Raw genomic sequence first — 55,614 nt, forward strand, 5'->3', positions numbered from 1 at the left:
AACAGGCGCCCGCCGGCGAGGCCGCGCCCGCAACCGACGAGCAGCAGCCGCGCAGGAAGAAGCGCGACCAGCAGCAGACCGAGCAGGCGCCCGCCGGCGAGGCCGCGCCTGCCAACGACAACCAGCCGACCAAGCCTGGCAGGAAACACAAGCTGGACCAGCAGAAAGAGGCGCCGTCCGCCGTGCCGGAGACCGCTCCGACACCGAAGCAGGCTCCTGCCGGCGAAGCGACGCCGAAGGTTGAATCCCCTCCCGCCGGCGAGCAGGTTCCCGCCCAGGGCGAGCAATCCCAGGATAAGACGAAGAAGCACGGCAGGAAACCGGCTGGCGAACAGCCGGCGAATGGCGAGCAGCCCGCGACCGGCGAACAGCCGCCGACCGGTAGGCAGCCCACCACCGGCGAACAGCCGGCGACGGGAGAGCAGCCCGCCACCGGTGGGGCCGCTACCAATGGGAAGGCCGCGCCTGTCCAGGGCGAAAACCCGGTTCAGGGCGAAGCCCCCGCCGACAAGAATGCCGCCCCCATCCTCGACAGCCAGAAGGATGCCAGGCGCAAGGGTCGCGGCGAGAACGGCCAGGACGGCGGGAACCCAGCCACCCAGCCCGCCAACCAGAATGGCGAACAGCAGAACGGCGGGCAGCAGAATGGTGGGCAGAACGCCCAGCAGGGCGGTGACCAGGGCCGGAAGCCGGTAGTGGCGCCGGTGGATCAGGGTCCGCCTCCAACCGACGACAGGGCCGCCCAGGAGGCGATCAAGACGGAAAAAATCGTCCCGGTGACGCAGGAGAAGGGCAAGCGGCTCGAGCGCGCGCCTGACGAGGACATCCGTGACCGCCGCCGGCCCAAGGGCGTCGACGTGCTCAAGGAAATCGGCGACCGGGTGATCGTCCAGTTCAACGACCAGACGTTCGTCCAAAGCAACGATCGCCCGCGCCTGACCCGCGGCGCCAAGGATGTCTACTACGAGGACCTGCCGCAAGGCCGCACGCGCGAGACGGTCGAGCGCGACAATGGCTTCCGGATCGTCACCATACGCAACCGCTACGGCGACATCCTGCAGCGGTCGCGCATCGCGCCCGACGGTCGCGAATATGTGCTGAGCTATGTCGACGAGCGCAGCTACCAGGACGAAGATGACTGGCGCGATCCCGGCGATGACCTGCCGCCGATGCGGCTGACCATCCCGCGCCGGGACTACATCCTCGATTCCGAGGATGTCGAAAGTCCCGACGACTACTACACCTTCCTCGAACAGCCGCCGGTGGAGAAAGTGCAGCGTCTGTATTCGATCAACGAGGTCAAGCGTTCGGCCCGCGTGCGTGACATTGCACGGCGGATCGACCTCGACACCCTGAATTTCGAATTCGGCTCGTCCTCGATCTCCGACACCGAGGTGCAGAAGCTCCAGGGTGTCGCCGACGCCATGGAGAAGCTGTTGAAAAAGAACCCGGCCGAGACCTTCCTGATCGAGGGCCATACCGACGCCGTCGGCACGCCCGAGGCAAACCTTGCTCTGTCGGACCGTCGCGCCGAAGCGGTCGCCGAAGCGCTGACCAACGCCTTCGGCATCCCGCCCGAGAACCTGACGACACAGGGCTATGGCGAGGAGTATCTGAAGGTCGACACCTCGGCGCCCAACCGCGAGAACCGGCGCGTCGCCATCCGCCGCATCACCTCGCTCGTGGCGCCGGTGGCGAGCAACAACTGACCTGCTTTTCCAGCGACTTGCAGTGGTTTCTGGAACGAGGTCGGCAACAAGGTCCCATCCCGATCAACCGGGATGGGACGAACTGCCGACGGCACGGCCCGGGTCAACAAGAATTGTACAGGCCTTGGAGCCGGCTCATTGAATCACCGGGCTTCGCACCCCAGATTCCTGACTGGGCGTTCCCTGCCCCGTCCCGACTCCAGCGGGACGCATTGAGCCCCGCCGGCCCTCTCCGGCGGGGTTTTTTGCTTTCAGATCCACTTGATGCCTACAGAAGAAAACGGCGATCAGAGGCTTGAGCAGCTTCGTCGGGAATCGATGAGGGCACCAGCCACATGAACCGGAGCCGTTCGATGTCGAGTCCTTTTTTGAAAGCAAGCGGCGGCGGCAGGACCCCTTCAGTAGATGTTCCTGATCTTGCTGTCCGTCCTGGCAAACACCTCATCCGGCACAAAAAAATCTCCGGCCAGCGGTCCGGTTGCGTTAGGCGCATAGACCGAGAAATCGCTGACGCCCTCGGCGCGCAGCACCTCTTCGTCGATATAGAAATTGCCTGATGCCTCGCGCGACGGCCGCATGAAGATCGCGTGCGCGGCATCGGCCATGATGTCGGGCGACCGGCTCATCGCCGCGACCGTCGCTCCGCCCAGAAGGTTGCGCACCGCGGCCGTGTCGATGGTCGAGATCGGCCACAGCGAATTGACCGCGATGCCATCCCTGGCGAATTCCGCGCTCATGCCCAGCGTGCACATCGACATGCCGAACTTGGCCATGGTGTAGGCGACATGGTTCTTGAACCATTTGGCCTCCATGTCGAGCGGCGGCGCCAGATTCAGGATGTGAGGGTTCTTCGCCAACTTCAGGTGTGGAATGCACATTTTGGACACGAGGAAGGTGCCGCGCGTGTTGATCTGATGCATCAGATCGTAGCGCTTCATGTCGGTTTCCAGCGTGCCGGTAAGCTGGATGGCGCTGGCATTGTTGACGCAGATATCGATGCCGCCGAATTTCTCGACGGTTCTGCCGACCGCCTCGGCCACCTGCGCTTCCTCGCGGATGTCGCATAGCACCGGCAGTGCCTTGCCGCCGGCCTGCTCGATCTCTTCAGCGGCGCTGTAGATCGTTCCCGGCAGCTTCGGATGCGGCTCCGCCGTCTTGGCGGCGATCGTCACATTGGCGCCGTCGCGCGCGGCGCGCAGCGCGATCGCCAGCCCGATGCCACGTGACCCGCCGGAGATGAACAGCGTCTTTCCCTTGAGCGACATTTTTCCTCCGCCTAGATTGTCTTGTGTCGCGATCCTTGCGCGCGCCAGAGCCGGATACAAGAGCTTGTGGTGCGACGCGATGGTGACGTAGCGGAGGGTACCGTGCCTTGTCGGCTGCAAACGACGTGGCGCCGAAACCGATTTGGCGTATGATTCCATACCGGATGGCAGATCACCAAATGGCTTTGTTCATCAAGAATGTCGAAGTGGAGCGGTTGGCCCGAGAACTTGCCAAGAGCCGTGGTGTGCCGGTGACCGAAGCGATCCGGCAGAGCCTCGAAAACGAAACTGCTCGCGAAAACCTGACTTCTCAGCAAAACGAGTCTGACCTGATCGCGAGGCTGATGGAAATTTCAGAGCAAGCAGGCCGGATACCTCATCGGGACCACCCAATGACCGAAGACGAAGTACTCGGTTACGATGAACTCGAAATACCGAGCAGATGATGGATACTTCGTCCGCACCGTCGCGCCGCCCCTCATTGCCCTGCCGGGCATTTCTCCCCGTATAGTGACGGGGAGAAAGACGCTCTCATCGCGGCCTTCGCCAATCATCACCTTTGCAAGGGGAGCGCCGAGGTCGCGGCAACTCCCTTCTACCCGTCACTATACGGGGAGAAGGTGCCGGTAGGCGGATGAGGGGCAGCGCCGACCTCTGAAGGATAATCGTCAGACTTGCCCGACATCCACTCCTAAACCAGAACCAGCCCCTGCCGCATCGCGATCGCGATGGCGTCCGTACGATTGGCGGCACCGAGCTTGATCAGGATCGCGGCGACATGGAACTTCGCTGTGTGGACGGAGATGTTGAGCCGCCGCGCGATCACCTTGTTGGGCGCCCCTTCGGCCAGCAGCGCCAGCACTTCCGCCTCGCGCGGCGACAGCGCTGGCCGGGCGGCGGCGCCATCGTCGACGGTTTCCTCGCCGAACAACCCGCTATGGCTTCCATCCCCATCGGCCGCATCACCGCGGTCGAAATCCTCATGCCTATCGGGCATCGAACGCCCTTCGCCGGACACCCGGTAGCCGGCGGCGGCCAGCCTGACGGCAGCGGCGATCAAAGCTGCGTCCGCGGCCAACGGCAGCACCGCAAACACCTGGCCTTGCGGCCGGCCCGCGCGGTCCGAAAGCAGTACCTTTGGCGTCGTGATGCTGCCGACGCCGGCTCGATCGACCGAGGCCGTGCTGTTGGCGACAGCGTCATCGACGATGGCGACATCGGCGACCCCGCCACCGGCCACGACCGGCAGCAGATCGTCGGCCATGGCAAGCGAAGCCGACAAGCGCTCGGCGCGCACGGCATCGCGCAGTGCGATCAGCACCACGAGCTGGCGTTCGCCGCGCGCCACGTCAGGCCTTGTCAGCGTGTCGCTTTCCATCCGTCCTCTCAGCTCAGCGGCTTTTCGCCGATCGTCAGCACGACGTCGCGCTGTTCGCCGCCGCGCACGACACCCAGCTTCACCGAAGCACCGGCGCTGTCGGGCCCGAGCCGGCGGATCAGATCTCGCGGACCATGCACGGCTTCGCTGTTCCACGCCACGATGATGTCGCCGAGCGAGAGGCCAGCGGCCTTGGCCGGGCCATTGTCGTCGAGGCTCATCACCATTGCGCCACGCGCGTCGCGGTCGCGCACCGGATGCAGGCCGGCGCCGAGGTAACCACGTGCGACATGCCCCTTTTCGCGCAGCGTCGCCACCGCGCGTTCGATCGTCTCATAGGGCATGACCAGCGCGCGGCCACGCGGGCCGAACAGAAGCATGCCGATCAGCGCGCCCTTGGCGTCCAGCACCGGGCCACCCTCGAAGCGGCCGCCGGCACCGACAGCCAGGTTGATGCGCCGGTCGATGGTGCCGCCGCGCATCGAGCGCCAGGCCGGGCCGACTTCGCCGACCGAGCCCGATACGGCCAGCACCGCGCCCTGGCTGCTGCCGATGACTATGGCGATATTGCCTGGCCGAACGGGGCTGGCTCTATCGAGGACAGGCGCGCTGGCCGCATCCGCGGGCTTCAGCAGGGCGACGCCCGTCGAAGGATCGCGGCCGACCAGTTCGGCCTTCGCCGTCTCGCCGGAGGCCAGCGTCAGTTCGATCTCCTCGCCGGCCTCGACGGCTTCCTCGGCGGTGACGAAATAGCCGTCGCCCCAGTGGAAGGCGCTCGCCGTGCGGTGATGATGCGTGGCGAAGCTTGCCGTTGCCGGCGTCGCCTTGGCGGCGATATCGGCGATGGCATCGGAAAATGCATTCAGATTGAAGTCGCTCATGATGATCTCCTGGGTTTTCTCATGCCCCAGATATCGCTCGGCAGTACGCCAGGAGGTACTCGCCTGACGGCTAGTTGCAGGTTCGACTGGCCATCTGGTCAGGTCGCGGCGGTTCCGGCCGCTCCGCACATATAGTCACGATCAAGCCTGAAAACACGGAGCCTCCCATGGCCCTCGCCGCGCCAAAATTCCAACCGGACGAGACATTGCTCGACGCCTATTCGACGACGGTTGCCGAAGCGGTCGACCGCATCGGCCCGGCTGTCTGCCGCATCGAGCGCATCGGGGGGCCGGGCGGCCATGGCTCGGGCTTCGTCATCGCGCCCGACGGGCTGGTCGTCACCAATTTCCATGTCGTGGGTGACGCCAGGACGGTACGCGTCTCAATGCCGGACGGCGCCTCCAGCGAAGGCCGCGTGCTCGGCCGCGACCCCGACACCGACATCGCCCTCGTGCGCGCTGACGGCAGCTTCGCCGACGTGGCGCCGCTGGGCGATTCCAAGCGGCTGCGGCGCGGCCAGATCGCGATTGCCATCGGCAATCCGCTGGGCTTCGAATGGACCGTCACCTCCGGCGTCGTCTCGGCGCTCGGCCGCTCGATGCGAGCTTCGACCGGCAGGCTGATCGACGACGTCATCCAGACCGACGCCGCGCTCAACCCCGGCAATTCAGGTGGTCCGCTGGTCTCGTCGGCCGGCGAGGTGATCGGCGTCAACACCGCCATGATCCATGGCGCGCAAGGCATCGCCTTCGCCGTCGCCTCCAACACCGCGAACTTTGTCATTTCGGAGATCATCCGCTTCGGCCGCGTGCGCCGCGCCTTCATTGGCGTCTCCGCCGACACGGTAAACCTGCCCCGGCGCGCGGCACTCTTGTCGCAGGTCTCGACCAGCACGGCGGTACGGCTGCGCAGCGTCGAGAAGGACGGCCCGGCGGCCAGGGCGGGTCTCAGGGAAGGCGACATCATCGCCGCCATCGACGCCCGCCCGGTGACCGGCGTCGACGACCTCGTGCGCATGCTCGACGCCGAGCGCATCGGCCGCGAGACGCTGTGCACCGTGGTGCGCCGCACCGGCGTCAGCCAGGTGACGGTGACGCCGGTGGCACGGGCGAGCTGAGGCTGCCGTTCAAGCCCCCGCGGCGCCTTCCGCATACTGCGCCAGGAATTCCTCGCTGGGCGGGATCGGCTTGATGATGTCGATCAGCACGCCGTTGGGATCCTTGGTGATGAAATGGCGCTGGCCGAAAGGCTCGTCACGCAGCGTTCGCAGGATAGGCAGGCCGGCAGCAAGGATCCGGTCATGGATCGCATCGGGATCGCGGACCTCGAAATTGATCAGCAGCCCGGAAGTCCGCCCCCGCCCCTCCTCGGGGATCGTCTCGTGGTCGCCCTGGACGATGCCGAGATTGACGCGCTTGTTGTCCACCGATTGCAGATGCACGTACCAGTCGCTCTCAAACAGCGGCTGGAAACCGAAATGCCTGACATAGAAGGCCGCCGTGCCGGCGACATCGCCGGTCATCAGCACCGGATAGTAGCTCGTCGTCTTCATCTTTCCTTCTCCCGTCAACTGACATACAGTCTGCATGTAAATTGAATTAACATACAGGCTGCATGTATGCAACAGAAATCCGCGCGTCGTTCGAACCGCGATCGCACCGAGACGACGCGCGCCGACCTGATCGCGGCGGCGCGCAAACTGTTCACCGAAAAATCCTATGCCGAGACCGGCACGCCGGAGATCGTTGCCGCCGCTGGCGTGACGCGCGGCGCGCTCTACCACCATTTCGCCGACAAGCAGGCGCTTTTCGCCGCCGTGGTCGAACAGGAAGCCGCGGCGGTGGCGCGGGAGATTGACCGCGCCTCCCCGCCTGCGCTCGGCGCCCGCGATGCGCTGACTGCCGGTTCCGATGCCTATCTCACGGCCATGCGCGCGCCCGGCCGCACGCGGCTCTTGCTGCTCGACGGCCCCGCTGTGCTCGGCCGCGCCGAGATGGACGCCATCGACAACCGCCACGGCAACCGCTCGCTGCGCGAGGGCCTTGTCGCGGCGATGCGAACGCAGTCGATGAAAAGATTGCCGCCCGAAGCGCTGACCGCCCTGCTTGCCGCCGCCTTCGACCGCGCGGCGCTCGCCATCGAGGCCGGTGCGTCGGGCGAGGATTACCGCGCCGTGCTGACGGCGCTGATAGACGGACTGTCCCCTACATAGTTGGCGAGCCAGGCCCTGTCGCATCCGCGAGCGGTGACCATAAAAACCGCCGCAGGACGCAACCCGAACCCGTGCGATGTCGTTATGGCTGGCTCACCCACCTTGCGGGCTCACATTTGGGATGGACACATGAAAAGGACCTATGAAAAACCGACACTGCGCAAATGCGGAAAATTGACCGCCCATACGGCGCAGCTCGTGGTTTCCGGGGTGACGCAGATCGAATGATTTTCGGCTGAGTTCCAGGATTCAGCCGCCGGCGTTCGCATCACCGTCGGTGTCCGGCTCCTCTTCGGGCACTTCGCCCGGCTCGAACTCGTTGAAGCAGCCGAGCCCGCGCTTGAACCGGTCGATCAACCAGGCCGCCGCCGGCTTTGGACTGCGATCGTTGCGGTGCATGGCAAACAGGGGCGAACTCACTTCCTTGTAGGGTTCGAGGTCGAGTTCCACCAGGCGGCCGCTGGCCAGGTCGTCGGCGATCAGCCAGCGCGGCAGCCCGCCCCAGCCGAGCCCCTCGCGCATCAGTATGTGCTTGGTGCGCATGTCGGTCAGTCGCCACGTGCGGTAGGCGAAGACGCCGTAATCGCGTCCCTTGGTGCGCTCGGACTGGTCGATCACGACAAGCTGCGTATGCTCGCGCACATCCTCGAGCGCCACCGGCTTCGGCAGCAGGGCCAGCGGATGATTGGGCGCTGCCGCCGGCACCAGCGACATGAAGCCGATGCGCACGAGATGCACGTCGACATCGCCTAGCAGGCCGCCAATGCCGAGATCGGCCTGTCCGCTGACGACAAGATCGGGGATGAGACCGAGCGTGCCGATATACAGGCGCAGCATCACGGTCGGAAACCGCGCCTCGAATGCCTTGAGCACCCGCACCAGCACGGGGGAAGGCAATGATACGTCCACCGCCAGCGCCACCTCGGCCTCCAGCCCGTGATGGTGCCCGTCGACGCGCGAGCGCATGCGCTGCAGCACGCCAATCATGCGCCGCGCGTCTTCCAGCATCGCCCGGCCGATCTCGGTCAGTTGCGGCTCGCGCGTGCCCTCGCGCTCGAAAAGCTTCAGCCCGAGCTGCGCCTCGAGATTGGCGATACCGTAGCTGATGACGGATTGCGCGCGGTTGAGCTTGCGGCCGGCTGCCGAGAAACTGCCGGTATCGGCAACGGCGACAAGGATTTGGAGCTGGTCGAGGGTCGGGTTGGGCTGCATCGTTGTATCTACTTTATGGATGGATCGTATCGAAAATATACCAGTTTATCTGATTGGTCGATGCCCCATATATGGCGGGACAATTCATTCCACTGGAGAGACCCGCTATGTCCATTCTTCTCGTCACCTCGAGCCCGCGCGGCGCTGCCTCGCACTCGACCCGCATCGCCACCGAGTTCGCCCAGAAGCTTCTCGCCGCTGACCCGTCGAACACGCTGGTCGTGCGCGACCTCGTCGCCAACCCGCTGCCGCATATCGATGCCGACTATGCGACAGGCATCTACACGCCGGCCGATGCCCGCACCTCGCGGCAGGCCGAAGTGGTCGGCGTTTCCGATGTCGTGCTTGACGAGCTGTTCGCCGCCGACACGGTGATCCTGGCCACCGGCTTCATCAACTTCAACATCTCCTCGACGTTGAAGTCCTGGGTCGATCACGTCGCCCGCTCCGGCAAGAGCTTTGCCTATGGCGAGAACGGCCCCAAGGGTCTCGTCACCGGCAAGAAGGTCTACATCGTGCTGGCCTCCGGCGGCATCTATTCCGAAGGTGCGGCCGTGCAGTTCGATCACGCCGTCCCCTACCTGCGCAGCGTGCTCGGTTTTATCGGCATGACCGATGTCGACGTCATCCGCATCGAGGGCGTCTCCAAGGGACCTGACGCGGTGGATGCCGCGCTCGCCAAGGCTACGGCCACGGTCGATGCATTGGTTGCCGCCAGCCGTGATGTCGCGGCTGCAGCGTAAGACTCTCGGTCCATGGTTTGTCAAAGGCAGGCGTTCGCGCCTGCTTTTTTCGTTCTAGCCGATCAGATGCCTCAACAGGCTGGCCGAAGCGACCCCGATCAGCACGGTTGGCAGCATGGAAAGCCGTGTCGCGGCGAGCAAGGTGATGGCCAATGCCGCGAGATCGGCGGGATTGCGCGACACGAAGGCCGGCGCGATGACAGAGATCAGCACGCAGCCGGGTGCTGCCTCCATCACCGCCGTGGCGCGGGGACTGAGCACGCGGTTGCGCAGCACGACATAGCCGCCGATCCGCGTCAGATAGGTGACGCCGGCCATCAGCACGATGGTGAGAAGGGTCGCTGCGTCGATCATGCATCACCCGCCATCAGCCAGGCCGCGGCCAGCCCCGACACCGCGCCCGCCGCGACATACCAGGCGCCGGGAACGAAGAGATAGACCAGCGCCGCGACGGCCAGGCTGACAAGCCAGGGCCGCGCCGCCGCGACGCTCTTCCACATGCCGCGCATCAGCACCAGGAAGACGGCCGGAAACGCCATGTCGAAACCGTAGGTCTCGACATGGCCCAGCATCGGGCCGAGCAAGGCGCCCAGCGTGGTGAAGGCTACCCAGGTCAGATACATCGCCAGCGCGGCACCCATGTAATAGCGCGGGCTGAAGGCCGGTGCGACACCGGCGGCGGCGCGCTGTTTGGCGTCGGCCAGGCCCAGCGCCCAGCTTTCGTCGCATAGGAAGAACAGCGCCGGAAACACCTTGCGCCGCGGCAGGTCGCGCAGGAACGGCGCGAGCGCCGCTCCCATCAACAGATGGCGGCTGTTGACCAGGAAGGTGATGGCGACGATGAGCAGGATGTGCGGCGGCGACGTCCACAGCTGGACCGCCGCGAATTCCGAGCCGCCGGCGAAGTTCAGCCCCGTCATCATGGACAACTCGACCGTGCTCAGCCCTTTCTGCACGGCCTGGGCGCCAAGCACCAGCGCATAGGGGATGGTGCCGAGCAGCACCGGCGCGCAGGATGCCACGCCACGGCGAAACTCCGATCCCGAACCATTGCCGACCGTCTCGACTGCCTGTGAAATGCTCATACCCTGCCATTGGGCGGCCCCACAGCCGCCCTGCCCTGCGTTTGAAAATCCCGTGATGTCAGGGGCAAAACATACCTACAGCTCTCCGCAATTTGGTTGCGAAGATTGTTGTCTTTCGTCAGATTTTGGCATTCACTGTTACGAAGCCGCAGGAAAATGGAATTCAACGCCATGAAGCTCGACGACATCGACAAACGCATCCTTCGGGCGTTGCAGCGAGACGGCCGCATGGCCAACAATGATCTGGCCAATGAGGTCGGCCTGTCGCCCTCGCCTTGCCTGCGGCGCGTCAAGCTCCTGGAGGAAGCCGGTATTATCGACCGCTATGTCGCCGTGATCAATCCGGCCAGCATCGGCAAGGGCCTCACCTTCTTCACCCGCATCTGGCTGAAGGCACAGGACGAGGACACGATCGAACATTTCGCCACCGAGGTCGCCAAGCTGCCGCAAGTGATGGAGTGCTATCTCATGCTCGGCGACTGCGACGCCATGGTGCGTGTCGTGGCCACCGGCATCGATGACTACCGGCGCTTCCAGTCGGAGCATCTCAGCCGCATCAAGGGCGTGCAGAACGTCAAGACCGACGTGCCGAGCCAGACGATCAAATACACATCGGAACTGCCGATCTAGGACAAGCCAGCGCAAATCCAAGGGTCTGTATCCGTCAAAGCCCTACGTCCAGACTGGATAAAAAATGCAACCGGATTGTAGGATGGGCGCTGGTGCCGGCGTCCTTCGGACGCAAGGGCACGGCGAAGCTGGACCGTGCCACCACAAGACCGCGTTCCGGCATGGGAGAAAACCATGAACCATTCCTACCGTTGGGTCATCGTCGCGGCTGGCGCGCTGATGTCCTGTGTCGCCATCGGCACGATGTTTTCGCTGGCGATCTTTCTCGAACCCATGGCGCTCGATACCAACTGGTCGCGCGCGGGCATTTCGAGCGCCATGACACTCAATTTCCTGGTGATGGGCCTTGGCGGTTTCGCCTGGGGTGCCCTGTCCGACCGGTTCGGCGCCCGTATCGTCGTCACGATCGGCGCCGTGCTGCTCGGGCTGGCGTTGGTGCTGGCAAGCCGCGCCGGTTCGCTTCTCACCTTCCAGATCACCTATGGCGTGCTCGTCGGGCTCGCGGCCAGCGCCTTCTTCGCGCCGATGATCGCGCTGACGTCAGGCTGGTTCGACACCAATCGCGGACTGGCCGTATCGCTGGTCTCGGCCGGCATGGGCGTGGCGCCGATGACGATCTCGCCGCTCGCCCGCTGGCTGATCTCCGCCTACGAATGGCGTAGCGCCATGTTCGACATCGGCATCCTGGCCTGGGTGCTTCTGCTGCCCGCCGTGCTTCTGGTGCGCCAGCCGCCGAAGCCTGTCGCCTCGGGTGCCGCCGCATCACAAGCCGCCGAAGGCGCCGGCCTCACCGTCGGCCAGGCGCTGCGCTCGCCGCAATTCATCGTGCTGGGGCTGACCTTCTTCGCCTGCTGCGCGGCTCATTCCGGCCCGATCTTCCACATGGTCAGCTACGCCATGCTGTGCGGCGTCGCCCCGATGGCCGCTGTCTCGATCTACAGTGTCGAGGGTCTGGCAGGCCTCGGCGGCAGGCTGCTCTACGGCGTGCTGGCCGACCGGCTCGGGGTGAAGCCGGTGCTGATCGCCGGGCTGGCGATCCAGGCGATCGTCATTGCCGCCTATCTCTCGATCAGCCAGCTCGACCAGTTCTATATGCTGGCCGTCGTCTTTGGCGCCACCTATGGCGGCGTCATGCCGCTCTACGCGGTGCTGGCGCGCGAATATTTCGGCCAGCGCATCCTCGGCACCGTATTCGGCGCTGCCACCATGCTCTCCAGCCTCGGCATGGCGCTGGGGCCGCTTGCCGGCGGCATGATCTTCGACGCCTATGCCAGCTACCATTGGCTGTTCATCGGCTCGGCGCTTATCGGCCTGGGTGCCGCGGGCATAGCGATCGCCTTCCCGCCGCTGCCACGCAGGGCGTTGCAGACGGCATAGGCTTCTCCGCGCTGCAATCGTCGCCAGAGGGCAGACGGGCTTGACGGGCGATGGCCGGTCAAGCCACGCCTATCTCGCGGTCACGCCGACTTGAGAACCGTGAACGGCCGCTTTTGAATGGCCCGCTTGGTCTGGAAATTCGCGGCCGGAGCGGGACGGCCGACGTGAAAGCCCTGGACCTTGTCTATGCCGAATTGGCGCATGAGGACCATCTGCTCTTCGGTCTCCACCCCTTCGACCAGGATCTTGTGGCCGCGATTTCGGACCAGCGCGATGATGTCCTGCAGCATCGCCATGCCCTTGGGGGTGCCGCAGTCGTGAAGGAACGAGCGGTCGATCTTGACCGTATCGAAGTCGATGAGACGAAGCCATGAAAGGCCGGCGAATCCCGTCCCGAAATCATCGAGCCAGATCCTGATCCCGAGCAGCTTCAGGTCGCTGATGCAGCGCAGGATGTCGGAATGCATCTCCATCTCCAGCCCCTCGGTGATCTCGAAGGCCAGCCTGTTTCCGGTCACGCCGGTCTCGCCCAGAATGGTGGCGACCGACGTCGCGAAGCCAGGCGTCTTGAGCTGGATCGGCGAGACGTTGACGCTGACGACGCGCACGTGATCCTGCGCCAGGAGTTCGGCGCACACCGTCCTTATTGCCCAGCGCCCGAGCTCGAGGATGGCGCCGGTCCGTTCCGCGACGGGAATGAACAGGCTCGGCGGAACCAGGGTGCCGTCGAGCATCTTGAGGCGCATCAGCGCCTCCACGGCCTCGAACCCGCCCGACGCGACGTCCTGGATGGGTTGGTAGACGAGCGAAACGAGGTCCTGGCCAATGGCGATCTTCAGCAATGCCGCCAGGTTCTCGCTCTCGTCGCTGCTCTGGGGATCGGTCGGATCGAACAGCCGGGCACAGTTTCGGCCGCTGGCCTTTGCAAGATAGAGCGCTCGATCGGCCTCGTGGATGATCTTCTCCAGCTTGGCGGCGGTCTGCTTCCTGGTGAACGCCGCGCCCACGCTCGCCGTCACGATCGAGATGCCATCCCGGCGCAACTCGTGCGCGATCGCCAGGTTCTCTATCGTGCGGCAAATGGCTTCCGCCAGATCCGCGACCTCGCCCTTCTTGTCCATGCGGGCCAGGACGATGAATTCCTCGCCGCCATAACGGCCGATGGAGCCATCATGTTGCTTGATCAGGTCGCTGAGCGCATCGGCGACCTGGATCAGGCAACGGTCGCCTTCCTGATGGCCATAGCAATCGTTGAACTTCTTGAAGAAGTCGACATCGATGAGGATCGCCGCGAAACCGTGGCCAAGCTTTTGCCAGTCGTTCCAATAGTCGCGCAGTTTTTCGTCGATCGCGCGCCGGTTCTCCAGCCCGGTCAGCGGATCCGTCCGCGACAGCCTGAGCAGGGCCTTGCCGCGCTCGGTCGCCTCCTTGTGCTGGATCTTGGCTTCCAGCGCGTTCAGGAAGACGTTGTAGCGTTCTTCGTTCAGCTTCCAGTTCACATAGGACGTGAATGTGAAGCACGAAACGTAGAAGGTGCCGAAGACCATCTTGTATATCAGCGTAGCGGGTAAAAAGTAGTTCACCACATACAAGATGCACAAAATTATCGTCGACGTTATGATCGAGACCTTGAAGCGGAATGTGAAGAAGAGATTGGCACTCATCATGAAAATGGTGCCGAAGACCATATAATAGGCGACGCTTTCCTTGTTCGCGCCCATGGACGCGGGGCAAAGCCAGCCGATATAGCCAAAGATGATGGCCGCGGCGCAGGTTACGTCAAGCCAGTCGGTGGCGGCTCCCCTGCGAAGCTGTGCTTCCAGGACCAACAGTGCAGTCAGTCCGACAGCGAAGCGGGCCGTGATCGTAAGGGCGGCCACGTCGGGTATCAGCAGCAGATCCGATACCGAAAACAAGACGTAGATGACGACGGCGATCCAGAGGCCTGGCCTGGCTTCCTTCCTTCGCTTCGCCTGGGCTTCCGTGCGGTAAAGGGTTCGAAGTTCGGCCGCCCCCAGCTCCTGACGCGGCGGTTCCGTATCCACCGCATCGGCCACTGCGGATGACGCGCGTTCGTTCACGACAAATCCCGACTGAAGGACATTTCGCGTTCCGAACTCTTTTCCAGCTTCTGCCCCCAACGCAGACCGACTCCTTGGCGCGACACGACTTGCCGCGCGATCAAATGCAATGACGCAGGACAAGTTTCCGTTAACTCGAACCCGGAATCCCGCCCTCAAAAACCCCAAAGATTGATATGGTTAGCGGGAAATTAATCATATCGATAGAATGCAACGGAGCCGCCGTTGGCAAATCGAGTATTCTACGCAATAAGTTAACTGACTGTTAACTATGGAGCCTTGGTGTGCAAACTGTCTTTGACGGCCAGAGTCTGATTACTGCTGAAGCAATCGCCGGTGGTCTCCGTCGAGGAAAGCCCGAGCATCATGGCGAAGCGTTCGAAACCGCTCGCGCGGAGCTGGCGCTCATCCTCCACGCCACACAGCAACAGGTCGAGCAGCAAAAATTTCCCGCCGAGATCGTCCGCCGCCTGCTGTCGCTTCTCAACGCGCTGCGCGCCAAGGTCCATCCCGACGTTTGGCAGGCCTTGATACCGGTGGCGCAGAACCACCCGATCCAGAAGTACTTTCTGGAGGATCCGCTGACACATTGGTCCTTCACCAAGCCCAGGGGTTATTCCGGCGACGCGCAGTTGCTCGACTACATCTATTGCGACCCGCATGTTGCCGAGAGCGTCGCAAGCGCCTCGGAGGTCGGCAAGGCGCTTTACAGCCACACCCAGAACGTTCCGTCATGCGTCGCCGCACGCGAGCGCCGCGATCTGCTGACCCGCTATGTCGATGAAACCGCGGCCAGGAACGGGCCCGAAACGGAAGTCCTGGCGATCGCTGCCGGCCATCTGCGCGAGGCGAACCGTTCGGCCGCATTGGCCGAGGGCGGCCTCAAGCGCTGGGTCGCGCTCGACCAGGATCCCCAGAGCGTCGGACTGATCGCGCGCGACTTCCAGGGCACCGCGGTCGAGGCCATCGACGGCTCGGTGCGCACTGTGCTCACCAGAGGCCACAAGCTCGGCAAGTTCGACCTCATCTATGCCTCCGGCCTTTACGACTACCTCCAGCACAACGTCGCCGTGAAACTCACCAAGACCTGCCTGCAGATGCTGAAGCCGAACGGGACCTTCCTGTTCGCCAACTACGCCGAGGGCACTCCTGACGCCGGCTACCGGGAAACATTCATGGACTGGGTGCTGCTGCTGCGGTCGGAGGTCGACATGTGGAACATCATCAACGCCAGCGTCGACCGCAACGCAGTCGACGCGCAGGTCTACTTCGGCGAGAACCGCAACGTGCTTTACGGCGTCATCCACAAGCGTGGATAATATCCGTCTGGATGCAAACCGGCTGACGTAAGACCTCAAGCGCTTCGACCGCGGTGATCGAGGGTTTCGGTCCTCTTACGCGCACCCCAGGCTCGCTTCGGGAACGGCATGCCCTAGCCGAAAATCCGCTCGCCCTGTTCGTCGACGAGCTGGATGCCTTTCTTGATCGAGATGTCGACGGCGTCGTCCAGCCCGGCGAAACGGTCGGCGCGGATGAATTTGTGCTCCTTCACCACGCCGTCGACTTCCTTGGAGACGACGCCGCAGGTCTGGTACTGGCCATCAGCCTTGTAGGGCGTGGCGCTGATCGTGAAGCCCTTGTGCTCGACCTGCTTGGCCGGTGCGGCACTGCCGGGCTCGGCCGCTTCGCCGCCACCGCCGAAAAGACGCTTCAGAAAAGACATCGCTCAAATCTCCCTGTCGCCGGCGATCGCGGTTCGCGTGCGATTCACGACGTTGTTCCTCCAGCATGCGCGAATGTGCCGCCGCGTTCCAGTCCCCTGATGAAGACGGAGACCAGGAGCTCGATCTGCTGGCCGATCTCATCGGCCTGGCGGCGGTCGGACCTGGCCGTATAACCGCTGGTGACGATGCCATGTACGCTTGACCAGAGGGTTCGCGCGGCGATCCGGCGCGTGTCCTCGTCGAGATCGAAGCCGCCATCGGCAAGCACGCTGGCGATGATCTCGAACAGCCGGTCGAGCCGCGCCTCGTAGACGTCGGGCTCGGTCAGCACCGGACGCCGCCTGTTGAAGGCAAGCAGCGCCGGCCAGCTGCCGGGATGCGCCTCGACGAAGCGAACATAGGCGCCTGCCAGTGCCATCAGCCGTTGGCGCACGTCGGTGATACCACGCCTGGCAAGCTCGGCCATCGCCGCGGCGCCCGCGATCCCCAGCCGGTCGAGCAAGCGCATGTTGACGGCGCGGTGCACCCCGTCCAGATCGGAAAACAAGTTGTAGACCGAGCCGACCGAGATGCCCGCCTGTTCGGCAATGGTCCTGGCCTTCAGATTGTCCCTGCCGCCTTCGTTGAGCAGCGCTTCGGCAATAGCCAGCACCCGCTCGCCCGTCTCTTCCTTGTCGAGTGCCATGCTTTTCCTTCTGAATGAGCGCCTTGCAAATGACCTGCTGTTTTCGACCCGACGCCGCTTCGTTTACCACATCCAGGGTATCGTGAACAGTGTTCAAAAGGTCTTGAACGAGGTTCATTCCTGCTATCGGCTACTGGGCCATGGGCATCCTGCTGCTCACCGGCAGCCTCGTGAACCTGGTCAAGTACCGCACCGACAAGCGCATCTCCGCCGAGACCACCGCCAAGATCGAGAAGGCGCGCAACGAGAAGCTGATCAGCGAGTATGTCGGCAAGGAATGATGCCGACCTGCCCTGACGAGAAAAGCCCGGATCTCCCCGGGCTTTTTGTTGAGCTTTCGCGCTTCAGGAGACGCGCCGCATCGTGGGTTCAGCGATGTGTCAGCGCTTCCAGCGCTTCGGCGGCGGCTTCCAGAATGGCGATCGCCTCGGCCTGCTTTTCTGCCGGGGCATCGACGATCTCGCCGAGTGCCGCGCGCAGCCGATGGCGGATGGCGCGGAATTCGTCGCGCGTTTCGGAGCGCTCGCCACGGCCACCGCGGCCGCCGCGACGGTCCTCGCCGTCGTCGTTCCAGCCGAACCAGTCGCGCGCCTTGGCCATCTTGCGGCCGAAGCGCTCGAGATGATCGAGCACGCCGTCGATCATCTCGCGATTGTCGGCCAGATGCGCCTGCCCGGCCTCGGTGATCGAGAACACCTTCTTGTTGCCTTCGCTCGAGGACACGGCATAGCCGGCCTCTTCTAGGAAGGTCAGCGTCGGGTAGACCACGCCCGGGCTCGGGGTGTAGATGCCGCTGGTGCGCTCTTCCAGCGCCTTGATGATGTCGTAGCCGTGACGCGGCGCCTCGGCCAGCAGCGACAGCGTGATCAGCTTGAGGTCGCCGTCGGCCAGCATGCGCCCGGCGCGAAAGAAGTCCCCCGGGCCGCCGCGACCGCCGCCGCCCCTGCCCCCGAACGGGCCGAAGCCGCCGCCCCCCCTGCCACCGAACTTGCCGGCCATATGCATGAACATGCGCTCGCCGAAATGATGACGGTCGGAATGATTGTGCCCAAAATTGTGCTTGTGCATTGATTGCTCCTTGAGTTCTATCTCACGATATATCTTAATTAGGCACACCCCATCGATGAGTCAAGATATATCTTACGATGCATCTTATCCAGCGGTGGCGTCCACGCGTCAGGCGCGGCAGGAATGGATGGTGTGTGAGTGGGCTACCAGCGGCCCTTGCGCCGATTCCAGCCGTAGAGCAGATCGGCGAAGCGATCGTAGGCAATGCGGGTCGGCGGCAGCATGAGCCGATTGCCGAACAGGCGCGCCAGCCATCCCTCGCCAGGCGTTGTCAGCCAGACCGCGATGGCCACGTCTGCACCGACCAGCAGCCTGCCCTGGGCGTCGGTCGCATGCAGCCGGCGGCGGATGTCCTCCAGCGAGACGCCATGCGACGACAGCGCATCCGGCTCCAGGTTGATGTCGCGGAATTCGATCCGACCGGCCTTGACCGCCTCGACCAGCCGCCGCTTCTGCCGGCCGATGCCGGCATCGCAGACGGGACAGCGCGTGTTGTACCAGACGGTCAGCACGGGCCTGGACATGTGTCAGCCGTGATCGTGCCGGTGGTGCAGATCGGGATAATGCGGATGCTTGTGGCGCAGCGGCGCATGCCGGTGCAAGTGCGAATGCGGCTCCGTCACCGGCCCGTCATGATGATGCTGGTGGTGCTCGTCATGCACATGGCTGTGCTCATGCTCCAGCGCCTCGTGCTCATGCTCGTGATCGTGGCGTTCCGACAGATGCAACCAGAGCCCGACGCCCATCAGCAACCCTGCAATCGCCAGCTTCAGCGTCACGGCATCGCCGAGCATGACGATGGCCAGCAAGGCACCGATGAAGGGCGCCAGCGAATAATAGGCTCCGGTGCGCGCCGTTCCGAGATGGCGCAGCGCCAGGATGAACATCACCAGGCTGACGCCGATGCCGAAGAAACCGACAGCCGCCGCCGAGGCGACAATCGGCGCGGCGGGAAGCGAGGCGCCGCCGATCAATGCTAGGCCGACATTGACGGTACCGGCCACGAGCCCCTTCAGCATGGCGATCACCACCGGGTCTGTGGCCGATATCCGGCGCGTGAAATTGTTGTCGAGTCCCCATGCCAGGCACGCCCCCGCGACCAGCAACGCGCCAAGGTTGAAAGTGACGCCATTACCTTGCCACGAAAGCAAAACAGCGCCAGTGAGAATGGCGAAGGCACCGAAAAGCAGGTGCCGGTCGACATTTTCGCGATAGACGAGCCAGGCGATCGCCATCGTTGCCAGCCCTTCGAGGTTGAGCAGCAATGCAGAACTGGATGCCGTGTTGAGGATGAGGCCGAACATCAGCAGGACCGGTCCAACAATGCCGCCCATGCCGATGGCCAGTGCAAGCCATGGAATATCCTCGGCGGCCAGTCGCGCCTCGCCGGCATTGGCTTGCCGGTCGCGCAACAGGCGATAGAGGGCAAGGCCAAGGCCCGCGCCGAGATATAGCAGGCCCGCAAGCATGAACGGATTGACGCTGTCGAGCAGCAGCTTGGACAGGGGCGGCGTCGCGCCGAACAAGACGGCTGAGCCGAGGGCAAGCGGTACGCCGGGCCAAAGATGCGAATGGGAATGGGTCATGGCTCACCCTATCATGGTGGCACGCCATGTCATCGACCACACCGCCAGGCACGGTTTGCGAGATCGCCCAAGGGAAGTCCGCGCCTCAGTTCCGATGCATGACGGCCCGACGCGTCTGTTGTCGCGAAACAGCGCCCACTCTTCACAGAGGCGCCCGTTGGGCAGGTGGCAAAACCCGTTGCCGGGCCTTGTCCTTCTTGATTGTCAGGCGTCCGCCAATCGCTGCGCAATGGACCGATGCGGGATTGACCGTGCCGACCTGTTTGCGCAAGGCGGATACCGTCATCCAAGCGACGAGATGATCTCGCGGTAAGCGAGCTCCGGGAAAGCCTTCATCGTCTGCGACCTGATATTGCCGCCCGCGGCCAGCATCAGCGCGAAACGCGCCAGCACCGCATCGTCGGGCGCCTCGACCACCGCCACCATGTCGAATTCGCCCATGGTCAGGTAGAACGACTTGAACGATCCTCCCATCTCGCCCAGTTGCTTCCTGGCGGCGTCGAGGCGCTTGGGCGAGTCGCGCACGTTCTTGGCGCCGTGCTCGGTCCAGTTCATCAGCATGATGTAGGTCGTCATGGTAGGCCTCTCTCCGGGGCCACGGAGCACGGCACTCAGGCCATGGGCTTGTCGACACGGCCTCGGCCGGGGCTGGCTTCCGGGGTTGTCGCCCGAAAATGCATCCGACGCCGGAGTATCCTCCCACTGCCGACATCCTGCAAGCGCTACCGCGCGGGAACCCAATGCCGTGTGAGTGCGACCTCACGCCAGCCGACGCAACAAAGGCGCTGGCAGGCATCAACCGCAAATCAGCCGGCGGCGGTCAGGTAAAGCCGGTTTAAAAACCCGCCTGATTGCGGCAATCTCCGTCGTGGCCCCCAGGCCGGCAATACCCCATCCGGGCCAACCCAGCCGCAGGAGAGCTTCATGCGCGAGACATCAGAGCTGCCGCCGGAACAGATCGAAATTCCCGCCGCCTGGGTCGGCGAGGACATGGCGAAGCATCCTGAAAAATGGCTGGTCGACCTGGAGCCGGAGGACGTCGCGGAGTTGGAAGCTGCCGCAACCGGCTTTCTCGCCGGCTCGCACGATATCGGCAGTCTGACCAAGGCTGATTTCCCCTTGCCCCGGCTTGCCGGCCACCTTGCCGCGCTTCGCGAAAAACTGATTGCCGGAATTGGCTTCGAGGTGCTGCGCGGTCTCCCGGTCGAGAGATATTCCGCCGAGATGACGGCAACGATCTTCCGCGGGGTTGGCGCCCATCTGGGAAGCGCTCGGTCCCAGAATGCCCAGGGCCATATACTCGGCCATGCCCGCGACATCGGCGCCGACGCCAAGGACCCCAGGACACGCATCTACCAGACGTCGGAACGCCAGACATTTCACACCGATTCCGCCGATGTCGTCGGCCTGCTCTGCCTGCGCGATGCCATGCAGGGCGGCGAGTCCCTGCTGGTGAGCACGGTGACGATCTACAACGAGATGCGCAAGAGACGGCCCGATCTGGTCCGCCTGCTGTTCGATCCGATTGCCACCGACCGGCGTGGCGAGATCCCGGAAGGCGAAAAGCCCTACTTCGAAATCCCGGTGCTCAACTGGCATGCCGGACTGCTGACCGGCATCTATCAGCGTCAGTACATCGACAGCGCGCAGCGCTTCCCCGATGCCATGCGCCTCACTCCAGCCCATGTCGAGGCGCTGGATCTTTTCGACAGCCTTGCCAATGATGTCAGGCTGAACCTGTCGATGCGGCTCCGGCCTGGCGACATGCAGTTCGTCTACAATCATTCGCTGCTTCACGACCGCATGGGCTTTCGCGATTGGCCGGATCCCGACAAGCGGCGCCATATGCTGCGCCTGTGGCTGTCGGTCCCCGGCGACCGTCCGCTGCCGGACTGCTTCCGGCAGCGCTATGGCTCGATAGAGATCGGCAACCGGGGCGGCATCACCGTCAAGGGCGCGCGGCTGAACGTGCCGTTGCTTTGACGCCCGAAACGAAAAAGGGCGCCGATCGGCGCCCTTAACTGTTCGCGACAAAAATGAACTCAGCTATCGAGGAAGCTGCGCAGCTTGCGCGAGCGGCTCGGGTGCTTGAGCTTGCGCAGCGCCTTGGCTTCGATCTGGCGGATACGCTCGCGGGTGACCGAGAACTGCTGGCCGACCTCTTCCAGCGTGTGGTCGGTGTTCATGCCGATGCCGAAGCGCATGCGCAACACGCGCTCCTCGCGCGGGGTGAGCGAAGCCAGAACGCGCGTGGTGGTCTCGCGCAGATTGGCCTGGATCGCCGCGTCGATCGGCAGGATCGCCATCTTGTCCTCGATGAAATCGCCCAGATGCGAATCCTCCTCGTCGCCCACAGGCGTTTCGAGCGAGATCGGCTCCTTGGCGATCTTCAAGACCTTGCGCACTTTTTCGAGCGGCATGGCGAGCTTCTCGGCCAGTTCCTCCGGCGTCGGCTCGCGGCCGATCTCGTGCAACATCTGGCGCGAGGTGCGCACGATCTTGTTGATCGTCTCGATCATGTGCACCGGAATGCGGATGGTGCGCGCCTGGTCGGCGATCGAACGCGTGATCGCCTGCCTGATCCACCATGTCGCGTAGGTCGAGAACTTGTAGCCGCGGCGGTACTCGAATTTGTCGACGGCCTTCATCAGGCCGATATTGCCTTCCTGGATCAGGTCGAGGAACTGCAGGCCACGATTGGTGTATTTCTTGGCGATGGAGATGACGAGGCGCAGATTGGCCTCGACCATTTCCTTCTTGGCGATCGCGGCTTCGCGCTCGCCCTTCTGCACCTGGTTGACGATCTTTCGGAATTCCAGGATCGAAATGGCCGTTTCCGTGGCCAGATTCTGGATCTCGGCGCGCAAATCCTTGATCGCGTCCTTCTCGTTCTTGGTGAATTCCTTCCAGCCGCGCGAGGTCAGGTTGGCGATCGAACGCGTCCAGTTGGGGTCGAGTTCCGAGCCCTGATATTCCTTCAGGAATTCCTCGCGGCGCACGCCATAGCTTTCGGCCAGGCGCAACAGCTTGCCCTCGTTCTGCACCAGCCGCTTGTTGATGTCGTAGAGCTGCTCGACCAGCGCCTCGATGCGCGCCGTGTTGAGCGACAGCGACTTCACCGCCTTGATCAGCTGGTCCTTCAGCTCCTTCAGCCGGCGGTCCTGGCTGGGCGACAGCGTGCCGGCGGCGGCCAGACGGTTCTCGACCTGCTGGTCCTGCAGCTTCCTGAGCTTCTTGTAGGTGTCGGCGATGACGTCGAGCGTCTCCATCACCTGCGGGCGGAGTTCCGCTTCCATCGCCGCCAGCGACAGGCTCGCCTCGTCCTCGTCTTCCTCGTCGTCATCGCCGATGCCGCGCGTGTCGGCGCCGACATTGGTGATGTCGTCTTCGTCGTCGCGTCCGCGACGCGACTTTTCCTCGACCTTGGGTGCTTCCTCGATGCGTTCGACCACCGGCGCCTGCTTGGCTTCGGGGCCGGCATAGGTGGCTTCGAGGTCGATGATCTCGCGCAGCAGGATCTTGGATTCGTTGAGCTCGTCGCGCCAGATGATGATGGCCTGGAAGGTCAGCGGGCTTTCGCACAGGCCCGCAATCATCGTCTCACGGCCGGCCTCGATGCGCTTGGCAATGGCGATTTCGCCTTCGCGCGACAGAAGCTCGACCGAGCCCATCTCGCGCAAATACATGCGCACCGGATCGTCGGTGCGGTCGGTCGGCTCTTTCTTGGTGGTGGTGGCGGCGACCGCGGTGCCGGTCTGCTCGGCCAGCTCGTTGGCGTCTTCCTCGGCATCGGCGGCGGTGTCGCCGGCCTCGGCCTCTTCGCCCTGTTCGTCATCCTCGACGACGTTGATGCCCATGTCGGACAGCATCGCCATCGTGTCCTCGATCTGCTCGGAGGTCACTTCCTCGGAAGGCAGCACCGAATTCAGCTCGTCCATGGTGACATAGCCGCGCTTCTTGGCGGCCTTGATCATCTTCTTGACAGCATCATCGGAAAGGTCGAGCAGAGGCCCATCGGTGGCGCCTTCGCGTTCGGTCTCGACCTCTTCCTTTTCCTTTGTCGCCATAGTCTTTATCTTCTCCTAGCGGCCGGCCATCGGGGCCGCGTAAGCTGTCGGACCAGTCAAATCGGATACGCCCGTTTTTCTAAACGCGCCTTACCCGGCCCACAAACTGCATCCACTCTTTTGTTTGGTGCATGCCGTTGCCCCAAAACCGGGTTTCACTCTTGGGCGGCATACATTAAGTCCAGATTAACCCTGATATCTGTGGCAGGCGGGCCGCCTGTCCAGTGACCAAGTACCTTGCATCGCTTGTTTCCCGTCGACGCGGGTGCGGGTTAACGTTTCGAATCGTCCTGATTCCGTCATTCTGTCCGAAGGTCAAGCGCCTCTGGCATGATTCGCATGAAAAAAGCGAATCAATTACCCGACTTAGCGCACCGCGCCCCCAAGGGAAGCGCGGCCGCGCCTTCATTCCTGCACTCAGCTGCACTTAGGCTCGCCCAGCCCTGCCCGACGAAACGCCAAATCCTTCGATCAGCGCTTCCGTCGCTTGTACATCCTGAAACTGCGCCTGAATTTCGATCAGATGGCGGAAATTTTCGTCCGAAGGATCCGCCTCGAGCGCCGCTTCCGCCTGTTTCAGTTCCTTATGTAAGGTGCGCGCGCTGCGCTGCAAGTGCAACGCCTGGTTCAGGGCGTCGCGGGCGTCCTCGAGCGCCGCCGTCTCCAGCGCCGGCCATTGCCGCGCCCGCTTGATCAGGCCGACGGCGCGCTCCCAGATCTCGGCGCAGCCGGCGCGCTCGATCGTCGCCACCACGGCGTGGCGGTCGTTGGCCATGTCATGCGCCATCGCGTCGAGGATGGCGGCATGCAGCCGGGTCAGATCGGAATTGGCGAGATCGAGGAACTCGACATGAGCGAAGTTCTCGTCGATCAGCGCCGGATGGTTGATCAAGGCGACGATGATCGTCGCCTCGCGCACCGACATCCCTTCGCTGCCGCGCTTGACCAGCGCCGACTGGCCGAGGCTTTCGGTGATCGCCATGCGGCCGCCGCCAGGCTTGGCGAATTGGCCACCGGGTGCGGCTGCCTTGCCCTGCCCCGGTTTCCAGTCCTGGCGGCCTTGGCGCGCATTGCGCTGGGAGCCGAAGAAGCTCTGCACCCGTTCGCGCATTTCCTGCTGGTAGTGGTAGCGCGTGCTTTCGTCGCGGATGCGGCTGCTGAGTTCCCGCAGCGTCTGTCCCAATTCCGCCCGCCGCTCCGGTGTGTCGAAGACACCGCCCGCAGTCTCCCGCATCCACAGGAGGTCGACCAGCGGCCGCGCATCGGCCAGCACGGCGCGGAAGGCATCCGGCCCCTCGGCCTTGACCAGGTCGTCGGGATCCTTGCCTTCCGGCAGCAGCGCGAAGCGCGCCGAGCGTCCGGCCTGTACCGACGGAAGCGCCATGTCGGCGGCCCGCCACGCCGCCTTCAGCCCGGCCTTGTCGCCGTCGAAGCACAGCATCGGCTCCGGCGCCATGCGCCACAACAATTCGAGCTGGTTTTCGGTAAGCGCGGTGCCGAGCGGCGCCACGACATTGTCGAAGCCGGCCTGCGCCAACGCGATCACGTCCATGTAGCCCTCGACGGCGATGACCGTACCGCCTTTCGCCAATGCCTTGCGGGCGCGGGCGAAATTGTAGAGGACATTGCCCTTGTGGAAGAGCTCGGTGTCGGGCGAGTTCATGTATTTGGCGAGCGCGTCGGGCGCCAGCGCGCGGCCACCGAAGGCGATGATCTTGCCGCGCGAATCCGGGATCGGAAACATGATGCGGTCGCGGAACCAGTCATAGGAGACCGGGATGTCGTCGCCATGGCGCACCAGCCCGCAGGCCTCGATATCGGCCTTCGGCACGCCCTTGGCCGCCAGATGTTCCTTCAGCGCATTGCGGCTGTCGGGCGCGAAGCCGAGCCGGAACGACTGCTGCGTCGCCGGCGTCAGCCCACGGTCGCGCAGATAGGCGCGGGCTTTGGCGCCTTCAGGCCCTTGCAGGCGCTCCTGGAAGAAGACGGTCGCCATTTCCATGACGTCGGTCAGGCTGGCGCGTTCCTTCTCGCGCCGTTCTTCCTGCGCATCGCGAACCGGCATCGGCACGCCGGCCATGTCGGCGATCTTCTCGACGGCCTCGGGAAAGCTCAATCCCTCGAGTTCGGTGAGGAACTTGAAATGGTCGCCCGAGACCGAGCAGCCGAAACAGTGGTAACGCCCCTTCTTGTCCTCGCAGTGGAAAGACGGGCTCTTTTCGCCATGAAACGGGCAGCACGCCCAATAATCGCCACGCGAGGCATTGGTCTTCTTGCGATCCCACGCGACGCGCAGGCCGATAACCGATGAAATCGGCACGCGGTCGCGGATCTCGTCGAGAAAGGCGGGTGGAAAGCGCATTAGGGAACTCGTTTCCCCACCATATAATCATGCCCGCGATTTCAGACGACCCCTAATGCGGACGATGCCCGGTTTCCACAGGCCAGATAGAAAGGCGGCCATTGCGGACCGCCTTTCTTTTTCAGTCCGGCACCAGTCGGAACTTACTGCGCGGCAAGCGCGCCGAAGATGACGCCGGAGAGGATGCCGACCAGCACATAGTCGTTGCCGACGCGGATCCATTCCTGGCCGCGGCCGGGACGGTGCAGGCCGTAGCGGCCATAGTCGCGGATCGGCCGGTGCTGCCTCCAGCCGGAATATTTCTGGCCATTGCGCCAGTTGTTCCGCTTCACCACGACCTTCTTCTTGAACACACGCTTTTTCATATCCCGGTGGTCGCCGGGCCTCTGCCAGTCGACCTTGGTGTAGTTCGACTGTGGCGCGACCGGAGCATTCATCGGCGCTGCCTGGCCGGTGAGTAAGGTGGCGGCCAGCATCGAGAAAGCCAGAGCGGAAAGAACAATGCGTTTCATCGGAAGTCTCCTTGGTTGTCAATGCCAGAGGAATAGCGGCCAGGGGATGAACCAAAACTGAACGCCAGCATTACAATTGTGTAATGAATCTCGCTGTTTATCCCGAAGATTTGAACATAAGCGCAAGCAGCGGCGCCAACACCCTCGCAGGTCCGGCCGACCCACGGCTCAAGCCCGTGCAACCATTTGCGGACCCGTCCATTTTCCGACACCGGCCGTCGCCTCGCGGCGAGCCCTTGAAATCGACAAATTTTTATTATCCGGCTAAAATATTCCGGCTATATTCCAAGGCTGCCATGACCATGATTCGTACCTTCGCTTTAACCACCGGTCGCCATGCTGCCCACCGCGCGCGCCATGCCGGCATGCGGGCGCCGCGATGAGCGGCTCGGTCGTCCTCCTGCATCTGGCCGGCGCGGTGGCGCTGATGCTGTTTGCCACCCGCATGGTCAAGACCGGCGTCGAGCGGGCCTATGGTGACGTGCTGCGTCATCGCCTGCGCGCCACCATGCGCAATCCGATCATGGCAGTGCTGGCCGGCACCGGCCTTGCGATCGCGCTGCAAAGCTCCACCGCCGTCACCTTGCTGGTCGGCTCCTTCGCCGGTTCAGGCATCGTCTCGGGCGCCGCCGGTCAGTTGGCCGTGCGTGGCGCCGAGATCGGCTCGGCTCTGGTGGTCAAGCTTCTGACCTTCGACCTCACGCTGTTGGTGCCGCTCTGCCTGATTGCCGGCACGGTGATGTTCATGGCCACGGAGCGGCGCGACTGGCGCCAGACCGGCCGCATCCTGGTCGGCATCGGCCTCCTGATCCTGTCCCTCGAAATGATCGGCCAAGCGTCCGAGCCGCTGCGCAACAGCCAGCTGCTGCCGGTCATCCTCAATTACTTCTCCACCGATTCCATCACCGCGTACCTGCTGGCGGCAATGATCACCTGGCTGTTCCAGTCGAGCATCGCGGCGGTGCTGTTGATGGCGACGCTGGCCGGCCGTGGGCTGATCAGCCCTGAACTCGGCCTTGTCCTCATCCTCGGCGTCAATCTCGGTTCGTCGCTGATCGCGCCGATGCTGACACGCTCGGCCAGTCCCGAAGTGCGTGTCGTGCCGGTCGGCAACCTCTTGATGCGCGGGCTGGGTTCGCTGGTCATGCTGATCCTGTTCATGATCTTCCGGCCGCATGTTGCCTTCCTCGGCCCGACGGCGGCCGATCAGATCGTCAACGCCCATATCCTGTTCAACGTGGTCATCCTGCTCGCCGGCCTGCCGCTGGCCGGTCTGGTCTACCGAGCCTCCGAAAGGATCGTGGCGCTCGGCGCCAAACCGGCGCCGGCCGCTGCGCTCGACGTCGTCGAACTGTCGGCGCTCAACGAAAGCGCGATCGATGTGCCGAGCCAGGCCCTGGCCAACGCCACACGCGAGGTGGTGCGTGTCTGCGAGACGGTCGAGATCATGCTCAAGCGCATCATCGAACTCTACGAGGACGCAGACTCGGACAAGATCAAGGCGCTGGCGGCCCTCGACGACCGTGTCGACCGCAGGCACGCGGCCATAAAGCTCTACCTCGCCAAGGTCACCAGGAATCCGATGACCGAAGACGAGGCGCTGCGCTGCCAGGAGCTGATCGGCGCCTGCGTCAAGCTCGAGCAGGTCGGCGACATCATCGTGCGCAACATGCTGGTGCATGTGAAGAAGAAATTCGACCGCGGGCTGGAATTCACCGACGAAGGCTGGAGCGAATTGTGCGCCTTCCATGGCTCGGTGTTGGCCAATGCCCGGCTCGCCTTCAACGTCCTTGTCTCGCGCGATCCCGAAACCGCGCGCCAGCTCGTGCTGGAAAAGGACCGGCTGCGCGACCGCGAGAAGGAAACCAGCGCCAGCCATTTTATGCGCCTGCGCGAAGGCACCGCCAAAAGCGTCGAAACCAGCTCGATCCACCTCGACACCATCCGCGACCTGAAGCAGATCAACTCGCTGCTGGCCTCGATGGCCTACCCGGTTCTGGAAGAGCGCGGCCTGCTCACGGGATCGCGGCTGAAGGCGAGCTGACCGGCGGAAGCTTCCTGCAATCGCACCGATTTGGAACCCGCTTCCATCATTCGGGAAAGAGCGCCAAATTTAGCCTTTGCTTATCCAGCCATCCGTCGGCTAAGCATCCGTTTCCACCGGGAGGAAATCGATGGATACCCATTCGCGCAGTTTCGCCAAGGCGCTTTCCTGGCGCGTGACCGGCACCATCGATACGATGATCATCTCGCTGGTGGTGACCGGAAGCATCAAGCTTGCGGCCGCCATCGGGGTGACGGAGGTCTTCACCAAGTCGCTGCTCTATTATTTTCATGAGCGGGCATGGCTGAAGATTCCTTACGGACGCAAGTCCGTCACCTGATGGGCTTGCGATCGATGGGTCCCGTCAAGAAAACCTAAACCGGCGACAAAAATTTCTGGATTGCCTGCCAAGGCCATCCATGGTTTGAGCCCTGCATTCGGGGGTTCCTTTTCATGTCGCTGCCGCTCATCGCCCTGTTCATCGCCGCCTTCGCTTTCGGCACCACCGAATTCGTCATCGCCGGCGTGCTGCCGCAGGTGGCGCAGGGGCTAGGCGTTTCGGTTCCTTCCGCCGGCTACCTTGTCTCCGGCTATGCCTGCGGCATCGCCATCGGCGGGCCGCTGCTGGCGCTCGCCACCAAGAGCCTGCCGCGCAAGACCTTGCTGCTTGGCCTCGCCGTCGTCTTCACCCTCGGCCAGGCGGCCTGCGCGCTGGCACCCGACTTCGCCTCGATGCTGTTGCTGCGCATTGCCGTGGCTGTCGCGCATGGCGCCTATTTCGGCGTCGCCATGGTGGTCGCCGTCGGCCTTGTGCGCGAGGATCAGCGCGGCATGGCGGTCGCCGTCATCCTGTCGGGTCTCACCGTCTCCAACGTCATCGGCGTGCCGGCCGGCACCGCCATCGGCAACATCTGGGGCTGGCGCGCGACCTTCTGGGTGATGTGCGCGCTGGGCGTGGCGGCAACGCTCGCCATAGCCGCCTTGCTGCCGCGCACCACCGGATATCAGGCCAAGGCGGCGAGCCTTGCCAGCGAAGTCCGCGTCCTGGCGCGCCAGCAGGTCTGGACTTCGCTGATCCTGATGCTGATGCTGATGCTCGGCCAGTTCTGCCTGTTCACCTACATCACCCCGACGCTGCTGGAGGTCACCGGGCTCGACGAAAACCTGGTGCCCTGGGTGCTGCTGCTCAACGGCGTCGGCGCCACGCTTGGCGTCTTCCTGGGCGGCAAACTGTCCGACTGGAAACTGATGCCGTCGCTGATCACCATGCTTGCCCTGCAGGCAGTGACGCTGGCCATTATCTATGCCGTCAGCCCCTATCCCGTGCCGATGGTCGTCGCGATCATCGTCTGGGGCGGCCTCAACTTCGCCATCGGCACGCCGATCCAGACCCGGATCCTGGCTTGGACGGCGGACGCCTCGAACCTCGCCGCCTCGCTCATCCCGTCCGGCTTCAATATCGGCATCGCGCTGGCCGCATCGCTGGGCGCCGCCATGCTCAATGCCGGCTACGGCTATCGCAGCCTGTCGCTTGTTGGCGCCTCTGCGATGCTGGTCGCCGTCATCGTGGCTGTCATCTCCCATCTCTGGGAACGGCGCAGCGACATCGGCCCGCCAGTACCGGCGGCCGCCGAATAACATGGCAAGGACTGTCGCCGATTTCGGCCTGACCTGCGGCAACTTGCCGGCGGGCCCGCACAACGCGATCACCGACGTGCCTGGCGTGCGCGTCGGTCACTGCACGCTGCGCGACGGCGACATCAACACCGGCGTGACCGCGATCCTGCCGCATGGCGGAAACCTGTTCCGCACCAAGGTGATGGCGGCAAGCCATGTCATCAACGGCTTCGGCAAGACCGTCGGGCTGATGCAGGTCAAGGAACTCGGCACCATCGAGACGCCTATTCTCTTGACCAACACGCTTTCGGTCGGCACCTGCGCCACGGCGCTGATCCGCGACGCCATCCGCCAGAACCCCGATATCGGCCGCACCACCGGAACGGTCAATCCGGTGGTCGGTGAATGCAATGACGGTCCCTTGAACGACATCCAGGCCATGGCGATATCAGAGCAGCATGCCCTTGCCGCGCTGGCGGATGCCCGAGAAGGCGCGTTCGAACAGGGCAATGTCGGCGCCGGAACGGGAATGAGCTGCTTCGGCTTCAAGGGCGGCGTCGGCTCGGCCTCCAGGAAAATCGCGCTCGCCGGCGGACATCATCTTGGCGTTCTCGTCCTGTCGAATTTCGGCAGGGCCGGCGACCTCGTCCTGCCCGATGGGCGCCGGCCCGACCCCAGGCGGCAGGCCGAGGCCGAACGCGGCTCGATCATGATCGTTCTGGCGACCGATGTGCCGCTCGAACACCGCCAGCTCGAGCGCCTGGCGCGCCGTGCGGGCGCCGGCATCGCCAGGCTCGGCTCCTTCTGGGGCAATGGCAGCGGGGACATCGCCATCGCCTTCAGCACCGGCAACCCGGTCGACCACGATGAAAACCGCGATCTGGTGCCGCTGCTCGCGCTCAACGAAGCACGCATCGACATCCTGTTCCGGGCGGCGGCGGAAGCGACGCAGGAGGCGGTGCTGAACTCCATGCTGTCCGCCGAGGCATTCACCGGCAGGGCCGGCACCCATCGCGCATCGCTCGCCGACTGGCTGCGCGACCAGGCCGAAAGGCGATAGATAGGCGCAGAAAACGCCATCAGATGGCCGCCGGCGTGGAGTTTCCAAACGGTCTCTTACAAATCGATCCGAAACCGCAGGCTCTCCACGTCTTTGGCGGAGCGCCAGAACCTTACAATGCGGATGCACATGCGCCGCTTCACGCGCCTGACCAACGGCTTCTCAAAGAAGGTTGAAGCTCACGCCAACGCGGTTGCACTTCACTTTATGTACTACAATTTTGTTCGCATCCATGCTTCTCTGCGCATGGCCCCTGCGATGCTGGCGTCACTGACAAGCTTTGGGAGATCGTGGACATCGTTGCGCTGATCGAGGCGAAGGAAGCCGAGGAGCCAGTGGTGCGCGGTCCTATAAAAAGCGGGCTTAGGCCTGTACCGGACCAGCGCATTGGGGAGCAGCATTATGCAACAGGTGGTGGGCCCAAATGGGTTTTTCACAAACCTGTTTGGATTCAGTACCATCATACCTATAATCCTATTTCTTATCTTTATTGGTCGAATAGTTCTCAAAGACTGGCCTCTCATAGATCGGCAAGGAGGGTATCTTAGTTACTTCTTCATTCACCGAAAAAGAGATGCAAAAATCTTGATCGCCCTGTGGGTTGTTGGCTTATGTAGCCTTCTCACAACTGCGTTCCTCTCACGCTTTAGCCCGAGAGGCACGCGACGCCGACCAACTCGGCAAATTCAAACTGACCCACTACCGTTCGTAGATATGGAGGCTCCCGCCGCAAGCCTTGACCCAGCATGTCCGTTTATGGATGGTTGCGCGTCGGCCTGGTCTTTTCGCGCCTACTTGCCGGTGCGCTAAACAAGATGTGTTTCGCCTGACGGCGCGCCGCGTTTTATGATCGCCTCGGGTGATTCCGCGGGGATCACAAACGGCTTCGACAGGAGAATGGGTCCGGTGCGGTTGAGATCTGTCCCGTTGGGTGTCGTTACGTTCCTCGGTCTCCTCGTCGTCGTCATGGCCTTGATGGCATCGGCCCGGTCCTTTGCCGCGCCATCGGCCATTCCGGCCTGGCTGCAGGCCCATGTCGGCGATGGCGATGGCCAGATTTCACAAGTGGTGCTGGAGCGGGCGCGCGCGCTTTACCTGAAAAAAGTCGCCCAGGGCGTCGTCCGGAACCCCTGCTACTTCGCCATGGACGCCACCCGTCCCGGCGATTTGGGCAATGGCGTGCTCGGGCGCCGCTACTATGTCGTATGCGAAGCCAGCCAGTCGTTTCGCGCGATTTCGTCGGGGCACGGCGGCGGCCGCAACCTGAAAGGCACGGTGGATTTCTCCAATGGCAGGCGCTGCGCCAGGAATTTCGGCAATGCCATGGATTCGGAGCTGACCGCCGGCGGTCCGTACATGACCCGCGAGGCGAAAACCTCGTTCAAGGGCTATTATCGCATCGGCGCCAAACAGGACGTGGCTTTCCAGCGCACCTTCATCCAGTTCGACGGCGAAGGCGAAGCCGCCAACGCAAGGCAGCGCGTGATCGGCGGCCACGCGGCGCAGGTGCTGCGCGGCATGTGCCTGCGCAAGAGCCCGAGCAGTTCCTATGCCGACCATGACGGCTTCGTGCCGTTCGGCAAGCTGGTGGATTATGCCGGCGGCCGCAGCAATGGCTGCACCAGCTGGTCGCCGGCCGATGCCAGGCAGCTCATCTCGATGGTGAAGGACAACCCCACCACGCTCTATATCTATCCGGAATCGCGCGACATCGCCGCCGTGGCAAACGGCCATTCCGCTTCCGGCACCTACTGGAACGCATCCTGCCTGAAGGAGATCGGTACGCCGAAATTCTGGCCGCGAAAAACCCTCGAGCCGGTCATTGCCCAGTACAAGAAGGACCATCCGGCGGCGCCGCCGCAGCCACTGCCGATGTGCAAGGAGCCGTGACATGGACCCACGGCCCCCTGCTCCGGCTCAGTGCAGGAAATCGAGCACGGCCTGCATGAACTCGGTGGGGTATTCCACGTTCGACAGGTGAACCGCGGGCAGCACGACAAGCTTCGCCCCGGGCACGGCTGCCGCGATCAGTTCGCTGTGGCTGGCCGCTGTCACCGTGTCACGCTGGCCGGCGATTACCAATGTCGGCCGGTCGATCAGGGCCACCGTGCGGCGAAGGTCGGCGTCGCGAACCGCGGCGAACAGACCCGCCAGGCCCAGACGGTCGATCTCAAGCAACATGGCGCGGAATTTCTCGATGACGGGCTCGTTGGCCGCCACCATGCCGGCCGGGAACCAGTTGTTGAGGAACACTTCGGCGGTTTCCGACATGTCCGGCGCCTGCCGCACGACGGCGATCCGCTCGTCGAAATAACTTGCCGGCGAGAGGTGAGATGAAGTGTTGCTCAGGATCAGCCGGTCGACCCGCTCGGGCGCGTGGATGCCGAGCCACTGCCCAACGAAGCCGCCCAGCGACAGGCCGAGGAAATGCACCCGGCCAAGGCCGAGCGCATCGATGAGTTCGATCACGTCGCGGCCAAGCCGGTCGAGCGAATAGGCGCCGATCGGCACGCTCGATCCGCCATGGCCGCGAAAATCGTAGCGCAGAACGCGGAAATGCCTGGACAGTTCGCCGATCTGGCCATCCCACATGTGCAGCGTCGTGGCGGTGGAGTTGGACAGCACCAGCACCGGTTGCCCAGCGTCACCGTCGAGCTGGTAGGCAATGCGCGTGCCGTCACCGACAGTCACGAAATTCAACTCACTCATGATTAAATCCTTTTGGAACGTTGAATGAGGCAAAGCGTAGCTGTGGCTGGGATTTGGTGATATTACAAAGATAGGACAATCTCTGTAATCAAAGCTGACATGGCCGAATTCACCTTGCACGACCTCCAGTGCTTCGACGCGGTGATCCGCAGCGGCGGCTTTCAGCCGGCCGCGGCCCTGCTCCATCGCTCGCATCCGGCGGTGTTCGCCGCCGTCGCCAGGCTCGAACGACAGCTCGACCTCGTCCTCCTGGATCGCGGCGGCTATCGCGTGCGGGCGACGGAAGCTGGGCTGTCGTTCCATCGACGGGCGCAATCGCTGCTGCGCGAACTGGAAGGCCTGAGCATCCACGCCGCCCAGCTCTCGATGGGCGAGGAAAGCGATATCCACGTCGTGATCGGCGACCTCTGCCCGCGCCCGCAGGTGCTGGGCATGCTTGGGCGGTTCTTCGCCCAGTGCCCCGGCACGCGGCTGCATCTCCATTTCGAAGCCGTCGGCGGCCCGTGGGAACGCCTTTTTGACGACAAAGCCGATCTCATCCTGCACTGGATCGACAAGGGCGACGTACGGGTGGAATGGATCGATCTCAGCAAGGTGTCGTTCATTCCCGTCGTGGCGCCGGGCTTTCTGCCGAAGCGCGTCGAACAACCGGTCACACTGGAGAAGATGCAGGCATTCACCCAGTGCGTGATGCGCGACACCGCCCTGCATTCGCCACGACAGGACTATTTCGTGGCCGAGGGCGCGCCGCGATGCCTGGTCCCCGATCAGGCCGTGAAGAAGGAACTCATCCTGCAAGGGCTCGGCTGGGGCCACCTGCCTCACTTCCTGATCGCGGAAGAGCTGCGCGACGCCCAGCTGTTATCCATAGCCGGCAGTCATCTGCCGGGCCGCACCGACGAATTGGTGGTGGCGCGCCGCCGCGACCGGCCGCACGGCCCGATCGCCAATCGCTTGTGGGACCATATCCAGCGGGAAGCACCTGCATTGCGCCGCGCATTGGAGCCTCGGGTCTAACAGCGCAGCTTGGCGTCGAGTGGCCGTTTTGGAAGCCGACGATGCGAGAGTAGAAAGCCCTACTGCAGCAGCGCCTTGACGATGCCGCTCGCCTTGCCGAAATCCATCTGGCCGGCATATTTCTGCTTCAGCGCCGCGATCACCTTGCCCATGTCCTTCTGGCTGGCCGCACCGGTCGCCGCTATCGCCTCGCGCGCCGCCGCCGTGACCGCGGCATCGTCAAGCTGCGTCGGCAGGAAGCCGCGGATGATCTCCATCTCGCCGCGTTCCTGCGCGGCCAGTTCCGGGCGCTTGCCGTCCTCGAACGCCTTGGCCGATTCCTCGCGCTGCTTCACCATCTTGGCCAGGATCTGCAGGATTTCCTCATCGCTGGCGGGTTCCTTGCCGGCACCGCGATTGGCGATGTCGCGGTCGTGGATGGCGGCCTGGATCAGCCGCAATGTCGGCAGCCGGTGCTTGTCCTGCGCCTTCATCGCGGTCTTCAGGGATTCGGCGATTTTCGCGCGCATTGCTCTCTCTCCTTCGGTCGGCGCGGACCATAGCGCCGGGGACAGGCCAACGCAAACCCTGATATGCCAGGGCAAGCCTATGATATTCCTCAATGAAATAAATCGCGGCCCTCCTTCGCATGATCATTGACCGCCCTGCCCCCTTCCCCTATGTACTGGGCCTTGCATGAACTGAAGCTTGGGTGCGTGGAGACCGCGAATTCGCCGCTTCGCGCCGTTTGCCGCGCCAACGCCCGCCGGGCTATGGAAGCGCGCGGCTTGATAGGAGTGCCGCCATGGCCGAGATGACGCCCGCCTGGGCCACTGAAAAGCCGACCGCCCTTCTGGTGCTGGCCGACGGCACCGTCATCGAGGGTCGCGGCCTCGGCGCCACCGGCTCGGCGGTTGCCGAGGTCTGCTTCAACACGGCACTTACCGGCTACCAGGAAATCCTCACCGACCCGTCCTATGCCGGCCAGATCGTCACCTTCACCTTCCCGCATGTCGGCAATATCGGCACCAATGGCGAGGACATCGAAGACCTCAATCCGGCCGCTCGTGCCGGCGCCGTCGGTGCCGTGTTCAAGGCCGATGTCACCAACCCGTCCAATTACCGCGCCGCCGGCCATCTCGACCAGTGGCTGAAGAAGCGCGGCATCGTCGCGCTCTCGGGCATCGACACCCGCGCGCTCACCGCGCTGATCCGCGAAAAGGGCATGCCCAATGCCGTCATCGCGCACGCGCCCGACGGCGTCTTCGACCTCGACGACCTGAAGCGGCGTGCCGCCGCATGGTCGGGCCTGATCGGGCTCGATCTCGCCAAGGAGGTCACGTCGGGCCAGTCTTCTGTCTGGCGCGAGACGCCTTGGGCGTGGAACGAAGGCTTTGGCGAACAGGCCGAGCCTTCGCTGCACGTCGTCGCCATCGACTACGGCGTCAAGCGCAACATATTGCGGCTGCTCGCCGGTCTGGGCGCCAAGGTGACCGTGGTTCCGGCCAGCACCGGTTCGGAAGAAATCCTCGCCATGCGGCCCGACGGCATCTTCCTCTCCAACGGCCCCGGCGACCCGGAAGCCACCGGCGACTATGCCGTGCCGGTCATCCAGGACCTGCTCAAGACCGACATTCCGGTGTTCGGCATCTGCCTCGGCCACCAGATGCTGGCGCTGGCGCTGGGCGGCAGAACCGCCAAGATGCATCAGGGCCATCACGGCGCCAACCATCCGGTCAAGGATCACACCACCGGCAAGGTCGAAATCGTTTCGATGAACCACGGCTTTGCCGTCGATGCCGACTCGCTGCCCGCGGGTGTCGAGGAAACCCATGTCTCGCTGTTCGACGGCTCGAATTGCGGCATCGCGTTGACCGGCCGCCCGGTATTCTCGGTCCAGCACCACCCCGAGGCCTCCCCCGGCCCGCAGGACTCGCACTACCTGTTCCGCCGCTTCGTCAACCTCATTCGCGAAAAGCGCGGCGAGGAATTGCTGGCGGAAAGGGCCTGAGACGCGTCGCGCCACCCCTCACTTGCCTCCGGCTCACAGCTGGGCTCCATCTTCCACGACATCGTTCGTGACAGTCATGACCGTCGCCGGCCTGGCCACCTTGGTGACGAAGACGATGACCGCCAGCACCAGGAAGCATGCACCGACCAGATAGGGCGCGCCGCCGAAGGTGACGGGCGCGCTGGGGCCGGTGAACCAGGAAAAGATCGCGGTATAGAGCAGCGGCGTGACGATCGAGGTGATCGAGAAGATCGAGGTCATCGCGCCTTGCAATTCGCCTTGTGCCGAAGGGGGAACCTTGGCTGCGGCGAGGCTTCTCAGCGGCGGATCGGCCAGCGCTTCCAGGCAGCCGACGACGATCACCGCGTAGACCATCCAGCCTTGCGAGGCGAAGGCATAGCCGAAGGCGCTGGCCGCGGTGAACGTCAGGCCGATGACCGCCGTCCTCCACTCGCCGAGCCTGGGGATGACGCGCGGCAGCACCGTGCCCATGACGATGGCGCCGCACAGGCCGAAAGCGCCGAGCGAGAAGCCGATCTGCTGCTCGCTCCAGCCGTAGCGGTAGTTGGAGACGAACGACCACACCGCCGGATACATCATGTGGCCGAGCGTCATCAGGAAGAAGACCAGCCCAATCCAGCCGATGCCCTGATATTGGCGCATCTGCAGAAGCGTGCCGACCGGGTTGGCGCGTTTCCACTCGAAGCGGCGGCGGTGCTTTTCATCGAGCGTTTCGGGCAGGAAGAACATTGCGATGAGGAAGTTCACGAAGGCGAGCCCGGCGGCGAAAAAGAACGGCACGCGCGGCCCGAACGTACCGAGCAATCCGCCCAGCACCGGCCCGATGACGAAGCCGACGCCGAAGGCGATGCCGAGCAGGCCGAAATTCTTCGCCCGGTTCTCGTCGTTCGAAATATCGGCGATGAAGGCCGACGTCGTCGAATAGCTGGCGCCCGAAATGCCGGCCAGGACGCGGCCGATGAAAAGCATCGGATAGGACCAGGCGATGGCACAGATCAAATTGTCGATGGAGAAGGTCAACACCGAGGCGAGCAGGATCGGCCGCCGCCCGAATCGGTCGCTCAGGCCGCCCATGATGGGCGCGAAGAAGAACTGCATGGCCGCATAGACGAAGAACAGCCAGCCGCCCTCGATCGCCGCTTCGCTGATGCCGACGCCGGTCAATTCCCTGAGAAAGGCCGGCAGCACCGGCATGATCATGCCGAAGCCGATGATATCGAGCAGCAGCGTGGTGAAAACCAGCGCAAGGCCCCGCTTGGCGGTTTTGGGATCGATCATGATGGGTCAAGCTCCTCTGGCCGCCTAGGGGGCGCGGGCGGACGCACCTTATAGGCGAGCCCGCGGAAAGGAACAGTGCGGGAACAGGCAGGAAGCTTTGATCCTGACACTCCCTGACGGCGCGTTGGCCGCCAGGTCCATGTCCGAAAACGGCTGCTTAGAGCGGGCCGCTCATCGTGTTGCAGTCCGAAAGCTTGCCGCTCTTGTATCCGCGTGTCAGCCAGGTCTGCCGCTGCTGCGAGGTGCCGTGGTTGAAGCTTTCCGGCACGACATAGCCCTGCATCTTCTTCTGCAGCGTATCGTCGCCAATCTGCTTGGCCGCGTTCAGCGCGCTTTCGAAGTCGCCCTGCTCCAATATGCCCTTCTGCCCGGTGTAATGCGCCCACACGCCGGCGAAGCAGTCGGCCTGCAACTCGATGCGCACCGACAGCTGGTTGGCATCGGCTTCGCTCATGCCTTGCCGCATCTGGTTGAACTTCCCCATGATGCCGGTGAGGTTCTGCACGTGGTGGCCGACCTCATGCGCGATGACATAGGCGCGGGCGAACTCGCCGGAAGCGCCGAACTGCTGGTCGAGCTGCTGGAAGAAGGTCATGTCGAGATAGACCTTGTGGTCGCCCGGACAATAGAACGGTCCCGCCGCCGCCGAGGCAAAGCCGCAGGCGGAGCGGACCTGGCCGGAAAACAGCACCAGCTTCGGGTCCTCGTAGGTCAGGCCTTGCGACTTGAAGATGCCGGTCCAGGTGTCTTCCGTCTCGGCGAGCACGGTCGCCACGAACTGCTTCATCTCGTCATTGGCTGGCGTTGCGGCGCTGTCCTGGCCGCCGCTGTTGTCCGATATCTGGCCACCGCCGCCCGGCAGCAGGCCGCCGTCGCCACCGCCCAGGATCGTTGAGGGATCAAAGCCGAAATACCATCCTGCCAGCACCACCAGGATGACGAGGAATATGCTACCGCCGCCACCGGCGCGGCCACCGATCGGAATGCGGAACTGGCCGCCACCACCACCGATCCCGCCGCCGCCGCCATCGCTGCGGTCGTCCTCGATATTGTCACTCTGACGACGGCCTCTCCAGAGCATGGCAACTCCTCGTGCTGCAAACTTCCCCATTGCTCCGGCAGGGCCGGCTCAATCCAACAAACAAGTATCGCAATGGTTGCTCCAAGTCACAGCATTTTTGTGGCCAGGCAGCGCCGCATGGCCGCTCCACCACACTGGCCGGGAGCGCCGCAAGGCCTGTCGCATCGCCGGCATTGGAAGGGGTTCCAGGCTTGAGGACGATCAGGTGTTTCCTGTCGATGCCGGTGGCGTTGCCGTGCCTCGGGCTTGCGAATGCCGGCGCGGTGACGCTCGATCCCAGCGTCGCCGTCACCGATCCGCTCACCCTGCAGGCGCTGGAGCGCGGCGGCCTGTCGATCAGCCGTTTGCTCGGCCCCGCGCTCGGCGTCACCCGCGACGTCGACAATCGCGGCCCTTACAAAAAGCGGGTAGCTTGATATAAACAGGTTGGCGGCCCGTAGCTCAGGGGAAGAGCGCCAGTCATGTGCTGGAGGCCCCGGTCGAGACGGGCGGGTCCGCCACCAAATTTCATACTGAGACACTGCCAGCGCCCCAGCCGGCTTCCAGGCTCCGCCAAAACTGGAGGACCGTTGCGGCGATCGCCTCCGGCGCGTCTTCCTGGACGAGATGCTTGGCGCCGGGGACTGTCTGAAACGTCGCGCCGGGAATGCGCCGCGCCAGCTCCCGGCCGTCCTTTACCGGGATCCAATCGTCATTTTCGCCCCACAGGATGGTGACCGGACAGCGAATCTCGCCATATCGCCACTCCACTTCCTCCGTGTACTTGTCGTCCATCTGCGCGACTTGCCTCCAGAACGCCTTCTGGCCCTCGTCGCCAAGCCATGGACGCAGATAGGCCTGCATCTCGTCTGTGCGCAACGAATTGTCCGTCGCGCCATCGATGTAGGCCCCCAAGATCGCTTCGTGGACATATGCGGGCAGCCCGGCAAAAACCTTCTCGTTCTGCCTGGCTGCCTGGACCAGCGGCGAACCTTGCGGGCTGATCGCCACTGGATCGATCAGCACCAGCGAGCGGAACTCCAAACCGTTGAGCAGATGACCGCGCAGAGCGGTCGATCCGCCGAAATCATGCGCGACCACGTCGGGCCGTTCCAGCTTCCAGTGGGCATAGAGCGCCGCGAACAGCTCGTTCTGCATGCCACGCGACACATCGCCGTCCGGCTTGTCCGACCAGCCATAGCCAAGCATGTCGAAATAGTGGACGCGTCGCTGCTTCGTCAGCCATGGCGCGATGCGGCGCCACTCGACCGAGGAGAATGGCGTGCCGTGGAGAACGACGGCGGGCGGTCCTTCCCCCATGACGCCCCAGGCGATCGAATGTCCCTGAAAGACAAAGCGTTCAGGCGGGCGCCACTCGATGGTCATCCGCATCGGTCCAGAACTGCTGCCGCTTACTCTTTCTGCTTGGCGCCGGCGCTCTTGCCGTCGGAGCTTTTCGAGCGTTCCTCGAAACGATCGGCGCCTTTCTTCAGCGGATGTCCCGTTTCGGCCTCGGTCTTGCGCTCGTCCCTGGCGGCCGCCTGTTCCAATCCTGTGGCTGCCTGCTTGCCTTTTGCGGTCGGTGCCTGCTCGATGCCCATTGCTTCCTCCCTGGCGCGCAATAGGCGCGCAACGAGAGGGCAACGCGTATAAGCGCCGGCGGTTCCAGCGGCTAACATGGTCGAAAACGCGGCAATGAAGCGCTTCAGCGCGCCGTCATCGCCTTGCGGAACGCTTCCAGGGTCTCGGCGCTGACATGGTGTTCGATGCCCTCGGCATCGATGCGCGCCGTCTCGGCGCTGACGCCGAGCGAGCGCAGAAAGGCCTCGACGGTCTGGTGGCGGATACGGCTTTCCTCGGCGACCTTGCGGCCGGCATCGGTCAGGAACACGCCGCGATAGGGCTTTCGCGACACCAGCCCGTCGGCGCATAGCCGCGTCAGCATCTTGGCCACCGTCGGTTGGGCGACGCCGAGGCGCGCGGCGATGTCGACCTGGCGCGCCTCGTTGCCGTCCTCGATCAGGTCGGCGATCAGTTCGACATAATCCTCGACCAGCGCGCTGCGGCGCGCTTCGCGCGTCTGCCGGAACCCTTCCGAATGGACATCGGCATCGAGCAACGGCTCACGCGGGACCGGTCTGTTCTTCAGCGCCAATGCGCGCTCCTCCTCGGGAGTTTGCCGTCCCTGCTTTTATAGCACGGGCTCTGATTCTTCAGGCCGTTTATTTGCATTCCGAGAGAGGCGCAACCGGCGTCTCCGGGGGCGTCATCCTCGCACGCACAGCGCGACATGCTAAAAAGCACCGACAATGAAATATAGCCTATTGCATAATGTTGAGCCATGGCGTACCTTGAGGGCATCCTCCGGAAGTCGCGGAAAGCCTTTTCATGTCAGAAGCAGACGTCACAACCTCCCGGTCCGCATGGCGGTTCGCCAGACGGGATGAAGACGATCAGCCCAGCCTGCGCGAGGTCAACTCCTCCATCGCGGTGCCGACATCAGGCGTCTGGTTCCGCCGCTTGTTCGCCTTCATGGGTCCCGGCTACATGGTCTCGGTCGGCTACATGGACCCGGGCAACTGGGCGACCGACCTCGCCGGCGGCGCGCAGTTCGGCTACACGCTTTTGTTCATCATCATGCTGTCCAACCTGATGGCGATCCTGCTGCAGGCGCTGGCCGCGCGCCTTGGCATCGCCACCGGCCGCGACCTCGCCCAGGCCTGCCGCGCCTACTATCCGCGCCCCGTCAATCTCGTGCTGTGGATCGCCTGCGAACTCGCCATCATCGCCTGCGACCTCGCCGAGGTGATCGGCACCGCGATCGCGCTGCAGCTTTTGTTCGGCATCCCGCTGATCGGCGGCGCCATGCTCACCGCGCTCGACGCTTTCCTGGTTCTGCTCCTGATGAACAAGGGGTTCCGCTATCTCGAAGCCTTCGTCGTCGCGCTTTTGGTCATCATCTTCAGCTGCTTTGCCATCCAGATCTTCGTTGCCGCCCCGCCGGCCGGCACGATCCTGCATTCAATGTTCGTGCCGTCCTCCGAAATCGTCACCAATCCGGCGATGCTCTACATCGCCATCGGCATCATCGGCGCAACGGTGATGCCGCACAATCTCTACCTGCATTCCTCGATCGTGCAGACCCGCGCCTATGAGCGCACGGAGGCCGGAAAACGCGATGCCATCAAATGGGCGACGACGGACTCCACCATCGCCCTGATGCTGGCGCTGTTCGTCAACGCCGCCATCCTGATCGTCGCGGCCGTCGCCTTCCACGAAACCGGCCACCAGGATGTCGCCGAGATCGACCAGGCTTTCAAGCTGCTGTCGCCGCTGCTTGGCCTCGGCATCGCCTCGATCCTGTTCGCCGTGGCACTGCTGGCGTCGGGCCTGAATTCGACGGTGACGGCGACGCTCGCCGGCCAGATCATCATGGAAGGTTTTCTGCGCCTGCGCATCCCCAACTGGGCGCGGCGCCTGCTGACCCGCGGCCTCGCCATCATACCGGTGGTGGTCGTCACCGCGCTCTATGGCGAGAAGGGCACTGGCCAGTTGCTGGTCTTCAGCCAGGTGGTGTTGTCCATGCAGCTGCCTTTCGCGGTCGTCCCGCTGGTGCAGTTCGTGTCCAACAAGAAGAAGATGGGCAATCTCGCCATCCCGCGCGGCGTCGCCGCACTGGCCTGGGTGGTCGCGGCAATCATCCTGGTGCTCAATTTCAAGCTGCTCTACGACACCATGTTCGGGGTTGGCTGAAGTTCCGTTTAATCACGGGACAAACCGCCGGATCGCGCTATCTTCCCGATGCCATGAGCGACCTCGAGGACATCCGGACATTCTACGCGCGGCTGATGGCGGTCAACGCCGCCTCATCGGACCCGCCTGGAAGAGGTGTTCGCCAGCGTACCGCGCGAGGCCTTCCTCGGCCCCGGCCCATGGACGGTCATCACCGGCAACGGCACGGTCACCACGCCAAGCGCCGATCCGGCCCACATCTGCCAGAACGTTCTGGTGGCGCTCGATACCGACAAGGGCATCAACAATGGCGAGCCCTTTCTGCACGCCATGTGGATCGGAAAACTCGCACCAAAGCCTGGTGAGGCCATCACGCATATCGGCGCCGGCAGCGGTTACTACACGGCTTTGCTGGCCAAACTGGTTTCGCCAGGCGGCACCGTCACCGCCTTTGAGATCGACGAAAACCTGGCCGGGTTGGCGCGCAAGAATCTCGAAACCTACGGCAATGCGACCATTGTCCATGGCGATGCCGTGACGTCGCCGCTGCCGCCGTCCGACATCATTTATGTCAATGCCGGTGTCGTCGCCCCTCCCGCCGGATGGCTGAAAGCGTTGCGCCCCGGCGGCCGCATGATCTTCCCCTGGCGTCCCGCCGAGCGCGTCCCGCTGGCGATGCTGGTGACCCGCACCGAAAAGGGCTTTGCCTGCGATCCGTTCATGCGTGCCTGGTTCATCCCATGCTTCGGCGCCTCGCTCGCGGATCTTGCGGCGAAGATCCCGACACGCGAGCAGGCCACGCGCAGCCGCTCGATCTGGCTGGTCGAGGACAGGCAGCCGGACCGCACCGCCACGGCGATCTTCGAGCATGTCTGGTTCTCGTCGAAAGCCGTGAGCGTCCGCGGCTGACCTATCGAGGGCGGACCAAATCTCGCGGCCTTTGTCGGGACGGGCGCGGTTGCTCCGTCCTTGGGTTGAAGTCCGGCCGCGATGGCGTGGCCGCAAGCAAGGGAGAGCACAATGAGAAAGATCATCGCCGCGACCTTCGTCAGCCTCGATGGCGTCATGCAGGCGCCGGGAGGGCCGGAAGAGGATCCGGTCGGTGGCTTCGAATTCGGCGGCTGGACGTTCCACTATTTTGACGAGGTGGGAGGCGCGGCAATGGAGGAATTGTTCTCCAAACCCTTCGCCCTGCTGCTCGGCCGCAGAACCTACGACATCTTCGCCGCGTACTGGCCCTACCAGAAAGATCCGATCGCGGATGCGTTCAACCCCGCGACCAAGTATGTGGCGACCCATCGGCCGGATACTTTGACCTGGCAGAACACGCACGCGCTTGGGCCCGATATCATCACGGCTTTGCGTCGCCTCAAGCAGGAAGATGGACCTGACCTGCTCATCCAGGGATCTGGCGATCTCATTCAGACCCTGCTCGCCAACGGGCTGATCGACGAGATCCGGCTGATGATCTTCCCGCTGTTGCTGGGCAAGGGCAAGCGGCTGTTCGGCGAGGCCGCGATGCCGGCCGCTTTCAAGCTTGTCAAATCGCAGACTTCGACCACCGGCGTCATCATCGCGACCTATGAGCGCGCGGGCGAAATCAAGGTGGGCTCCTTTGTCACGGGCGAGCCATCCCCGGCCGAACTCGAGCGGCGCAAGAACTGGAAGTAAATTCGGGCATCAGGCAGCCTGCGATCGCCGCGCCAGCCCATCGCGTATATGGCGTGCGAATTCCTGCGCCGCCGTGCTCACGCCATGCCTCGGCAGGTGCAGGTTGATGGCAAAATTCGGCAGCGGCGGCAGGCCGCTGTCGAACGGCAATATGTCGAGATCGGCTGGCACGGTGGCAGCGAGCCATGTGGTGACGGCGAGGTCGGAACGCACCGTCGCCGTCGTCGCGTCGATGTTGCCGTTCTCGAACACGCTGCGCCATTCCAGCCCATGCTCGTTAAGTGCCGCCAGCACCACCGGCCGGAAGGCGCAGGTGTCGGCAACGATCGAGACGGGCAATGGCCGCTTGGCGCGAGCCACCCCACCCCTTGCGCCGACCCAGACCAACCGATCGATGGCCAGGCATTCGCCAGAGGTCGGGCCGACCCGCTCCTCGATTACCGCGAGGTCGATGGTTCCGGCCGCCAGTGCCGCCGCCAGTTCCGGCGAGGAGGCGCAGACCAGCGATATCTCGACCTTCGGATAGGCCTCGGCATAGGCCTTCAGGACGGGAGCCAGCAAGGTGCCGACAAGGTCGTAGGGAACGCCGAGCCGCACCTGTCCGGCGACAGCGCTCCCCACCATCTCGGTCCATATCTCGTCATTGAGGCTGAGCAGGCGCCTTGCCTTGTCGAACAGTCGCTCGCCGGAATGGGTCAGCCGCAGACCGCGCCGGTCGCGCTCGAACAGCCCGCAGCCGAGCGTGTCTTCCAGCCGCTTGACCTGCTGGCTGACCGCGCCCTGAGTCAGGTGCAGCGCGTTGGCCGCCGCCGTCATGCTGGCCTTGTCGGCGACGGTGACGAAGGTGCGCATGAGACTGGTATCGAGATTGCGGATCATCATCAGCATTATAAATGCTAATGATCATCATCGCAAACATTGCATTTACTGATGTCACGCTCAGTCTACCATGAAGCCTTTGACAAAGGATGCTACATGCTCCAGCCGATCCTGCCGCTCATCCTGTTTGCCTTCGTGGCTACCGCCACGCCCGGCATCGCCACGACCTTGTCGACCGCTTCCGGAGCGCAGTTCGGTTTTCGCCGTTCGGTACCGCTGATGATCGGCAGCGCCGCCGGCCTCGCTACCGTGACGGGGGCGGCCGCCGCCGGCCTCGCCAGCCTGCTGCTTGCGGTGCCTTCGCTGCAACTGGCGATGAAGGTGATCGGCTCGCTTTATCTTCTGTGGCTGGCGATCAAGATCGGTCGCGCAGGGCCACCCAACCTTGACGTCACCATGGCCAAACCGAACAGCTTCCTGGGCGGCGCCGGCATCCAGTGGATGAATCCCAAAGGCTGGGCGATGGGCCTGGGCGCGGCGGCTTCGTTCGCCGCCCTCGCCGACGGACCCGGACAACTCGCACTGCTGCTCGGCTCGACCTTTGGCCTCACCGCTGCCATCTCGCTGTCCGTCTGGTGCATCGCCGGCATGGTGCTGGCCAGGCTGCTCAAAACCGAGTGGCAATGGCGCGCGCTCAACATCGTGCTGGCGCTGGTGCTCGCCGCCTCGATCATCCCGATGTGGCGGACGGCCTGACGGCCGGCCGCCACGTCAGCCTAAGCCGCGTAGCGCGGGGCCGGCTTGTCGGCGTGCAGGCTGCCATAGAAGGCCTGGCGGGCGCCTAGGAATGTGTCCAGCTTTCCCGTGTCGGCAAGCGCCGGCACGGTGACGGCCTCGCCCCTGGCCAGGCCGACAAGGGCGGCGTCGACCATATCGTCGGCGGTCATGACGATCTCCTTCGGCAGCTGGTCGATATCACCGCCGGAAAGCTCCCAGAAATCGGTCCGGGTCGCGCCCGCCAGCACCACCTGCACCGTCACTCCGGTGCCCGCGACCTCGCGATGCAGGGCTTCGGTGAAGTTGACGACATAGGCCTTGGTGCCGCTGTAGATGCCGCCGAACGAGGTGTCGAAGGCCAGGACCGAGGCGATGTTGACGATCCCGCCCCGGTTGCGCGCCAGGAGCCCAGGCAGCACGGCACGCGTCAGCCGGGTCAGAGCCACGACATTGACCTTGATCATGCGCTCGGCCGCGTCGGCATCGGCGGTTGCCACCACTGCCTGACCGCCAAGGCCGGCATTGTTGACCAGCAGCGTCACGGTTTCGTCGGCTGATATCGACTGCTCGACACGGCGCACATCGCCGTCGTCGGACAGATCGGCGCTGATCACGCTCACGTTGCGGCCGTGGTCATGGCGCAACTTCTCGGCCAGCGCCTGCAGCCGGTCGGCACGGCGCGCCACCAGCACCAGGTCGTAGCCCTGCCCCGCCAGACGGTCGGCATAGACGGCGCCGATCCCCGATGAAGCGCCGGTGACGACCGCCGTGCCCTTGTTGTCATTCTTGCTCATTGTCACGTTCCTTGTGTTCGCTGTCTTCGGCCCCGGTGGATAAATCGGCCGGCCAGGCTGTTATTCGAATTAGTGGTATACGCCACTTTCCGCGAAATAGGTATATGCCACCATCTTGTCAACGGCGGCGGCGAAAACTATTTCTGCGGCAGGCTGGCGCACCTGCCAGACAATTCCAGCAAGTGCCCAGCGGTTTTGCGTCCGGAATTGCGTACAAGACAGAGCATTGGAGGCGATGCGTTTCGCCGGAGATGCTCCACAAGGAGCGACCATGAGTGAAGCTGACGGATTTAGCCGTTGCAACAATGCCACCTTGCGGCGCACCGCACGCAGGCTCGGCCGGTTCTACGACGACGCGCTGGCGCCTTCCGGCCTGAAGGGCACGCAGTTCGGCTTGCTGTTCCAGATCAGTGTCGGCAGCGAGCCGGCGATGGGAGCAATTGCCGAGGCGCTGATCATGGATCTGTCGGCGCTCGGCCACACGCTGAAGCCCCTGGTCCGCGACGGCTATGTCGAAACCTTCCCCGACAAGGACGATCGCCGCGTCAAGCGCGTACGGCTGACGTCATCAGGACAGGCCAAGCTCGACGAGGCGATCAAGCTATGGAGCGTCGCCCAGCGGCAATTCGAGGCCATGATTGGCGCGGAGCAGGCCGCGAAACTGCGGGCCACACTCGATGAAGTGGCTGCGTTGAAGCTGGAATTGCCCGCGGCCACTCCTTCCAGCTGAAGAAGCGGCCGCGAAAAAACAAGGATGCAAGCCTCGGAGCCGGCCTTATTCCGCCGGCATGGTGACGGCCCGGGCAAACACCCGCCCCGCCAGCACGATGCCGAGCCCGACGATCGGAAATACCGCCGCGACCAGGCCGAGATCGGCGGGCGCGCCGTAGCGCAGCACGCCACCACCGACCACCGCGCCCACCGCCACGCCGAGATAGAGCGCCGAACCATTGAGCGACAGCACGATTGGAGCGGCGTCCGGCGCCAGCTTGATGATGCGGCTGGCCTGCGCCGGCGGGAACGCCCAGCCGACGATGCCCCACGGCACCATCATCGCCATCAGCGCCGGTCCGGCAATGTGCTGCGGCAGGAAGGTCGGGATGACCGACAGCATGATCAGCATGGCCGCACTCAACGCCAGCGACCAGCCGACGGTGCGCGTGGCGCCGAAACGGTCGGCCGCCTGGCCGCCTGCAATGTTGCCGACGACGGCGCCGACGCCGAAGGCGAGCAGCATGCCGGGCAGCGCGATCTCGCTCAGCCCGCCGCCTTCGATGGCAAGCGGCGCGACATAGGCAAAGACGGTGAAGGCACCGACCAGCGCCAACAATGTCGTCACCAGGATCGGCATCACGCCGGGACGCATGGCGGCCGCCAGCCGGCGCTTCAGCGGCAGCCTGGTGCCGATGATGCCGCGCGGCAGGCGGTACCACAGGATGGCGCCGGACAGCGCGCCAAGGCCGGCAATGGCATAGAAGGTGCCACGCCAGCCGGCGATGGCCGCGACAAGCGCGCCAAGCGGTGCACCGACAGCGACGGCCACCGTGGTGCCGCCGACGACGACGGCGATGGCACGGGCGCGGTGATGATCGTCCACCAGCGCCACCGCCGTGCCTTGCGCGGTCGCCGCGAACAGGCCCGACGACAGCGCCATGATGATGCGTGCGACAAGCAGCACTTCGAAGGAGGAGCTCAAGGCGGCGACGACATTGCCGACGACGAAGAACACCAGCGTCCACAGGATCACGCGGCGCCGGTCCCATTCGCCGGTCAGCGTCGCCAGGATCGGCGTGCCCACGGCATAGGCGAGCGCGAAAGCGGTGATCAGCGAGCCGGCGAGCGGCACCGAGATGCCGGCATCCCTGGCGATATCGGGAAGGAGGCTGGAGATGACGAAGCCTTCGGTCGAGATCGCAAACGATCCGAGCGCGAGCCAGAAAATTCTCTTGTCCATGGGAAAGCGTCCTTAGTTCAAAAGTTATTGAACAATTGGACATAAAAGGGCATCATGTCAATGAAGCCAGGCAAAAATAGCATAACCATGCTGACAGCCCTGTGTCAGGACGGCCATGAAGTGGAGAAACAGTGTGTATGGACCGGGCAGGATCGACGCGTTGAAATCGGCCCGAACTGTGCTTAGGTTCCAGCCATGACCTTGCCACACCCTAACACGGACCAGATCAGCCTGCCCATTGTGCTCGGCGTGCTCGGCGACCCGACGCGGCTTGCGATCGTGCGCTATCTCGCCAGCAAGGAAGGCGTGCCGCTGAACTGCAGCCGCTTCCTCGATCTCGGTTCCAAGACCAATCTGAGCTACCACCTCGCCAAACTGCGTGAGGCCGGTGTGACCCGCGCCGAAGTGGTCGGCACCAACCGCATGATCACGCTGCGCCGCGCCGATCTCGACGCCCGCTTCCCCGGCCTACTCGACAGCGTCATCGCCGCGGCCGCGGACGACGCCGCCCTGCCGGCCGTCGGCGGCCACGACATCGAAGTGTCGGCCTGACGCATTTCCTTTCCCTCGCGAAGCGGGAGGAACTCATGTCCCTGTCAGGGTCGCCCTTTCGACCAGTCCTTCGCCAGCCTGTGGAGCCCCCTCGAAAATGCGCTTAGCCCGCTACGACATCGTTACCTTGGGCGGCGCCGGCCAGCCGGATCGCTTCGAGACGATCGCCGTCGAGTACGACCACGAGGCGGCGGCACGGCAGGCTGAACAGGCGGGACGCCCGGAACGGGCGCACGCGCTCAGGACGGGATTCATGCCGTAAGCATCCTGCCTGCACAAGTGCTGTAGGCATTCTCCTTCGGCTGGGCAGCACCTGTCAGGATGCCGCCACTCATTCGATGGAACTAGACAGGGCCGGTAAGTCTTCTCAGCGCCTTCGCGGCTTCCGGTAGAGAGACCAGATCGGAAACGCCACGAAACCAGCTAAAATCACCGCTAGTCCGCTCCAATAGAGATAGGGGCTTTCGGTCCGGTCTATGAGGAAAACACCGCGTCCATAAATTAGTGCGACGCCTTTTCCTGTCCAGAGGAAGGCGATCAGCGCTATGCTTCCAACAATCGCTTCCGCAATGAAAATGCCTTTGATGATTGGCGAATATCCGTCCCCGGCCATGTAGGTCCCCGCACACGCTCGAAGCGTATCCGATGGACGGCGGGCGTCAATACCGCCCAAGCCAGCACCGCCTATACCAAGGCTTCGCAACAATTTTCGGGCTTACATGGCGGCCCATCGTCCCCTATAAAACCGGCCGAACATGCGGCAAGATGGCCGCGGCATGGAATTTCGAGTATCGGCGCACGGCCAGATAATGAGGCGCACAGTTACGCTCCGAACAGGTTTGCATGCGCTGGTTGCGGTTCCGCTGCTGATGGCGGCGTGGCCGGCTGTTGTCCCGGCCCATGCGGAAGAAGGTCCCTTTATCTCCGTTGTCACCGGGCTCGCCCCCGACGACCTGCTCAATGTGCGCGCCAAGCCGTCGGCGATCGGCAAGACCGAGGCCCGCCTGGCGGCCGGTGCGAGCGTACGGAATCTCGGCTGCAACGACATTGACGGTCATCCCTGGTGCAAGATCGAGTCTGACAATCCCAAAGCCACCGGCTGGGCTCCCGCGCGCTACCTCGTTCCCGTCAATCCGGCGACCGTGCCTGACGAGGCCGCGGATACGCCCGCCATGGCCACCGACGCCGCCGCGACGCCCGATGCACCCGACCTGACCGCTCGGCTGGGTGATGCGAACCAACCAGCCAGCCCCGAAGCCCCGCCGAAATCCGCGGCGGAGATCGCCATGCAGGATGCCTATGGCCTGGCGCTGGCTGCGGCTGGAAACGGACCCGCGGCCGAAGAGCCAACCGGGGCCACGGCCGGCGATGCCGGCCTGCAAATTCCCTGCGCCCGCTACGTTGGACAGCCCATGGCGCCTTGCGCGGCGAGCGTGACGCGCAAGGGCACGGACAAGGCCGACGTCACCGTGACCTGGCCCGATGGCGGCAGCCGCGTCATCTCCTTCGCTGCCGGCCTGCCGGCAAGCTCGGACGCCGGCAGCGACTTCCGCTTCACCCGGGAAGGCAAACTTAACATGATCCGCATCGGCGTGTCGGAGCGGTTCGAGATCACGGACACGGTGGTGCTGGGGGATTAGAGTTCGGCGACTTTTGCCGTGGCTGCCTGATTGCTGGGGTTTGCGCCGCCCTCATTGCCCTGCCGGGCATTTCTCTCCGTATAATGACGGGGAGAAAGATGCTGGCCGCAACCTTGCGCTCTTCTTGCAACAGCGGTGATTGGCGACACCGGCGACGGCAGCACCCCTCTCCCCGTCGCTATACGGGGAGAGGATGCCGGCAGGCAGGTGAGGGGCAGCGCCAACGCACTGCAAGATACCCATTCAAACCCAACGCGCGCGCCCAGCCTGTGCAGCCCCGCCCAATCCCGCATTTTCGGGGTTACATCGGGCAAAACTCTTCCCTATAAGGCCCTCCTAGCCTGATACCAGAATCGCGAGCACAACCGGCCGGGTCTTCCCGTCCCGGTTTTTTGTGCAAGCCCGCTGCCGAACGGAATTCATAGACATGCCCAGACGCACCGACATCAAGTCGATCCTGATCATCGGGGCCGGCCCCATCGTCATCGGCCAGGCCTGCGAATTCGACTATTCCGGCACCCAGGCCTGCAAGGCGCTGAAGGAAGAGGGATTTCGCGTCATCCTGGTCAATTCCAACCCGGCCACCATCATGACCGACCCGGAACTGGCCGACGCCACCTATATCGAGCCGATCACCCCAGAAGTGGTCGCCAAGATCATCGCCAAGGAGCGGCCCGACGCGCTGCTGCCGACCATGGGCGGCCAGACCGCGCTCAACACCGCTTTGTCGCTTCGCCGCATGGGCGTGCTCGAGCGCTATAATGTCGAGATGATCGGCGCCGACGCGCATGCCATCGACAAGGCAGAGGACCGCGCGCTGTTTCGCGAGGCGATGAAGACGATCGGATTGGAGACGCCGAAGTCGATGCTGGCCAACGCCACCGACGTCAAGAACGCCGACCGCAAGACGCATGAGGCCGAGCGGGCCGCGCTGAAGGCCGAGAAGCCGGACAATCTGGACGCCGAACTCGATGCGCTGGAAACCCGCTGGAACCTCGGCGAAGGCGACCGCAAGCAGCGCTACATCAGCCATGGCATGGCGATCGCCGCCCAGGCCCTCGACCATGTCGGTCTGCCGGCCATCATCCGCCCGTCCTTCACCATGGGCGGCACCGGCGGTGGCATCGCCTACAACAGGGCCGAATTCTACGACATCGTCCAGTCCGGCCTCGACGCCTCGCCGACCACCGAAGTGCTGATCGAGGAGAGCGTGCTGGGCTGGAAGGAGTATGAGATGGAGGTCGTCCGCGACAGAGCGGACAATTGCATCATCGTCTGCTCGATCGAGAACATCGACCCGATGGGCGTGCACACGGGCGACAGCATTACCGTCGCCCCGGCGCTGACCTTGACCGACAAGGAATACCAGATGATGCGCAACGCCTCGATCGCGGTGCTGCGCGAGATCGGCGTCGAGACCGGCGGCTCCAACGTACAGTTCGCCGTCAATCCGGCCGATGGCCGTCTCGTCGTCATCGAGATGAACCCGCGGGTCTCGCGCTCGTCCGCGCTCGCCTCCAAGGCGACCGGCTTCCCGATCGCCAAGATCGCCGCCAAACTTGCCGTCGGCTACACGCTGGACGAGTTGGAGAACGACATCACCGGCGGCGCCACGCCCGCCTCGTTCGAGCCGAGCATCGACTATGTCGTGACCAAGATCCCGCGCTTTGCGTTTGAAAAATTCCCCGGCGCCGAGCCGGTGCTGACCACGGCCATGAAGTCGGTCGGCGAAGTCATGGCCATCGGCCGCACTTTTCAGGAATCGCTGCAGAAAGCGCTGCGCGGTCTCGAGACCGGCCTCACCGGCCTCGACGAGATCGAAATTCCCGGCCTCGGCGCAACCAACAGCGCTGACGACCGCAACGCCATCCGCGCCGCTCTGGGCACGCCGACGCCCGACCGGCTGCGCATGGTGGCGCAGGCGATCCGCATGGGCACGTCGCTGGAAGACGTGCACGCCATGTGCAAGATCGACCCGTGGTTTCTCGAACAGATCGCCGGTATCGTCGCCATGGAAGCCCGCATCCGCGAGCACGGCATTCCAGGCGACGCCGTCAATCTGCGCATGCTGAAGGCGATGGGCTTCTCCGACGCCCGCCTCGCGTCACTGACGAAGACCGACGCCGAAGTGATTCAGAAGACTCGCGAAAAGCTCGACGTTCATCCGGTTTATAAGCGCATCGACACCTGCGCCGCCGAATTCGCCTCGCCCACCGCCTACATGTACTCGACCTATGAAGTGCCCTTCGCCGGCGCGCTCGCCGATGAGGCGCAGGTCTCGGCGCGCAAGAAGGTCGTCATCCTTGGCGGCGGGCCGAACCGCATCGGCCAGGGCATCGAGTTCGACTATTGCTGCTGCCACGCCGCGTTCGCGCTGCGCGACGCCGGCTATGAAGCGATCATGATCAACTGCAACCCCGAAACCGTGTCGACCGACTACGACACCTCGGACCGGCTCTATTTCGAGCCGCTGACGGCGGAGGACGTGCTGGAGATCCTGCGCGCCGAGCAGGCCTCGGGCGAGCTGGTCGGCGTCATCGTCCAGTTCGGCGGCCAGACGCCGCTGAAGCTGGCCGACGCGCTGGAGAAGGCCGGCATTCCGATCCTCGGCACCTCGCCCGACATGATCGATCTCGCCGAAGACCGCGATCGCTTCCAGAAACTCCTGCACAAGCTGAACCTCAGCCAGCCGAAGAACGGCATCGCCTATTCGGTCGAGCAGGCCCGCCTCGTCGCCGGCGAGCTCGGCTTCCCCTTAGTGGTGCGCCCCTCCTATGTGCTGGGCGGCCGCGCCATGCAGATCATCCATGACGAGGGCATGCTGCAGTCCTATTTACTCGACACCGTGCCCGGCCTGGTCCCGGAGGACATCAAGCAGAAATACCCCAACGACAAGACCGGCCAGATCAACACGCTGCTGGGCAAGAACCCGCTGCTGTTCGACACCTATCTCTCCGGCGCCATCGAGGTCGATGTCGACTGCCTCTGCGACGGCAAGGCGACCTTCGTGTCGGGCATTCTCGAACACATCGAGGAAGCCGGCATCCATTCGGGCGACAGCGCCTGCTCGCTGCCGGTTCACTCGCTGCCCTCGGACCTCGTCGACGAGCTGGAGCGGCAGACGGCGGCGCTCGCCCGCGCGCTCAATGTCGGCGGACTGATGAACGTGCAGTACGCGATCAAGGACGGCACGGTCTATGTGCTGGAGGTCAACCCGCGGGCGTCGCGCACCGTGCCCTTCGTCGCCAAGACCATCGGCCGGCCTATAGCGAAAATCGCCGCCCGCATCATGGCCGGCGAGACGCTGGAAGACGCCTTCGCCCATTACGGCGCCATGCCCGACCCCAGGAACCCCGGCCACATCGCGGTCAAGGAAGCCGTCTTCCCCTTCGCCCGCTTCCCTGGCGTCGATATTCTGCTTGGGCCCGAAATGCGCTCGACCGGCGAGGTCATGGGCCTCGACCGCGATTTCGCGCTCGCCTTCGCCAAGAGCCAGCTCGGAGCCGGCGTCGACCTGCCCCGCTCCGGCACGCTGTTCGTCTCGGTCCGCGACGAGGACAAGAAAGGTATCCTGCCGGCGGTCAAGCGCCTCGCCGGCCTCGGCTTCAAGGTGCTGGCCACCTCGGGCACGCAACGCTTCCTCGCCGAAAACGGCGTCGACGCCCAGAAGATCAACAAAGTCCTGGAAGGCCGCCCCCACATCGAAGACGCCATCCGCAACCGCCAGGTCCAGATCGTCTTCAACACGACCGACGGTCAGAAGGCGGTGTCGGACTCGAAGTCGCTGCGGCGGGCGACGCTGATGCAGAAGGTGCCGTATTACACGACGCTGTCGGGGGCGGCTGCGGTGGCGGAGGCGATCGCAGCGCTGAAGGCGGGGAGCCTGGAGGTCAGGCCGCTGCAGGAGTATTTTGCTTGAGGTGATTGGCTCTCTTCTCCCCGTTCAACGGGGAGAAGGTGCCGGCAGGCGGATGAGGGGCAGCGCTTACATCTCAAATTAGACTGCCAAGCGGCCCTATTTTATCGACTCCAGCGACAGGCCACCGTTCGCCTGTTTCGTCCAGACGTACATCGCGACGTCAGGCTCGCGCCGATCGCCTTTCGCGAAGTACCCAGCCGCATTTCGTCGCCCATGAGTGCCCAATCCCCGGTCATAGGACCGGCCACAGCCATGGGAATATCCGGGCATTCGGCGGCTGCCAGTCGGGGCAACGCGGCAAAGACGGCGAACATCGCCACTCCACCCATGCGGGCAACCCACAGAGGTCTCAGGTGCTTTTTGGAGCCTAGCTCGCGACATC

55 protein-coding genes and 3 pseudogenes (1 of these 58 only partly in view) are annotated in these 55,614 nt (G+C 64.0%); 28 read left to right on the top strand and 30 right to left on the bottom strand.

The genetic code is table 11. The features are described 5' to 3' along the window. On the top strand, positions 1-1,709 hold a 1,709-nt coding region (locus LB524_RS18695; RefSeq protein WP_224529138.1), incomplete at its 5' end, for an OmpA family protein. Between the two features lie 398 nt (positions 1,710-2,107). Here LB524_RS18695 and LB524_RS18700 read toward each other — a convergent pair. Beyond that, the gene (locus LB524_RS18700) at positions 2,108-2,974 is read right to left on the bottom strand and encodes an SDR family oxidoreductase (RefSeq protein WP_224529140.1); all 867 of its coding nucleotides are present in this window, start codon (positions 2,972-2,974) and stop codon (positions 2,108-2,110) included. Between the two features lie 179 nt (positions 2,975-3,153). Here LB524_RS18700 and LB524_RS18705 point away from each other — a divergent pair, with 179 nt between their 5' ends. Continuing rightward, entirely contained in the window at positions 3,154-3,420 is a 267-nt protein-coding gene (locus LB524_RS18705) for a type II toxin-antitoxin system VapB family antitoxin (RefSeq protein WP_224529142.1), read from the top strand. Positions 3,421-3,665: 245 nt separating this feature from the next. Here the strand turns inward: LB524_RS18705 and LB524_RS18710 are convergent, their stop codons facing one another. Together LB524_RS18710 and LB524_RS18715 are read right to left on the bottom strand one after the other, a co-directional pair. After that, positions 3,666-4,352 (bottom strand): response regulator transcription factor, encoded by a 687-nt coding sequence (locus tag LB524_RS18710; RefSeq protein WP_224529144.1) that lies wholly within the window; start codon positions 4,350-4,352, stop codon positions 3,666-3,668. A gap of 8 nt (positions 4,353-4,360) precedes the next feature. Beyond that, entirely contained in the window at positions 4,361-5,233 is an 873-nt protein-coding gene (locus LB524_RS18715) for a S1C family serine protease (RefSeq protein ID WP_224529146.1), read from the bottom strand. A 167-nt stretch (positions 5,234-5,400) separates the two neighbouring features. Between LB524_RS18715 and LB524_RS18720 the strand changes: the two genes are divergently transcribed. Continuing rightward, entirely contained in the window at positions 5,401-6,351 is a 951-nt protein-coding gene (locus tag LB524_RS18720) for a S1C family serine protease (RefSeq protein WP_224529148.1), read from the top strand. A gap of 9 nt (positions 6,352-6,360) precedes the next feature. Here LB524_RS18720 and LB524_RS18725 read toward each other — a convergent pair whose 3' ends face one another. Then, the gene (locus tag LB524_RS18725; RefSeq protein ID WP_224529149.1) at positions 6,361-6,786 is read right to left on the bottom strand and encodes a VOC family protein; all 426 of its coding nucleotides are present in this window, start codon (positions 6,784-6,786) and stop codon (positions 6,361-6,363) included. Positions 6,787-6,852: 66 nt separating this feature from the next. Between LB524_RS18725 and LB524_RS18730 the strand changes: the two genes are divergently transcribed. Beyond that, entirely contained in the window at positions 6,853-7,446 is a 594-nt protein-coding gene (locus tag LB524_RS18730; protein ID WP_224529152.1) for a TetR/AcrR family transcriptional regulator, read from the top strand. Positions 7,447-7,695: 249 nt separating this feature from the next. Here LB524_RS18730 and LB524_RS18735 read toward each other — a convergent pair whose 3' ends face one another. Then, entirely contained in the window at positions 7,696-8,658 is a 963-nt protein-coding gene (locus LB524_RS18735; RefSeq protein WP_015316232.1) for a LysR family transcriptional regulator, read from the bottom strand. Positions 8,659-8,765: 107 nt separating this feature from the next. Between LB524_RS18735 and LB524_RS18740 the strand changes: the two genes are divergently transcribed. Then, entirely contained in the window at positions 8,766-9,401 is a 636-nt protein-coding gene (locus tag LB524_RS18740; protein ID WP_224529153.1) for an FMN-dependent NADH-azoreductase, read from the top strand. 54 nt (positions 9,402-9,455) lie between these two features. Here the strand turns inward: LB524_RS18740 and LB524_RS18745 are convergent, their stop codons facing one another. Continuing rightward, positions 9,456-9,755, bottom strand: a complete 300-nt coding sequence (locus LB524_RS18745; RefSeq protein WP_224529155.1) for an AzlD family protein — start codon at positions 9,753-9,755, stop codon at positions 9,456-9,458. Beyond that, positions 9,752-10,486: an AzlC family ABC transporter permease gene (locus LB524_RS18750; RefSeq protein WP_224529158.1), complete on the bottom strand. Its 735-nt coding sequence runs from the start codon at positions 10,484-10,486 to the stop codon at positions 9,752-9,754. Before LB524_RS18750 ends, LB524_RS18745 begins: the two co-directional genes overlap by 4 nt. A 171-nt stretch (positions 10,487-10,657) precedes the next feature. Between LB524_RS18750 and LB524_RS18755 the strand changes: the two genes are divergently transcribed. Then, a complete protein-coding gene (locus tag LB524_RS18755) occupies positions 10,658-11,116 on the top strand; it encodes an Lrp/AsnC family transcriptional regulator (protein ID WP_224529540.1) in 459 nt (152 codons plus the stop codon). 174 nt (positions 11,117-11,290) lie between these two features. Beyond that, positions 11,291-12,493, top strand: coding sequence for an MFS transporter (locus tag LB524_RS18760; RefSeq protein ID WP_224529160.1), 1,203 nt, complete (start codon positions 11,291-11,293; stop codon positions 12,491-12,493). A gap of 80 nt (positions 12,494-12,573) precedes the next feature. Here the strand turns inward: LB524_RS18760 and LB524_RS18765 are convergent, their stop codons facing one another. Next, on the bottom strand, positions 12,574-14,574 hold the full coding sequence (locus LB524_RS18765) for a putative bifunctional diguanylate cyclase/phosphodiesterase (protein ID WP_224529163.1): 2,001 nt from the start codon (positions 14,572-14,574) through the stop codon (positions 12,574-12,576). Positions 14,575-14,858: 284 nt separating this feature from the next. Here LB524_RS18765 and LB524_RS18770 point away from each other — a divergent pair, with 284 nt between their 5' ends. Further along, complete coding sequence (locus LB524_RS18770; RefSeq protein ID WP_015316225.1) at positions 14,859-15,893, top strand: class I SAM-dependent methyltransferase; 1,035 nt, start codon at positions 14,859-14,861, stop codon at positions 15,891-15,893. A gap of 113 nt (positions 15,894-16,006) precedes the next feature. On the opposite strand, the gene LB524_RS18775 is transcribed toward LB524_RS18770, so the two are convergent. Beyond that, positions 16,007-16,297, bottom strand: a complete 291-nt coding sequence (locus LB524_RS18775; protein WP_140617800.1) for an HlyU family transcriptional regulator — start codon at positions 16,295-16,297, stop codon at positions 16,007-16,009. 44 nt (positions 16,298-16,341) lie between these two features. Then, positions 16,342-16,983 carry a TetR/AcrR family transcriptional regulator gene (locus LB524_RS18780; RefSeq protein WP_224529165.1) on the bottom strand — a complete coding sequence of 214 codons (642 nt, stop codon included), beginning with the start codon at positions 16,981-16,983 and terminating at the stop codon, positions 16,342-16,344. Between the two features lie 140 nt (positions 16,984-17,123). Here LB524_RS18780 and LB524_RS18785 point away from each other — a divergent pair, with 140 nt between their 5' ends. Continuing rightward, the gene (locus LB524_RS18785) at positions 17,124-17,264 is read left to right on the top strand and encodes a hypothetical protein (RefSeq protein ID WP_224529168.1); all 141 of its coding nucleotides are present in this window, start codon (positions 17,124-17,126) and stop codon (positions 17,262-17,264) included. 88 nt (positions 17,265-17,352) lie between these two features. Here LB524_RS18785 and LB524_RS18790 read toward each other — a convergent pair whose 3' ends face one another. The 5 genes from LB524_RS18790 to LB524_RS18810 form a co-directional block, all read right to left on the bottom strand. Next, positions 17,353-18,051: a PadR family transcriptional regulator gene (locus LB524_RS18790; RefSeq protein ID WP_015316222.1), complete on the bottom strand. Its 699-nt coding sequence runs from the start codon at positions 18,049-18,051 to the stop codon at positions 17,353-17,355. Between the two features lie 143 nt (positions 18,052-18,194). Beyond that, positions 18,195-18,575 carry a thiol-disulfide oxidoreductase DCC family protein gene (locus LB524_RS18795; RefSeq protein ID WP_181166339.1) on the bottom strand — a complete coding sequence of 127 codons (381 nt, stop codon included), beginning with the start codon at positions 18,573-18,575 and terminating at the stop codon, positions 18,195-18,197. A gap of 3 nt (positions 18,576-18,578) precedes the next feature. Continuing rightward, positions 18,579-19,637 (bottom strand): DMT family transporter, encoded by a 1,059-nt coding sequence (locus tag LB524_RS18800; RefSeq protein ID WP_140665057.1) that lies wholly within the window; start codon positions 19,635-19,637, stop codon positions 18,579-18,581. A 3-nt stretch (positions 19,638-19,640) separates the two neighbouring features. After that, on the bottom strand, positions 19,641-19,802 hold the full coding sequence (locus LB524_RS29115; protein ID WP_224529547.1) for a DUF333 domain-containing protein: 162 nt from the start codon (positions 19,800-19,802) through the stop codon (positions 19,641-19,643). Between the two features lie 117 nt (positions 19,803-19,919). Beyond that, a complete protein-coding gene (locus LB524_RS18810) occupies positions 19,920-20,213 on the bottom strand; it encodes a GYD domain-containing protein (protein ID WP_015316219.1) in 294 nt (97 codons plus the stop codon). Positions 20,214-20,561: 348 nt separating this feature from the next. Between LB524_RS18810 and LB524_RS18815 the strand changes: the two genes are divergently transcribed. Next, the gene (locus LB524_RS18815) at positions 20,562-21,620 is read left to right on the top strand and encodes a TauD/TfdA family dioxygenase (protein ID WP_224529171.1); all 1,059 of its coding nucleotides are present in this window, start codon (positions 20,562-20,564) and stop codon (positions 21,618-21,620) included. Between the two features lie 59 nt (positions 21,621-21,679). Here the strand turns inward: LB524_RS18815 and rpoD are convergent, their stop codons facing one another. The 3 genes from rpoD to LB524_RS18830 all read right to left on the bottom strand — a co-directional run bounded on the left by rpoD (position 21,680) and on the right by LB524_RS18830 (position 26,578). After that, positions 21,680-23,704, bottom strand: coding sequence for an RNA polymerase sigma factor RpoD (gene rpoD, locus LB524_RS18820; protein WP_140789534.1), 2,025 nt, complete (start codon positions 23,702-23,704; stop codon positions 21,680-21,682). Between the two features lie 427 nt (positions 23,705-24,131). Then, positions 24,132-26,066, bottom strand: coding sequence for a DNA primase (dnaG, locus tag LB524_RS18825; protein ID WP_224529174.1), 1,935 nt, complete (start codon positions 26,064-26,066; stop codon positions 24,132-24,134). A gap of 143 nt (positions 26,067-26,209) precedes the next feature. Continuing rightward, positions 26,210-26,578, bottom strand: coding sequence for an RcnB family protein (locus tag LB524_RS18830; protein ID WP_224529177.1), 369 nt, complete (start codon positions 26,576-26,578; stop codon positions 26,210-26,212). A gap of 379 nt (positions 26,579-26,957) precedes the next feature. On the opposite strand from LB524_RS18830, the gene LB524_RS18835 reads away from it, so the two are divergent. The 6 genes and pseudogenes from LB524_RS18835 to LB524_RS18860 all read left to right on the top strand — a co-directional run bounded on the left by LB524_RS18835 (position 26,958) and on the right by LB524_RS18860 (position 33,189). Beyond that, the gene (locus tag LB524_RS18835; protein WP_140665049.1) at positions 26,958-28,622 is read left to right on the top strand and encodes a Na/Pi cotransporter family protein; all 1,665 of its coding nucleotides are present in this window, start codon (positions 26,958-26,960) and stop codon (positions 28,620-28,622) included. Positions 28,623-28,752: 130 nt separating this feature from the next. Beyond that, complete coding sequence (locus LB524_RS18840; protein ID WP_015316213.1) at positions 28,753-28,962, top strand: DUF2061 domain-containing protein; 210 nt, start codon at positions 28,753-28,755, stop codon at positions 28,960-28,962. A gap of 113 nt (positions 28,963-29,075) precedes the next feature. Next, positions 29,076-30,260, top strand: coding sequence for an MFS transporter (locus tag LB524_RS18845; RefSeq protein WP_224529179.1), 1,185 nt, complete (start codon positions 29,076-29,078; stop codon positions 30,258-30,260). 1 nt (position 30,261) lies between these two features. Then, positions 30,262-31,299: a P1 family peptidase gene (locus tag LB524_RS18850; protein ID WP_224529183.1), complete on the top strand. Its 1,038-nt coding sequence runs from the start codon at positions 30,262-30,264 to the stop codon at positions 31,297-31,299. 81 nt (positions 31,300-31,380) lie between these two features. Further along, positions 31,381-31,608: pseudogene (locus tag LB524_RS29120) on the top strand (IS1 family transposase); the annotation flags it as partial. 597 nt (positions 31,609-32,205) lie between these two features. Beyond that, the gene (locus LB524_RS18860; protein ID WP_224529186.1) at positions 32,206-33,189 is read left to right on the top strand and encodes a murein L,D-transpeptidase catalytic domain family protein; all 984 of its coding nucleotides are present in this window, start codon (positions 32,206-32,208) and stop codon (positions 33,187-33,189) included. Positions 33,190-33,216: 27 nt separating this feature from the next. Here the strand turns inward: LB524_RS18860 and LB524_RS18865 are convergent, their stop codons facing one another. Beyond that, positions 33,217-34,008: an alpha/beta fold hydrolase gene (locus tag LB524_RS18865; protein ID WP_224529189.1), complete on the bottom strand. Its 792-nt coding sequence runs from the start codon at positions 34,006-34,008 to the stop codon at positions 33,217-33,219. A 99-nt stretch (positions 34,009-34,107) separates the two neighbouring features. Between LB524_RS18865 and LB524_RS18870 the strand changes: the two genes are divergently transcribed. Continuing rightward, positions 34,108-35,025 (top strand): LysR family transcriptional regulator, encoded by a 918-nt coding sequence (locus LB524_RS18870; protein ID WP_224529200.1) that lies wholly within the window; start codon positions 34,108-34,110, stop codon positions 35,023-35,025. A gap of 59 nt (positions 35,026-35,084) precedes the next feature. Here LB524_RS18870 and LB524_RS18875 read toward each other — a convergent pair whose 3' ends face one another. Beyond that, on the bottom strand, positions 35,085-35,534 hold the full coding sequence (locus LB524_RS18875; RefSeq protein ID WP_015316206.1) for a GatB/YqeY domain-containing protein: 450 nt from the start codon (positions 35,532-35,534) through the stop codon (positions 35,085-35,087). A gap of 275 nt (positions 35,535-35,809) precedes the next feature. Here LB524_RS18875 and carA point away from each other — a divergent pair, with 275 nt between their 5' ends. Beyond that, entirely contained in the window at positions 35,810-37,015 is a 1,206-nt protein-coding gene (gene carA / locus LB524_RS18880; RefSeq protein ID WP_224529203.1) for a glutamine-hydrolyzing carbamoyl-phosphate synthase small subunit, read from the top strand. A gap of 33 nt (positions 37,016-37,048) precedes the next feature. Here the strand turns inward: carA and LB524_RS18885 are convergent, their stop codons facing one another. Both LB524_RS18885 and LB524_RS18890 read right to left on the bottom strand, forming a co-directional pair. Beyond that, positions 37,049-38,314 (bottom strand): TCR/Tet family MFS transporter, encoded by a 1,266-nt coding sequence (locus LB524_RS18885; RefSeq protein ID WP_224529206.1) that lies wholly within the window; start codon positions 38,312-38,314, stop codon positions 37,049-37,051. Between the two features lie 157 nt (positions 38,315-38,471). Then, positions 38,472-39,395, bottom strand: coding sequence for a neutral zinc metallopeptidase (locus LB524_RS18890; RefSeq protein ID WP_140721869.1), 924 nt, complete (start codon positions 39,393-39,395; stop codon positions 38,472-38,474). 191 nt (positions 39,396-39,586) lie between these two features. Here LB524_RS18890 and LB524_RS18895 point away from each other — a divergent pair, with 191 nt between their 5' ends. After that, positions 39,587-39,811 (top strand): hypothetical protein, encoded by a 225-nt coding sequence (locus LB524_RS18895; protein ID WP_224529208.1) that lies wholly within the window; start codon positions 39,587-39,589, stop codon positions 39,809-39,811. A 91-nt stretch (positions 39,812-39,902) separates the two neighbouring features. Here the strand turns inward: LB524_RS18895 and LB524_RS18900 are convergent, their stop codons facing one another. From LB524_RS18900 to mntR, 3 genes are all read right to left on the bottom strand, one after another. Next, a complete protein-coding gene (locus LB524_RS18900) occupies positions 39,903-40,760 on the bottom strand; it encodes an alpha/beta fold hydrolase (RefSeq protein WP_224529210.1) in 858 nt (285 codons plus the stop codon). Positions 40,761-40,786: 26 nt separating this feature from the next. Next, a complete protein-coding gene (locus LB524_RS18905; protein WP_015316201.1) occupies positions 40,787-40,975 on the bottom strand; it encodes a hypothetical protein in 189 nt (62 codons plus the stop codon). 104 nt (positions 40,976-41,079) lie between these two features. After that, on the bottom strand, positions 41,080-41,529 hold the full coding sequence (gene mntR / locus LB524_RS18910) for a manganese-binding transcriptional regulator MntR (RefSeq protein ID WP_015316200.1): 450 nt from the start codon (positions 41,527-41,529) through the stop codon (positions 41,080-41,082). 233 nt (positions 41,530-41,762) lie between these two features. Between mntR and LB524_RS18915 the strand changes: the two genes are divergently transcribed. The 3 genes and pseudogenes from LB524_RS18915 (at position 41,763) to LB524_RS18925 (ending at position 44,777) form a co-directional block, all read left to right on the top strand. Beyond that, on the top strand, positions 41,763-43,127 hold the full coding sequence (locus tag LB524_RS18915) for an Nramp family divalent metal transporter (protein WP_224529212.1): 1,365 nt from the start codon (positions 41,763-41,765) through the stop codon (positions 43,125-43,127). A gap of 53 nt (positions 43,128-43,180) precedes the next feature. Further along, positions 43,181-44,015: pseudogene (locus tag LB524_RS18920) on the top strand (protein-L-isoaspartate O-methyltransferase family protein). Between the two features lie 111 nt (positions 44,016-44,126). Further along, positions 44,127-44,777, top strand: a complete 651-nt coding sequence (locus LB524_RS18925) for a dihydrofolate reductase family protein (protein ID WP_140665015.1) — start codon at positions 44,127-44,129, stop codon at positions 44,775-44,777. Positions 44,778-44,786: 9 nt separating this feature from the next. Here the strand turns inward: LB524_RS18925 and LB524_RS18930 are convergent, their stop codons facing one another. Beyond that, on the bottom strand, positions 44,787-45,656 hold the full coding sequence (locus tag LB524_RS18930) for a LysR substrate-binding domain-containing protein (RefSeq protein WP_140713925.1): 870 nt from the start codon (positions 45,654-45,656) through the stop codon (positions 44,787-44,789). Between the two features lie 96 nt (positions 45,657-45,752). On the opposite strand from LB524_RS18930, the gene LB524_RS18935 reads away from it, so the two are divergent. After that, on the top strand, positions 45,753-46,352 hold the full coding sequence (locus LB524_RS18935) for a LysE family translocator (protein WP_140713756.1): 600 nt from the start codon (positions 45,753-45,755) through the stop codon (positions 46,350-46,352). Positions 46,353-46,372: 20 nt separating this feature from the next. Here the strand turns inward: LB524_RS18935 and LB524_RS18940 are convergent, their stop codons facing one another. After that, a complete protein-coding gene (locus LB524_RS18940; RefSeq protein WP_224529213.1) occupies positions 46,373-47,167 on the bottom strand; it encodes an SDR family NAD(P)-dependent oxidoreductase in 795 nt (264 codons plus the stop codon). Positions 47,168-47,438: 271 nt separating this feature from the next. On the opposite strand from LB524_RS18940, the gene LB524_RS18945 reads away from it, so the two are divergent. Further along, complete coding sequence (locus LB524_RS18945) at positions 47,439-47,897, top strand: MarR family winged helix-turn-helix transcriptional regulator (protein ID WP_015316193.1); 459 nt, start codon at positions 47,439-47,441, stop codon at positions 47,895-47,897. 45 nt (positions 47,898-47,942) lie between these two features. Here LB524_RS18945 and LB524_RS18950 read toward each other — a convergent pair whose 3' ends face one another. Beyond that, on the bottom strand, positions 47,943-49,121 hold the full coding sequence (locus LB524_RS18950; RefSeq protein WP_140617776.1) for an MFS transporter: 1,179 nt from the start codon (positions 49,119-49,121) through the stop codon (positions 47,943-47,945). A gap of 195 nt (positions 49,122-49,316) precedes the next feature. Here LB524_RS18950 and LB524_RS18955 point away from each other — a divergent pair, with 195 nt between their 5' ends. Both LB524_RS18955 and LB524_RS18960 read left to right on the top strand, forming a co-directional pair. Beyond that, positions 49,317-49,673 carry an ArsR/SmtB family transcription factor gene (locus tag LB524_RS18955; RefSeq protein ID WP_140617775.1) on the top strand — a complete coding sequence of 119 codons (357 nt, stop codon included), beginning with the start codon at positions 49,317-49,319 and terminating at the stop codon, positions 49,671-49,673. Positions 49,674-49,779: 106 nt separating this feature from the next. After that, a pseudogene (locus tag LB524_RS18960) lies at positions 49,780-49,935 on the top strand (metallophosphoesterase); the annotation flags it as partial. Between the two features lie 105 nt (positions 49,936-50,040). On the opposite strand, the gene LB524_RS18965 reads toward LB524_RS18960, so the two are convergent. Continuing rightward, positions 50,041-50,286, bottom strand: a complete 246-nt coding sequence (locus LB524_RS18965; protein WP_224529214.1) for a hypothetical protein — start codon at positions 50,284-50,286, stop codon at positions 50,041-50,043. Between the two features lie 196 nt (positions 50,287-50,482). Between LB524_RS18965 and LB524_RS18970 the strand changes: the two genes are divergently transcribed. Together LB524_RS18970 and carB are read left to right on the top strand one after the other, a co-directional pair. Beyond that, entirely contained in the window at positions 50,483-51,313 is an 831-nt protein-coding gene (locus LB524_RS18970; protein ID WP_224529229.1) for an SH3 domain-containing protein, read from the top strand. 427 nt (positions 51,314-51,740) lie between these two features. After that, complete coding sequence (carB, locus tag LB524_RS18975) at positions 51,741-55,232, top strand: carbamoyl-phosphate synthase large subunit (RefSeq protein ID WP_224529237.1); 3,492 nt, start codon at positions 51,741-51,743, stop codon at positions 55,230-55,232. Between the two features lie 367 nt (positions 55,233-55,599). Here carB and LB524_RS18980 read toward each other — a convergent pair whose 3' ends face one another. Continuing rightward, a protein-coding gene (locus LB524_RS18980) for a type I restriction enzyme HsdR N-terminal domain-containing protein (protein WP_224529253.1) crosses the window boundary here: on the bottom strand, positions 55,600-55,614 show its end. Its footprint extends 774 nt past the window's final position; the window shows 15 of its 789 coding nt (coding positions 775-789); its start codon lies beyond the right edge, outside the window — the gene reads right to left on this strand; its stop codon occupies positions 55,600-55,602.

Source organism: Mesorhizobium sp. ESP6-5 (genome assembly GCF_020164695.1).
GTDB lineage: Bacteria > Pseudomonadota > Alphaproteobacteria > Rhizobiales > Rhizobiaceae > Mesorhizobium > Mesorhizobium australicum.

Coding starts and splice junctions, on each gene's coding strand:
- LB524_RS18700 (WP_224529140.1), bottom strand. CDS start 2,974: ATGTCGCTCAAGGGAAAGACGCTGTTCATCTCCGGCGGGTCACGTGGC.
- LB524_RS18705 (WP_224529142.1), top strand. CDS start 3,154: ATGGCTTTGTTCATCAAGAATGTCGAAGTGGAGCGGTTGGCCCGAGAA.
- LB524_RS18710 (WP_224529144.1), bottom strand. CDS start 4,352: ATGGAAAGCGACACGCTGACAAGGCCTGACGTGGCGCGCGGCGAACGC.
- LB524_RS18715 (WP_224529146.1), bottom strand. CDS start 5,233: ATGAGCGACTTCAATCTGAATGCATTTTCCGATGCCATCGCCGATATC.
- LB524_RS18720 (WP_224529148.1), top strand. CDS start 5,401: ATGGCCCTCGCCGCGCCAAAATTCCAACCGGACGAGACATTGCTCGAC.
- LB524_RS18725 (WP_224529149.1), bottom strand. CDS start 6,786: ATGAAGACGACGAGCTACTATCCGGTGCTGATGACCGGCGATGTCGCC.
- LB524_RS18730 (WP_224529152.1), top strand. CDS start 6,853: ATGCAACAGAAATCCGCGCGTCGTTCGAACCGCGATCGCACCGAGACG.
- LB524_RS18735 (WP_015316232.1), bottom strand. CDS start 8,658: ATGCAGCCCAACCCGACCCTCGACCAGCTCCAAATCCTTGTCGCCGTT.
- LB524_RS18740 (WP_224529153.1), top strand. CDS start 8,766: ATGTCCATTCTTCTCGTCACCTCGAGCCCGCGCGGCGCTGCCTCGCAC.
- LB524_RS18745 (WP_224529155.1), bottom strand. CDS start 9,755: ATGATCGACGCAGCGACCCTTCTCACCATCGTGCTGATGGCCGGCGTC.
- LB524_RS18750 (WP_224529158.1), bottom strand. CDS start 10,486: ATGAGCATTTCACAGGCAGTCGAGACGGTCGGCAATGGTTCGGGATCG.
- LB524_RS18755 (WP_224529540.1), top strand. CDS start 10,658: ATGAAGCTCGACGACATCGACAAACGCATCCTTCGGGCGTTGCAGCGA.
- LB524_RS18760 (WP_224529160.1), top strand. CDS start 11,291: ATGAACCATTCCTACCGTTGGGTCATCGTCGCGGCTGGCGCGCTGATG.
- LB524_RS18775 (WP_140617800.1), bottom strand. CDS start 16,297: ATGTCTTTTCTGAAGCGTCTTTTCGGCGGTGGCGGCGAAGCGGCCGAG.
- LB524_RS18780 (WP_224529165.1), bottom strand. CDS start 16,983: ATGGCACTCGACAAGGAAGAGACGGGCGAGCGGGTGCTGGCTATTGCC.
- LB524_RS18785 (WP_224529168.1), top strand. CDS start 17,124: ATGGGCATCCTGCTGCTCACCGGCAGCCTCGTGAACCTGGTCAAGTAC.
- LB524_RS18790 (WP_015316222.1), bottom strand. CDS start 18,051: ATGCACAAGCACAATTTTGGGCACAATCATTCCGACCGTCATCATTTC.
- LB524_RS18795 (WP_181166339.1), bottom strand. CDS start 18,575: ATGTCCAGGCCCGTGCTGACCGTCTGGTACAACACGCGCTGTCCCGTC.
- LB524_RS18800 (WP_140665057.1), bottom strand. CDS start 19,637: ATGACCCATTCCCATTCGCATCTTTGGCCCGGCGTACCGCTTGCCCTC.
- LB524_RS18810 (WP_015316219.1), bottom strand. CDS start 20,213: ATGACGACCTACATCATGCTGATGAACTGGACCGAGCACGGCGCCAAG.
- LB524_RS18815 (WP_224529171.1), top strand. CDS start 20,562: ATGCGCGAGACATCAGAGCTGCCGCCGGAACAGATCGAAATTCCCGCC.
- rpoD (WP_140789534.1), bottom strand. CDS start 23,704: ATGGCGACAAAGGAAAAGGAAGAGGTCGAGACCGAACGCGAAGGCGCC.
- dnaG (WP_224529174.1), bottom strand. CDS start 26,066: ATGCGCTTTCCACCCGCCTTTCTCGACGAGATCCGCGACCGCGTGCCG.
- LB524_RS18830 (WP_224529177.1), bottom strand. CDS start 26,578: ATGAAACGCATTGTTCTTTCCGCTCTGGCTTTCTCGATGCTGGCCGCC.
- LB524_RS18835 (WP_140665049.1), top strand. CDS start 26,958: ATGAGCGGCTCGGTCGTCCTCCTGCATCTGGCCGGCGCGGTGGCGCTG.
- LB524_RS18840 (WP_015316213.1), top strand. CDS start 28,753: ATGGATACCCATTCGCGCAGTTTCGCCAAGGCGCTTTCCTGGCGCGTG.
- LB524_RS18845 (WP_224529179.1), top strand. CDS start 29,076: ATGTCGCTGCCGCTCATCGCCCTGTTCATCGCCGCCTTCGCTTTCGGC.
- LB524_RS18850 (WP_224529183.1), top strand. CDS start 30,262: ATGGCAAGGACTGTCGCCGATTTCGGCCTGACCTGCGGCAACTTGCCG.
- LB524_RS18865 (WP_224529189.1), bottom strand. CDS start 34,008: ATGAGTGAGTTGAATTTCGTGACTGTCGGTGACGGCACGCGCATTGCC.
- LB524_RS18870 (WP_224529200.1), top strand. CDS start 34,108: ATGGCCGAATTCACCTTGCACGACCTCCAGTGCTTCGACGCGGTGATC.
- LB524_RS18875 (WP_015316206.1), bottom strand. CDS start 35,534: ATGCGCGCGAAAATCGCCGAATCCCTGAAGACCGCGATGAAGGCGCAG.
- carA (WP_224529203.1), top strand. CDS start 35,810: ATGGCCGAGATGACGCCCGCCTGGGCCACTGAAAAGCCGACCGCCCTT.
- LB524_RS18885 (WP_224529206.1), bottom strand. CDS start 38,314: ATGATCGATCCCAAAACCGCCAAGCGGGGCCTTGCGCTGGTTTTCACC.
- LB524_RS18890 (WP_140721869.1), bottom strand. CDS start 39,395: ATGCTCTGGAGAGGCCGTCGTCAGAGTGACAATATCGAGGACGACCGC.
- LB524_RS18900 (WP_224529210.1), bottom strand. CDS start 40,760: ATGACCATCGAGTGGCGCCCGCCTGAACGCTTTGTCTTTCAGGGACAT.
- LB524_RS18905 (WP_015316201.1), bottom strand. CDS start 40,975: ATGGGCATCGAGCAGGCACCGACCGCAAAAGGCAAGCAGGCAGCCACA.
- LB524_RS18915 (WP_224529212.1), top strand. CDS start 41,763: ATGTCAGAAGCAGACGTCACAACCTCCCGGTCCGCATGGCGGTTCGCC.
- LB524_RS18925 (WP_140665015.1), top strand. CDS start 44,127: ATGAGAAAGATCATCGCCGCGACCTTCGTCAGCCTCGATGGCGTCATG.
- LB524_RS18930 (WP_140713925.1), bottom strand. CDS start 45,656: ATGATCCGCAATCTCGATACCAGTCTCATGCGCACCTTCGTCACCGTC.
- LB524_RS18935 (WP_140713756.1), top strand. CDS start 45,753: ATGCTCCAGCCGATCCTGCCGCTCATCCTGTTTGCCTTCGTGGCTACC.
- LB524_RS18940 (WP_224529213.1), bottom strand. CDS start 47,167: ATGAGCAAGAATGACAACAAGGGCACGGCGGTCGTCACCGGCGCTTCA.
- LB524_RS18945 (WP_015316193.1), top strand. CDS start 47,439: ATGAGTGAAGCTGACGGATTTAGCCGTTGCAACAATGCCACCTTGCGG.
- LB524_RS18950 (WP_140617776.1), bottom strand. CDS start 49,121: ATGGACAAGAGAATTTTCTGGCTCGCGCTCGGATCGTTTGCGATCTCG.
- LB524_RS18955 (WP_140617775.1), top strand. CDS start 49,317: ATGACCTTGCCACACCCTAACACGGACCAGATCAGCCTGCCCATTGTG.
- LB524_RS18965 (WP_224529214.1), bottom strand. CDS start 50,286: ATGGCCGGGGACGGATATTCGCCAATCATCAAAGGCATTTTCATTGCG.
- LB524_RS18970 (WP_224529229.1), top strand. CDS start 50,483: ATGAGGCGCACAGTTACGCTCCGAACAGGTTTGCATGCGCTGGTTGCG.
- carB (WP_224529237.1), top strand. CDS start 51,741: ATGCCCAGACGCACCGACATCAAGTCGATCCTGATCATCGGGGCCGGC.